General features: G+C 36.6%; 56 protein-coding genes and 1 other RNA gene (2 of these 57 running past the window's edge). 40 read left to right on the plus strand and 17 right to left on the minus strand.

What is annotated here, in order from left to right; translation table 11 throughout:
- The 4 genes from ACJRPK_RS09610 to ACJRPK_RS09625 form a co-directional block, all read left to right on the plus strand.
- Positions 1-3,062, plus strand: partial view of an amino acid adenylation domain-containing protein gene (locus ACJRPK_RS09610; protein ID WP_407139697.1) — the 3' portion only. Its footprint begins 688 nt before the window's first position; 3,062 of the gene's 3,750 nt are visible here — the last part of the coding sequence; the start codon falls outside the window, past its left edge; the stop codon is at positions 3,060-3,062.
- Positions 3,063-3,087: 25 nt separating this feature from the next.
- Positions 3,088-3,306 (plus strand): hypothetical protein, encoded by a 219-nt coding sequence (locus tag ACJRPK_RS09615; RefSeq protein ID WP_407139698.1) that lies wholly within the window; start codon positions 3,088-3,090, stop codon positions 3,304-3,306.
- Positions 3,307-3,483: 177 nt separating this feature from the next.
- Positions 3,484-3,900, plus strand: coding sequence for a hypothetical protein (locus ACJRPK_RS09620; protein WP_407139699.1), 417 nt, complete (start codon positions 3,484-3,486; stop codon positions 3,898-3,900).
- A 26-nt stretch (positions 3,901-3,926) separates the two neighbouring features.
- Positions 3,927-4,334 carry an AAA family ATPase gene (locus tag ACJRPK_RS09625; RefSeq protein WP_407139700.1) on the plus strand — a complete coding sequence of 136 codons (408 nt, stop codon included), beginning with the start codon at positions 3,927-3,929 and terminating at the stop codon, positions 4,332-4,334.
- 263 nt (positions 4,335-4,597) lie between these two features.
- Here the strand turns inward: ACJRPK_RS09625 and rimK are convergent, their stop codons facing one another.
- The gene (rimK, locus tag ACJRPK_RS09630; protein ID WP_407139701.1) at positions 4,598-5,473 is read right to left on the minus strand and encodes a 30S ribosomal protein S6--L-glutamate ligase; all 876 of its coding nucleotides are present in this window, start codon (positions 5,471-5,473) and stop codon (positions 4,598-4,600) included.
- A 439-nt stretch (positions 5,474-5,912) separates the two neighbouring features.
- Here rimK and ACJRPK_RS09635 point away from each other — a divergent pair, with 439 nt between their 5' ends.
- Complete coding sequence (locus ACJRPK_RS09635; RefSeq protein WP_407139702.1) at positions 5,913-6,311, plus strand: VOC family protein; 399 nt, start codon at positions 5,913-5,915, stop codon at positions 6,309-6,311.
- Between the two features lie 110 nt (positions 6,312-6,421).
- Here the strand turns inward: ACJRPK_RS09635 and ACJRPK_RS09640 are convergent, their stop codons facing one another.
- Both ACJRPK_RS09640 and ssrA read right to left on the minus strand, forming a co-directional pair.
- Positions 6,422-8,467 carry a S9 family peptidase gene (locus ACJRPK_RS09640; RefSeq protein ID WP_407139703.1) on the minus strand — a complete coding sequence of 682 codons (2,046 nt, stop codon included), beginning with the start codon at positions 8,465-8,467 and terminating at the stop codon, positions 6,422-6,424.
- Between the two features lie 351 nt (positions 8,468-8,818).
- Positions 8,819-9,216, minus strand: a transfer-messenger RNA (tmRNA) gene (gene ssrA, locus ACJRPK_RS09645).
- Positions 9,217-9,321: 105 nt separating this feature from the next.
- Here ssrA and ACJRPK_RS09650 point away from each other — a divergent pair.
- From ACJRPK_RS09650 to ACJRPK_RS09665, 4 genes are all read left to right on the plus strand, one after another.
- Positions 9,322-10,536 carry an NAD(P)-dependent oxidoreductase gene (locus ACJRPK_RS09650; RefSeq protein ID WP_407139882.1) on the plus strand — a complete coding sequence of 405 codons (1,215 nt, stop codon included), beginning with the start codon at positions 9,322-9,324 and terminating at the stop codon, positions 10,534-10,536.
- A 39-nt stretch (positions 10,537-10,575) separates the two neighbouring features.
- Complete coding sequence (gene pyrF / locus ACJRPK_RS09655) at positions 10,576-11,403, plus strand: orotidine-5'-phosphate decarboxylase (protein WP_407139704.1); 828 nt, start codon at positions 10,576-10,578, stop codon at positions 11,401-11,403.
- A gap of 265 nt (positions 11,404-11,668) precedes the next feature.
- Positions 11,669-12,484, plus strand: coding sequence for an ABC transporter substrate-binding protein (locus tag ACJRPK_RS09660; RefSeq protein ID WP_407139705.1), 816 nt, complete (start codon positions 11,669-11,671; stop codon positions 12,482-12,484).
- A 64-nt stretch (positions 12,485-12,548) separates the two neighbouring features.
- Positions 12,549-13,328, plus strand: coding sequence for an alpha/beta fold hydrolase (locus ACJRPK_RS09665; RefSeq protein WP_407139706.1), 780 nt, complete (start codon positions 12,549-12,551; stop codon positions 13,326-13,328).
- Here ACJRPK_RS09665 and ACJRPK_RS09670 read toward each other — a convergent pair.
- Positions 13,325-13,531 (minus strand): Lacal_2735 family protein, encoded by a 207-nt coding sequence (locus ACJRPK_RS09670; protein WP_407139707.1) that lies wholly within the window; start codon positions 13,529-13,531, stop codon positions 13,325-13,327. The genes ACJRPK_RS09665 and ACJRPK_RS09670 overlap by 4 nt on opposite strands.
- A 142-nt stretch (positions 13,532-13,673) precedes the next feature.
- Positions 13,674-14,378, minus strand: coding sequence for a DUF4197 domain-containing protein (locus ACJRPK_RS09675; RefSeq protein ID WP_407139708.1), 705 nt, complete (start codon positions 14,376-14,378; stop codon positions 13,674-13,676).
- Positions 14,379-14,409: 31 nt separating this feature from the next.
- Here ACJRPK_RS09675 and ACJRPK_RS09680 point away from each other — a divergent pair, with 31 nt between their 5' ends.
- Both ACJRPK_RS09680 and ACJRPK_RS09685 read left to right on the plus strand, forming a co-directional pair.
- Positions 14,410-15,360 carry an MBL fold metallo-hydrolase gene (locus ACJRPK_RS09680; RefSeq protein ID WP_407139709.1) on the plus strand — a complete coding sequence of 317 codons (951 nt, stop codon included), beginning with the start codon at positions 14,410-14,412 and terminating at the stop codon, positions 15,358-15,360.
- Positions 15,361-15,560: 200 nt separating this feature from the next.
- The gene (locus ACJRPK_RS09685) at positions 15,561-19,004 is read left to right on the plus strand and encodes a methylmalonyl-CoA mutase family protein (RefSeq protein ID WP_407139710.1); all 3,444 of its coding nucleotides are present in this window, start codon (positions 15,561-15,563) and stop codon (positions 19,002-19,004) included.
- Between the two features lie 96 nt (positions 19,005-19,100).
- Here the strand turns inward: ACJRPK_RS09685 and ACJRPK_RS09690 are convergent, their stop codons facing one another.
- Positions 19,101-19,484, minus strand: a complete 384-nt coding sequence (locus ACJRPK_RS09690; RefSeq protein ID WP_407139711.1) for a hypothetical protein — start codon at positions 19,482-19,484, stop codon at positions 19,101-19,103.
- Positions 19,485-19,600: 116 nt separating this feature from the next.
- Between ACJRPK_RS09690 and ACJRPK_RS09695 the strand changes: the two genes are divergently transcribed.
- Complete coding sequence (locus ACJRPK_RS09695; RefSeq protein ID WP_407139712.1) at positions 19,601-20,038, plus strand: Lrp/AsnC family transcriptional regulator; 438 nt, start codon at positions 19,601-19,603, stop codon at positions 20,036-20,038.
- A gap of 529 nt (positions 20,039-20,567) precedes the next feature.
- Positions 20,568-20,765, plus strand: a complete 198-nt coding sequence (locus ACJRPK_RS09700; RefSeq protein ID WP_407139713.1) for a DUF1328 domain-containing protein — start codon at positions 20,568-20,570, stop codon at positions 20,763-20,765.
- Here ACJRPK_RS09700 and ACJRPK_RS09705 read toward each other — a convergent pair.
- Entirely contained in the window at positions 20,762-21,997 is a 1,236-nt protein-coding gene (locus tag ACJRPK_RS09705) for an MDR family MFS transporter (protein ID WP_407139714.1), read from the minus strand. The genes ACJRPK_RS09700 and ACJRPK_RS09705 overlap by 4 nt on opposite strands.
- Positions 21,998-22,117: 120 nt before the next feature.
- Between ACJRPK_RS09705 and ACJRPK_RS09710 the strand changes: the two genes are divergently transcribed.
- Positions 22,118-22,735, plus strand: a complete 618-nt coding sequence (locus ACJRPK_RS09710; RefSeq protein ID WP_407139715.1) for a DUF1684 domain-containing protein — start codon at positions 22,118-22,120, stop codon at positions 22,733-22,735.
- Positions 22,736-22,767: 32 nt separating this feature from the next.
- Here the strand turns inward: ACJRPK_RS09710 and ACJRPK_RS09715 are convergent, their stop codons facing one another.
- The 3 genes from ACJRPK_RS09715 to ACJRPK_RS09725 form a co-directional block, all read right to left on the minus strand.
- Positions 22,768-23,928 (minus strand): outer membrane beta-barrel protein, encoded by a 1,161-nt coding sequence (locus ACJRPK_RS09715; protein ID WP_407139716.1) that lies wholly within the window; start codon positions 23,926-23,928, stop codon positions 22,768-22,770.
- Between the two features lie 283 nt (positions 23,929-24,211).
- Positions 24,212-24,577: a fluoride efflux transporter CrcB gene (gene crcB, locus ACJRPK_RS09720; protein ID WP_407139717.1), complete on the minus strand. Its 366-nt coding sequence runs from the start codon at positions 24,575-24,577 to the stop codon at positions 24,212-24,214.
- Between the two features lie 55 nt (positions 24,578-24,632).
- The gene (locus ACJRPK_RS09725) at positions 24,633-25,664 is read right to left on the minus strand and encodes an SRPBCC family protein (RefSeq protein ID WP_407139718.1); all 1,032 of its coding nucleotides are present in this window, start codon (positions 25,662-25,664) and stop codon (positions 24,633-24,635) included.
- 184 nt (positions 25,665-25,848) lie between these two features.
- On the opposite strand from ACJRPK_RS09725, the gene ACJRPK_RS09730 reads away from it, so the two are divergent.
- Positions 25,849-27,894 carry a dipeptidyl-peptidase 3 family protein gene (locus tag ACJRPK_RS09730; protein WP_407139719.1) on the plus strand — a complete coding sequence of 682 codons (2,046 nt, stop codon included), beginning with the start codon at positions 25,849-25,851 and terminating at the stop codon, positions 27,892-27,894.
- A 323-nt stretch (positions 27,895-28,217) separates the two neighbouring features.
- Positions 28,218-28,604, plus strand: coding sequence for a nucleoside triphosphate pyrophosphohydrolase family protein (locus ACJRPK_RS09735; protein WP_148783613.1), 387 nt, complete (start codon positions 28,218-28,220; stop codon positions 28,602-28,604).
- Positions 28,605-28,667: 63 nt separating this feature from the next.
- Here the strand turns inward: ACJRPK_RS09735 and ACJRPK_RS09740 are convergent, their stop codons facing one another.
- On the minus strand, positions 28,668-29,735 hold the full coding sequence (locus tag ACJRPK_RS09740) for a branched-chain amino acid aminotransferase (protein ID WP_407139720.1): 1,068 nt from the start codon (positions 29,733-29,735) through the stop codon (positions 28,668-28,670).
- A gap of 176 nt (positions 29,736-29,911) precedes the next feature.
- Here ACJRPK_RS09740 and ACJRPK_RS09745 point away from each other — a divergent pair, with 176 nt between their 5' ends.
- From ACJRPK_RS09745 to ACJRPK_RS09755, 3 genes are all read left to right on the plus strand, one after another.
- Positions 29,912-30,418, plus strand: a complete 507-nt coding sequence (locus ACJRPK_RS09745) for a DUF4920 domain-containing protein (protein ID WP_407139721.1) — start codon at positions 29,912-29,914, stop codon at positions 30,416-30,418.
- 11 nt (positions 30,419-30,429) lie between these two features.
- Positions 30,430-31,101, plus strand: coding sequence for a tRNA (5-methylaminomethyl-2-thiouridine)(34)-methyltransferase MnmD (mnmD, locus tag ACJRPK_RS09750; protein ID WP_407139722.1), 672 nt, complete (start codon positions 30,430-30,432; stop codon positions 31,099-31,101).
- 113 nt (positions 31,102-31,214) lie between these two features.
- A complete protein-coding gene (locus tag ACJRPK_RS09755; protein WP_407139723.1) occupies positions 31,215-32,132 on the plus strand; it encodes a TIGR01777 family oxidoreductase in 918 nt (305 codons plus the stop codon).
- 89 nt (positions 32,133-32,221) lie between these two features.
- Here ACJRPK_RS09755 and ACJRPK_RS09760 read toward each other — a convergent pair whose 3' ends face one another.
- The gene (locus ACJRPK_RS09760; RefSeq protein WP_407139724.1) at positions 32,222-32,893 is read right to left on the minus strand and encodes a YceI family protein; all 672 of its coding nucleotides are present in this window, start codon (positions 32,891-32,893) and stop codon (positions 32,222-32,224) included.
- A 163-nt stretch (positions 32,894-33,056) separates the two neighbouring features.
- Between ACJRPK_RS09760 and ACJRPK_RS09765 the strand changes: the two genes are divergently transcribed.
- The 10 genes from ACJRPK_RS09765 to ACJRPK_RS09810 all read left to right on the plus strand — a co-directional run bounded on the left by ACJRPK_RS09765 (position 33,057) and on the right by ACJRPK_RS09810 (position 43,267).
- The gene (locus ACJRPK_RS09765) at positions 33,057-33,608 is read left to right on the plus strand and encodes a nucleotide exchange factor GrpE (RefSeq protein WP_407139725.1); all 552 of its coding nucleotides are present in this window, start codon (positions 33,057-33,059) and stop codon (positions 33,606-33,608) included.
- A gap of 7 nt (positions 33,609-33,615) precedes the next feature.
- A complete protein-coding gene (gene dnaJ / locus ACJRPK_RS09770) occupies positions 33,616-34,731 on the plus strand; it encodes a molecular chaperone DnaJ (protein WP_407139726.1) in 1,116 nt (371 codons plus the stop codon).
- A gap of 344 nt (positions 34,732-35,075) precedes the next feature.
- Complete coding sequence (locus tag ACJRPK_RS09775; protein ID WP_407139727.1) at positions 35,076-36,005, plus strand: ABC transporter ATP-binding protein; 930 nt, start codon at positions 35,076-35,078, stop codon at positions 36,003-36,005.
- Positions 35,998-37,296 carry an ABC transporter permease gene (locus ACJRPK_RS09780; protein ID WP_407139728.1) on the plus strand — a complete coding sequence of 433 codons (1,299 nt, stop codon included), beginning with the start codon at positions 35,998-36,000 and terminating at the stop codon, positions 37,294-37,296. Before ACJRPK_RS09775 ends, ACJRPK_RS09780 begins: the two co-directional genes overlap by 8 nt.
- A 4-nt stretch (positions 37,297-37,300) precedes the next feature.
- Positions 37,301-38,212, plus strand: a complete 912-nt coding sequence (locus tag ACJRPK_RS09785; protein ID WP_407139883.1) for a mechanosensitive ion channel family protein — start codon at positions 37,301-37,303, stop codon at positions 38,210-38,212.
- 102 nt (positions 38,213-38,314) lie between these two features.
- Entirely contained in the window at positions 38,315-39,148 is an 834-nt protein-coding gene (locus ACJRPK_RS09790; RefSeq protein WP_407139729.1) for a hypothetical protein, read from the plus strand.
- The gene (locus ACJRPK_RS09795) at positions 39,148-40,311 is read left to right on the plus strand and encodes a sigma-54-dependent transcriptional regulator (RefSeq protein ID WP_407139730.1); all 1,164 of its coding nucleotides are present in this window, start codon (positions 39,148-39,150) and stop codon (positions 40,309-40,311) included. Before ACJRPK_RS09790 ends, ACJRPK_RS09795 begins: the two co-directional genes overlap by 1 nt.
- A 35-nt stretch (positions 40,312-40,346) precedes the next feature.
- Positions 40,347-40,883 (plus strand): hypothetical protein, encoded by a 537-nt coding sequence (locus ACJRPK_RS09800; protein WP_407139731.1) that lies wholly within the window; start codon positions 40,347-40,349, stop codon positions 40,881-40,883.
- A 79-nt stretch (positions 40,884-40,962) separates the two neighbouring features.
- Entirely contained in the window at positions 40,963-41,841 is an 879-nt protein-coding gene (locus ACJRPK_RS09805) for a PPK2 family polyphosphate kinase (RefSeq protein ID WP_407139732.1), read from the plus strand.
- Between the two features lie 31 nt (positions 41,842-41,872).
- Entirely contained in the window at positions 41,873-43,267 is a 1,395-nt protein-coding gene (locus ACJRPK_RS09810) for a M20/M25/M40 family metallo-hydrolase (protein ID WP_407139733.1), read from the plus strand.
- A gap of 22 nt (positions 43,268-43,289) precedes the next feature.
- Here the strand turns inward: ACJRPK_RS09810 and ACJRPK_RS09815 are convergent, their stop codons facing one another.
- On the minus strand, positions 43,290-43,598 hold the full coding sequence (locus ACJRPK_RS09815) for a hypothetical protein (RefSeq protein WP_407139734.1): 309 nt from the start codon (positions 43,596-43,598) through the stop codon (positions 43,290-43,292).
- Between the two features lie 153 nt (positions 43,599-43,751).
- A complete protein-coding gene (locus tag ACJRPK_RS09820; protein WP_407139735.1) occupies positions 43,752-44,102 on the minus strand; it encodes a hypothetical protein in 351 nt (116 codons plus the stop codon).
- Between the two features lie 100 nt (positions 44,103-44,202).
- Between ACJRPK_RS09820 and ACJRPK_RS09825 the strand changes: the two genes are divergently transcribed.
- The 4 genes from ACJRPK_RS09825 to ACJRPK_RS09840 all read left to right on the plus strand — a co-directional run bounded on the left by ACJRPK_RS09825 (position 44,203) and on the right by ACJRPK_RS09840 (position 47,783).
- Positions 44,203-45,588: an MATE family efflux transporter gene (locus ACJRPK_RS09825; RefSeq protein WP_148783598.1), complete on the plus strand. Its 1,386-nt coding sequence runs from the start codon at positions 44,203-44,205 to the stop codon at positions 45,586-45,588.
- A gap of 173 nt (positions 45,589-45,761) precedes the next feature.
- On the plus strand, positions 45,762-46,832 hold the full coding sequence (locus tag ACJRPK_RS09830) for an OmpA family protein (protein WP_407139736.1): 1,071 nt from the start codon (positions 45,762-45,764) through the stop codon (positions 46,830-46,832).
- 97 nt (positions 46,833-46,929) lie between these two features.
- Positions 46,930-47,157 carry a hypothetical protein gene (locus tag ACJRPK_RS09835; protein WP_407139737.1) on the plus strand — a complete coding sequence of 76 codons (228 nt, stop codon included), beginning with the start codon at positions 46,930-46,932 and terminating at the stop codon, positions 47,155-47,157.
- A gap of 47 nt (positions 47,158-47,204) precedes the next feature.
- Complete coding sequence (locus ACJRPK_RS09840; RefSeq protein WP_407139738.1) at positions 47,205-47,783, plus strand: phosphatase PAP2 family protein; 579 nt, start codon at positions 47,205-47,207, stop codon at positions 47,781-47,783.
- A 6-nt stretch (positions 47,784-47,789) separates the two neighbouring features.
- On the opposite strand, the gene ACJRPK_RS09845 is transcribed toward ACJRPK_RS09840, so the two are convergent.
- Positions 47,790-50,048 carry a penicillin-binding protein 1A gene (locus ACJRPK_RS09845; RefSeq protein WP_407139739.1) on the minus strand — a complete coding sequence of 753 codons (2,259 nt, stop codon included), beginning with the start codon at positions 50,046-50,048 and terminating at the stop codon, positions 47,790-47,792.
- 413 nt (positions 50,049-50,461) lie between these two features.
- Between ACJRPK_RS09845 and ACJRPK_RS09850 the strand changes: the two genes are divergently transcribed.
- The 5 genes from ACJRPK_RS09850 to ACJRPK_RS09870 all read left to right on the plus strand — a co-directional run bounded on the left by ACJRPK_RS09850 (position 50,462) and on the right by ACJRPK_RS09870 (position 55,040).
- Positions 50,462-51,082, plus strand: a complete 621-nt coding sequence (locus ACJRPK_RS09850) for a hypothetical protein (RefSeq protein WP_407139740.1) — start codon at positions 50,462-50,464, stop codon at positions 51,080-51,082.
- Positions 51,083-51,104: 22 nt separating this feature from the next.
- On the plus strand, positions 51,105-51,707 hold the full coding sequence (locus ACJRPK_RS09855; RefSeq protein ID WP_407139741.1) for an outer membrane protein: 603 nt from the start codon (positions 51,105-51,107) through the stop codon (positions 51,705-51,707).
- 343 nt (positions 51,708-52,050) lie between these two features.
- A complete protein-coding gene (locus tag ACJRPK_RS09860; protein WP_407139742.1) occupies positions 52,051-53,514 on the plus strand; it encodes a serine hydrolase in 1,464 nt (487 codons plus the stop codon).
- A gap of 45 nt (positions 53,515-53,559) precedes the next feature.
- Positions 53,560-54,096, plus strand: a complete 537-nt coding sequence (locus tag ACJRPK_RS09865) for a sigma-70 family RNA polymerase sigma factor (protein WP_407139743.1) — start codon at positions 53,560-53,562, stop codon at positions 54,094-54,096.
- Between the two features lie 59 nt (positions 54,097-54,155).
- Positions 54,156-55,040, plus strand: coding sequence for a PhzF family phenazine biosynthesis protein (locus ACJRPK_RS09870; RefSeq protein ID WP_407139744.1), 885 nt, complete (start codon positions 54,156-54,158; stop codon positions 55,038-55,040).
- Positions 55,041-55,073: 33 nt separating this feature from the next.
- Here ACJRPK_RS09870 and ACJRPK_RS09875 read toward each other — a convergent pair whose 3' ends face one another.
- Complete coding sequence (locus ACJRPK_RS09875) at positions 55,074-55,220, minus strand: hypothetical protein (protein WP_407139745.1); 147 nt, start codon at positions 55,218-55,220, stop codon at positions 55,074-55,076.
- Positions 55,221-55,570: 350 nt separating this feature from the next.
- Between ACJRPK_RS09875 and ACJRPK_RS09880 the strand changes: the two genes are divergently transcribed.
- On the plus strand, positions 55,571-56,266 hold the full coding sequence (locus tag ACJRPK_RS09880; RefSeq protein WP_407139746.1) for a DUF1028 domain-containing protein: 696 nt from the start codon (positions 55,571-55,573) through the stop codon (positions 56,264-56,266).
- Positions 56,267-56,477: 211 nt separating this feature from the next.
- Entirely contained in the window at positions 56,478-56,990 is a 513-nt protein-coding gene (locus ACJRPK_RS09885; protein ID WP_407139747.1) for a DUF1203 domain-containing protein, read from the plus strand.
- A 200-nt stretch (positions 56,991-57,190) separates the two neighbouring features.
- On the opposite strand, the gene ACJRPK_RS09890 is transcribed toward ACJRPK_RS09885, so the two are convergent.
- Positions 57,191-57,671 carry the final stretch of an HlyD family secretion protein gene (locus tag ACJRPK_RS09890; protein WP_407139748.1) on the minus strand. Its footprint extends 824 nt past the window's final position, so the window shows 481 of its 1,305 coding nt (coding positions 825-1,305); the start codon falls outside the window, past its right edge; its stop codon occupies positions 57,191-57,193.

Genomic DNA, 57,671 nt, shown 5'->3' on the forward strand with positions numbered 1-57,671 from the left:
TAGCTGTAGAACATAAAAACGTTGTTGCTATGCTTCAGTCCATGCGTGAGAAATTTAGTGATGAAGAACTAAAAGGTGTATTTGCCGGAGCTTCGGTTTGTTTTGATACTTCGGTGATGGAAATTATGGGAACCTTATCACTTGGTGGTACAATTATCCTTGCAAAAAATGCGCTTGAGCTGACCACGCTTCCTGCGGCGGATCAGTTGAGAACCGTTGTAATAGTTGCCTCGGCACTGCAAGCACTACTAACTACTGAAACATTACCCAAGGGATTACGATGTTTAGTTTTTGGAGGCGAGGCGCTCAAACGCTCAGTGGTAGAACAGGTATACGCCTTAGCACCCAATCTACGTATCTTAAATGCTTATGGCCCTACTGAAGACACGGTGTATTCAACCTTGGCCGAGATTCCTTCGGGAGTTAAAATAGTTACGATAGGCAAGTCGGTGGCGAACTCCCGTGCATATATTTTGGACGATGTTATGCAACCAGTTCCTGTCGGAGAGGCCGGTGAATTGTACCTTGCAGGAAGCAAGCTTGCACGCGGATATTTATATGATGAGGCGCTAACTAAAGAACGTTTTATAGAAAGGGAACCTTGTGATCTGATACCGGACAATCGATTATATAAAACCGGAGATTTGTGTCGCTGGACAGAAAATAAAGAAATTGAATTTCTGGGTAGAGTTGATCAACAAGTAAAGATCAGAGGCTTTAGAATAGAGCTTGAAGAAATTGAGTCGGCACTTGAGTCAATGGAGGGTGTTGACGCTGCAGCTGCAGCTGCCCTAGATGGTGGTATAGGTCAAAAAATACTGGTAGTCTACGTGGTAAGTCGGGATGCAGCGGTAACTGAAGTAAAAGTCAAATCCTATTTATCAGAACGCTTACCCAAGTACATGGTACCTCAAATTGTGAGACACTTAGAATCTTTACCGTTTTTACCCAATGACAAACTCGATCGTAAGAAACTCGTGAGCATGGAAACAGAGGTACGGATAGAACACGGTGTAGAGAAAGTTACACCAGGAGAGCATACAACAAATGGCACGGGTAAACTGGTACAACAATTTGTAGGCTCCAAAAACAATCAGCAAGCAGCCATCCTGTCAATCATTCAGAATGAACTGGCTTCAATCCTAAATTTTGGTGATCCCAAGGATGTTATGCCAGACGATGCATTTGAAAACATGGGTCTCGACTCACTGAGTACCTTAGAGTTTAGTAGTCGACTTAGCAAAGTGTTGGGGCAAGAGGTGTCAGCTCAAAAGATTTTTGAATACACTACCCCAAACGCGTTAGCTAATTATATTATTACTACGGCAGGAAGTGGTCCTGATAATCATTTAGCAAATAAACGACCTAAGGTGGCTCGGGATACGCTTGCCAGTTTCCAAATTAATATTCAGTCCAGTCATCCAACATTTCAGGCTGCGAATGCCTCCTCATGGAGTGCTAATGATAAGAGCAAGTTGGTTCAGGAGTTTATGCATTTGGTAAATAATAATCGCAGAAATCCTTATGGGAAAGTATTACAAACGGGAAGTGCAGCCAGAGGGACCATAGGGGACTCCTATACTAATGAAAAGCAGGAAGCTATTATCTGGTCGACCAATCTTTATTTTGGTTTGAACCGGGATCCACAAGTTATCGAGGAAGCTTCAAATGCCTTAGCGCGGTACGGTACCGGAATGGGTATTTCGGCGGCAGCGACTGGTATGACTACTCAACATCTGGAGTTTGAGAAAGAGTTTGCCGATTTAGTTGGGAAACCTAGTGCATGTTTGTTTCCTACCGGATATACAGCTAATCTGGGAGCGATTTCTGGTCTTCTTGGACAAAACGATGTCGTTGTGATCGATCAACTCTGTCACGCATCTATTGTTGATGGCGCTCGTCTAAGCGGTGCAACTATGAGAACGTTTAAGCATAATAATGCATCTGATCTCGCGGCTGTCCTTGAATCAGAGGTGTCACCCTATCGTACAGTTCTGGTTGTGTTAGAAAGCGTATATAGTATGGGGGAAGGTACTGCACCGGTTGCAGAAATAGTGCGTACCGCTAAAAAATATGATGCACTTGTGTTAGTGGACGAAGCCCATTCTTTTGGTTTTTATGGTGAGAATGGAGCCGGAGTATGTGCTGCGCAAGGTGTCACTAAGGTGGATTTTATTATGACGACGCTTAGTAAAGCGTTGGGAAGTATTGGAGGCGTTATAGCGGCTAGCCAGCAGCACATTGATCTTTTGAAATCATCCTCCAGAGCGTATATCTTTCAAGCTTCTATTAGTCCTGCAGATATAGCAGCAGGACTCGCTTCTTTGCGACGTCTACGCTCTGATGATACGTTACGTAAGCAATTATGGGACACGACACGCTATATGCGCGAGCAATTTGAAGAAGCAGGCTATGATCTGGGAACCGGAGACGGTCCTATTGTCACACCTCATTTTGGAGACAAAGATAAGTTGTATGCAATAGTGCAAGGCTTATATGAACGTGGTGTTCAAACACTAGCAGTTACTTACCCCATAGTTGAAATCGGACGAGGGCGCTTGAGATTTATTTGCTCGGCATCCCATACGCGTGATGATATAGACAAAACGGTAAAAGCGCTTATCGAAGCAGAACGTGAAGTAGAGGAACAATTTTTAGAAAAAAAGGATAAAAAAAAGGATATTACTATTAAAAGCGCTGATTTAGTAGTCTGGGCTGATGCGTTTACAGACTTTCTCAAAAAATCGATAGCTGAGGTAACTGTTTCTACTCCAAATCTTGCTATAGCTGTTAGTGTTTCAGAGCAATCTGAGCCTATCACTATTTTGGTAAAAGATGGAGAAGTAGTATTAAATGGGCAAAGAAGTTGTGATGTATCTTATTGTTCAATGCTTCTTACAGATAAGCAAACAGTAACTGCTTTGCAGTCCTCAGACGTTCAAGGATTACTCAATGGCATCTGCGAGGGAACTTGTGTGCTAAAAGGGCAAGTAGAACCTTTTATATGGTTTATTGGACGAATGGTGGAACAGCGTGAGAGCGCTCATGTTGTTTTAGAATAAAAAGATTAGAAGCAATCATTCTTATGTGCAAGGTCCGTTCTTTCTCAAAATTTCATTGTGGAAACGCGGGCATGATGCACAACGTATAAATGACGGAAAAGGTGCTCCCTCAAAAATTGTTTTTAATCGTAGATCGTATCAGTTTCGTATCTTATCGTCTAATCATTTACCAGAAATAACCCCGATTCATTACAACGGATTAGGAAAATCAGATGCGTTTGGAGTGATAAATGGATACAGTTGAATTATAGAATAGATAAATAAGCAATGAAGAAAAAACTACTTATCCAGCTATGCCTTTTGATCTATACATACTCATTTGGGTAGGAGGGAAAGGTTATTGATGCGATTCGGGAAAAGTTTCAAAAATGGCAACCAGTAGTCGAAGATGAATTGAAAACTTCATCTAAATTTTACCACTATGTTTGGGGGGGAGCATTATCGAAATGATGAATGGTGTAGTAGTGAAACATATGATGAGGATAAGCTTTTATGTCAAATCGCGAGTGTTATTGAAGACATCAACTTAGGAACCTATGTTCATTATGACAACTATTCAATATCTGGGGATTGGCTCATTAGCTCTGATTACTATTTCAATAAGGACAACAAACTTTATTTTGTGTTTTGGAGAATGAATACTTATCAGGCAGAGGAAACTTTAACTGTTGAAAAGAGGCTTTATTTCAATTTTGATGGAGAGCCGATAAGAACTTTTCAAACTAAATATAAGATGAATACAATTAGCAAATCAAATGCTAGTTTTGCAGACCAAAATGTTGAATATGAATCCCGACTGAATCGAATGGGGTTTTATAATACATGGAAAAACAAATAGCTATATTTTGTTAGCCTCATAGTAGGTTGATACGCAAAAATTATCATCATAAAATCAACAACATGATCCATCTAATAGTTGGCAACACAGGCTCAGGAAAAACCACCTATGCGGCTGAGTTAAAACAAAAAATAAAAGGCATTGTTTTTTCGATTGACACCTGGAACAATACGCTGTTTCTCCCTGATAAAAAACCGGAAGATGGTTTAGACTGGTTTCTGGAGCGGATTGAGAGAGCAGAGCGTATCATGATGAATTTGATCGAACAATTAGAAGCTGCTAATACAGATACAATTCTTGATTTAGGCTTATCAAAATTTGAGCACCGAGAAAAATTCAGAACCTTTGCGAGCGATAAAGGGTATGAGATACAGCTTCATTTTTTAGATATATCAAAAGAAACACGCCTCAAAAGGGTGCTGCAACGCAATTAAGAACAAGGGGCTACCTTTGAATTCGAAGTAAGTATAGAAAATTTTGATTTTATGGAAGATTGGTTTGAACGACCTAATAAATCTGAAATGAAAGATGCAATCCATATTACTGAATAAAAATACCAGGACACTCTATGACTGCAAACGATACTTTCTGAAATAGAGGGATAAGTTTAAAAGGAATCTTTTGAAATTGGATATACTTTAGTTATAACTAATCGCTTGGATTCCTTTATCTTAAAAATAGTATGATCTTTTAAAGTTTATTCTATATTACGCTCTACGTAACGAATAATATGATTAGCAATATCTTTGCCTGTGGCACCTTCGATTCCTTCCAGTCCCGGTGAGGAATTTACTTCCAGGATTAATGGGCCACGTTCAGACTGTAGCATATCGACTCCGGCAATGCCAAGTCCCATAGCACGTGCAGCTTTGAGCGCTGCATTTTCTTCTTCTTCGGTAAGTTCGATAATATTAGCACTGCCACCTCGATGTAAATTGGATCTAAACTCGCCTTCTTTACCCTGTCGTTTCATCGCACCCACTACGACACCGTCGACTATAAATACTCTTAAATCGGCACCTTTAGCTTCTTTGATGAATTCTTGCACAATAACCCGTGCTTGTAATCCATTAAAAGCTTCTAAAATGGATTCGGCAGAATTTTGATTATCAGCGAGTACTACGCCTAAGCCTTGTGTTCCTTCCAAGAGTTTTATCACTAGCGGAGCTCCACCGGCACGTTCGATAATTTGTGTAACGTCTTTAGAGTAATTACTGAAAATTGTTTTAGGTAATCCTAAACCTGCTCGCGATAGAATCTGTAGACTTCTCAGTTTGTCCCGGGATCGCACCAGCGCCTGAGATTCTGTAGCGGTAAAGACTTTCATCATTTCAAATTGACGTACTACAGCTGTGCCGTAAAATGTGATGGAGGCTCCGATTCGTGGAATGACACCATCCACATTCGTGATCTCTTTTCCTTTATATATTATGGAAGGTTTCTTTTTTTCAATGACTAAATTACATTGTGAGTGATCGATAACCACCATCTCGTGGCCTTTTTTCTCTCCGGCTTCGACAAGTCGCTTAGTTGAATACAATTTGGGGTTTTGTGACAGGATAACGATTTTCATTGTTTGAATTTTAAATTGGTTTATAAAAAATAGAATCTATGTTGATAAAGAACTAGTTGCATCATATTCTAGTTCAGTATTCTAGAGTATGGAGTACTATAATTTTGAGCAGGTTGGCCATAATTCAGCTTGCCGTATGATGGGTGTGATACGGTTAGAAAAGTTAGATAAAAAATCTGTGATCTGGGAGCTATTAGATGAAATAATTTTTTGAATTCACACGAGCTTAAAAAAACAGAATACTAGTGAGAGCAAATAAAGTCACGGTGAATAAAAAGCTTCTTAGTTTACCGTGTTAGGAGACATTTTGGTACAATGACGATGTTAATTTTAAGAAAAAATGAGTCTTACGTTAAACATTTTATAAGCTCGCTATAAAAGCATTGAGGAAACTTAGGAAAGTGCCTATTTTAGAGATGACAAAATAAAATATAACATTATGAAAGTACAAGCATACCTATCATTTAGAGGCGAATGTCAAGAGGCATTTAATTTTTACAAAGGCATATTAGGAGGGGATATTGTCAATCGCGAGACCTGGGAGAATAAAGATCAGGATATCCCTGAGCACTATCGTAATAAATTACAACATGCAGAGCTAAAAGGAAAAGGATTTCATTTTATGGGATATGATGTAGCTCCTGATACCCCTTTGAATTCTGGAAATTCGGTGTGTATGAGTATCGATTATGATAATGAGCAAGAAGCCAAAGAGGCATTTGATGCGTTAAGTGCGAAGGGACAGGTAAACACTCCCTTTCAAGAAACATCATGGGATGCACATTACGGGAGATGTACCGATCAGTACGGTATACAATGGATGGTAAATGCTAAATAATTAAACTTTGCTCAAAAATTAAAAAAAAGCCATCGTCAAGATGGCTTTTTTTTAATTCTCAGATGTCTCGTCCTGACATAAGGTTACAAGAGTAAGCGCTATAATAAGATTTATTCTTTTGTTTTCTTCTGGTATTTATCAAACCACGCCAGCGTATGAGCAACTTTTGTAATTAATTGACTAGGTCTTTTGGCAATGCCATGGGATGCCCCGGGAATCTCAACCAACACTGTTTCTATTTTGCGAAGCTTTAAGGCGTGATACAATTGTTTTGCTTCAGACGGGGGTGTACGCAAGTCATTCATACCAACCATAACCATCGTAGGTGTTTCAATATTGCCCACCAAAGATATGGGTGAGAATTTCCAATAGGTTTCCATATTTTCCCAAGGTTGACCTGGGTATCTGTAATTTGCGTAACCATAATAATTATCAGCCACCAAAGTCTTACTAATCCAGTTCATAACTGGTTTTGCTACCACCGCAGCCTTAAACCGATTGTTCTTACCAATGATCCAGGCGGTCATGATACCACCGGCACTCCCACCGGTAACATAGAGTTCTTCTTTATCTGCAATACCGTTTTTAATCAAATAGTCAACACCATCCATCACATCATTATAATCTTCGCCGGGATAATTGTTATAGAGTAAATTCCCGAATTCCTCTCCGTAACTGGTACTTCCTCTCGGATTTGGATAAAAAACAAGATAACCTGCAGCAGCATACAGTTGTAACTCGGCAGAAAAACGATCTCCGTAATTAAGAATAGGTCCTCCATGATTTTCTACCAGCAAAGGATATGTTTTAGTAGCATCATAAGTAGGTGGTTTTACAATCCAACCTTGGATCTTTCTTCCATCTATTGATGAGGAATACCAAACTTCTTCAACCTGTCCCAGGGTACGATATGAGAGCCAATGGTCATTAAGCCGTGTTAGCAATTTCGGTGTTTGTTGTTTTGGTTTTAACAGAGCAATATCAGCAGGATATGCTGGTCGTGTTTGCGTATATGCAATTACACCTTTATTCGATACACTATAAGATCCTCCTGCATAAGGACGTCCAATAGATGTTCCACCCAGGTTATCAGCGAGTTTAGTGACTTTTCCATCTAGATCGGTATATCCTATCTTGGAGTTTCCTTGGTCATCATAAGTAAAGTACAATCCATTTCCTTTTGCATCCCATTGAAGGTTACTCAGATTTCTATCCAATGCAACCTGAATTACTTTTTTATCGGCTCCATCACTATCCATAAGGTACAATTGATTCAGTTGATACGCTTGTACTTTATCATCGTAACCTAGATATGCGATTAATTTTCCATCTGGGGAAAAGGAAGCAGTGTAGTCGGGTCCTTTACGCTTGGTTAAAGGTAGTATAGTACCTTTATTGACAGATACTTTGTATATTTCGCTATTTCTAAAATCATGTTCCCAATCCTCATTTCTATTCGCTGAAAATAAAATATGTTTTCCGTCAGGAGACCATGATAAGCCACTTCTATGATTAAAATTTCCACTAGTAATTTGGCGCGGAGAACCACCTGAGGCAGGGATCACAAAAATATGAGAGAATCCGGGCTCCAAATAGCCACGACCATCAGCTTCATGTTTTAATTGATTGGTAATTCGTGGTTTTTCTGCCCACTTGGCACCTTTTGGTTTTTGGGGTAGTTTGGCAAGTACAACAGGTTTTTGCGGAACCAACATGGCGAAAGCCAGTTGCGTTCCATCAGCAGACCACGTTAACGATGTAGGTGAGCATTCCAGTTGTGATATTCTGGCATATTGCCCTGTTTGTACCCAATACATAAAAATTTCAGCACCTTGATCGGTACTACTCACAAAAGCAATTCGATCGCCATTAGGGGACCATCTAGGCTGAGATTCACTCGCTTCTCTAGCGGTTAATTTGCGATGACTAGTACCATCTGCTTGAAGTATCCAAAGGTTTCCAACGCTTTTATCATGCATAATGTCAAAGCCTGTACGTCGATATACGATCTGATCTCCGTTAGGAGCAATTTGAGGATCAGAAGCATATTGAATTTTGAAAACATCCAGATCTTTAAAGGTGGTAAGCTTTTCTTGGGCTGTAAGAATAGTTAAGAGAGAGAACAGTGCTAAAGAGCAAAGTATTGCTTTTTTCATGACAAACTTCATTTTAAAACTTATAAAGATAAAAATTAATAGGTAATGGCCAGTTTATTTAGGTAGGATCGCGGAGTCGGAGAGGGCCGAGCGTTAAGAATTGATCCAGTGGGTCAATTTAGTGAAGGAGCCAGCAGGCGCATTGGCCGAATTTCCAAACAGATAAAATTCTGCAATGTAGTTGTTTTTGATCGTGGAGTCGAGAGCGGTTAACTCGGTTGATCCCTAATGCTTCCAGTACTGCAAATGCAACTAGCTGTCCTTGCAGTCCAGGCGTCTAAAAACAATAAAACCCGATCAAGCAAGCTTGTCGAGTTTTTATGTTTTAATCCGCAAACTAGTTGCGCTTGATCGTGGAGTCGGAGGGATTCGAACCCTCGTCCAAACAAGTAATCAAATAGCTTTCTACACGCTTAGTTTCTGTTTAGGTTTTCGTCTGCTTGCCGGTCAAAAACCACCAACGCACAGCTTATTCTCAATTAATTTCAAAACCAAATCAAGACCCTTTGGTTTCTAGGTTTACTTTTACGATACTCAAAACCAAACGCCATAAACCAAGGCTTTTGAAGAGTATCCTGCTTGTCTACCTTGTAGACCGAGGCATTATCCTACTGAAATTCAGATTATGCAGCTAGGGCGTAGTTATTCTCGCCGTTTAAAAAAGATGAAATATGATATTTACGAGCTATATCCCAGCGCTCGACGTGCTTACCATCTCATTAGTCTCGCTGTCAAAACCAGTCGACCCCAATAAAATCTCTCTTTCACAGTAAAAAAGAGTTGGCAAAGATAGTCATAATTGTTATATCTTTAACCACACATTAAAATAATCAAAATACATACCAAACTATATGATTACATTCGGAATTATCAAAGAACGTAAAAGCCCGCCAGATCGTCGGGTAGTCTTTTCTCCGCAAGCTTTAGCTATGGCAAAAAAGCAGTTTCCAAACGCGCGATTTAAAGTTGAGAGTTCTGATATTCGTGTGTTCTCTGATCAGGAATATAGAGATGCAGGCTTTGAGGTAACACAAGATATTTCAGATTGTGATGTCTTACTAGGTGTCAAAGAAGTGCCGAAAGAAGCATTATTGGCCAATAAAAAATACTTTTTCTTTTCGCACACCATAAAAAAACAACCCTATAACCGTGAATTGTTACGTAAAATTCTTGAAAAGAACATTGAATTATTCGATCACGAAGTAATAACAGATCGACAAGGTATGCGCTTAATTGGATTTGGTCGCTATGCAGGAATTGTAGGGGCGTACAATGCTATGCGCACCTGGGGTCTTAAGTTTGGGAAGTATGAATTGCCAAAAGCAAACGGATTGGAAGATCAGTCAGCATTGATCGCTAGGCTGTCTACAATTTCCTTACCGGCTATTAAAATAGTGCTGACCGGAAAAGGCAAGGTGGGTAATGGAGCAAAGGAAATGTTGGATGCCATGCAATTACGAGAAGTTACGGTACATGAGTTTCTTAAGGATACATTTGAGGAGCCTGTATATGTGCAGCTGGATGTAGAGGATTACGTAAAAACCAACGATGGTAAGCTCATGAGTGATAAATCTGATTTTTATAACCATCCTGAAAAGTACACAAATGATTTTTTAAAATTCACGGAGATAAGTGATCTGTTTATTGCGGGTCATTTTTACGGAGAAGGAGCTCCTGTTTTTTATACAAAAGAGGATATTGCTTCAGAAAAATTTAAAATCAAAGTTGTAGCAGATATATCCTGTGATATTGATGGCCCTGTGGCCTCGACGATTCGATCTTCTACGATTGCAGATCCAATCTTTGGATTAGATCCTCAAAAAGGTACAGAGACAGATTATAAAGATCCTAAAGCTATCGCTGTTATGGCTGTCGATAATTTACCATGTGAATTGCCAAAAGATGCAAGTGAAGGGTTTGGTCAAATGTTTTTAGATCATGTATTGCCTGCATTTTTTAATCAGGATGCCGATGGTATATTAGAGCGTGCCAGAATGACTCAAAACGGTACATTGACTGAGCGATACAGGTATCTGAAGGAATATGTAGATGAAACAAAAGCATCATAGCTTTCAATAAACTTTTAGTCACTTTAGAAAAAAACTACAATGACCACACAACACCTAGTCGATCAAATACATAAAAAAAAATCTTTTCTTTGTATTGGTCTTGATGTAGATTTAGGTAAAATTCCGGAGCATCTCTTGGATAGAGAGGATCCTATTTTTGAGTTCAATAAAGCCATTATCGATGCTACTCACCATTTGGCGGTGGCGTATAAGCCTAATACAGCATTTTATGAAGCGTATGGGTTAAAAGGATGGCAATCACTTCGTAAAACAATTACCTATCTAAACGAACAACATCCTGAAATATTTACCATTGCAGATGCAAAACGCGGAGATATTGGAAATACCAGTACCATGTATGCCAAAGCATTTTTTGAAGATTTGGCGTTTGATTCGGTTACGGTAGCACCTTATATGGGTAAAGATTCGGTAGAGCCTTTCTTAAATTTTAAAGATAAGCACACCATCATGTTGGCGCTGACCTCTAATCAGGGAGCATTTGATTTTCAAACCAAAACTGTTGAGGGTGTTGAATTGTATAAAAAGGTGCTTGAAACCTCAAAAACATGGAAGAATGCTGAAAATCTGATGTATGTAGTTGGTGCAACAAAAGCGGAGTTTTTGAGTGATATCAGAAAAATAATTCCGGATAGTTTTTTATTGGTTCCGGGGGTAGGCGCTCAAGGCGGAAGTTTACAAGAAGTTTGTGAGTATGGAATGAATGATCAGATAGGACTTTTGATCAACTCTTCTCGCGGAATTTTATATGCCTCAAAAGGAGAGGATTTTGCTGAAGCTGCAAAAGTACAAGCCGAATTGCTTCAATCTGAAATGATGTCTATACTCTTAAAAAAAACAGGAGCTTAGTTTTTTAAGCTCCTGTTTTGGTTGTTTAATTAACGTCGATTCGCTCGAAAAACGTATTTTATATACCCTATTAATCCATAGATAATAAAAAATACGAAGAACGCGAGTAAACCGTACGGTAACCAATTAAGTAACATTGCATTCATAGCCCCAAGATTTAAATTAATAAGTAAGAATATACAAATATTTGTAGGAATTTTAAAATTTAAGTTGTTAAAAATTAGATATTTAACATTTGTTAAAGGGTATTTGCAAATTAAAAATTATGAAAACTTTTGTTGATCAAATGGAGCGGGAGGTCAGTATAAAGAGTGAAACTCCGACAATTGTTTCCTTAGTACCTTCTCAAACTGAATTACTTGTTGATTTAGGTCTAGAAGATCAGTTGGTTGGGGTCACTAAATTTTGTGTGCATCCTGAAGGACTAAAACAAGAAAAAGAGATTGTTGGCGGAACCAAAAAAGTACATTTTGATAGGATTCGCGCGTTAAATCCCGGAATAATTCTTTGTAACAAAGAAGAGAATACTAAAATAATGGTTGAAGCTCTGGAAAAGGATTATCCTGTACATGTTTCAGATATAACAACGTTGGCATCTTCCTTAGCGCTGATTAAGCAATACGGAGCTATCTTTCAAAAGGAAAAGGAAGCTTTAGTAATTATGAATAAAATAGTGCAAGAACAGACGGATTTTAAAGCTTTTGTTCAGCATGTACCTTATAAGAATGTTCTTTACTTTATTTGGAAAAATCCGTGGATGATTGCGGGACCTTCTACTTTTATCACAACCTTATTAGAAGAAAATAAGTTTAAGAACTGCTACAACGGAACCGAGCGCTATCCGGTCGTTGACTTAGCTACAAGTAATAGTTATCAGAATGTTGATTTAATTTTACTTTCGTCAGAACCGTTTCCTTTTAATGATGCGCATAAAGAGGAGTTACAACAAATATTTCCTACGGCTACCATTCTACTGGTAGACGGAGAATATTTTTCATGGTATGGTTCCCGACTCCAATATGCTTTTAATTACTTCAGATCTTTACAAGATTTAATCAGACATAACCTTAAACAAGTCTAAGGGATGTGTTAATACCTTTGTCAAAAATAAAATTACCTAGTACCTTGCTTTAGAATAGAATTTTATGATCCACTATAATACCTATTGCCATCCTGTTAGTAAAAAATGGGTGACCTTTGTCCACGGTGCTGGAGGGAGTTCTTCGATATGGTTTAAGCAACTACGAGCTTTTAGAAAACATTTTAATATCTTATTATTAGATTTGAGAGGTCATGGTAATTCTGCCCCGGTATTCAAGGATTCTTTTAATGATAAATATACCTTTGATGTAATTACTAATGATATTATTGAAGTCATTGATAAAGAAGGGATTAAATCATCACATTTTGTCGGAATATCACTGGGGACTATACTAATTCGCAACTTGGCTGAAAGACATCCTGAGCGTGTAGATAGTATGATTATGGGTGGAGCAATTCTAAAATTAAATTTCAGGTCTCAGATTCTTATGAAATTGGGAGTGGTGTTCAAGTCGGTTATACCATATCTTATCCTGTATAAGTTTTTTGCGTTTATTATTATGCCTCGTAAAAATCACAAGCAATCCCGAATTCTTTTTGTAAATGAAGCTAAGAAACTCTACCAAAAAGAATTTATACGCTGGTTCAAACTAACTTCAGAGATCAATCCTTTGTTGCGTTTTTTTAGAGCTAAAGATATTGCGATACCGACTATGTATGTAATGGGAGAACAGGATTATCTTTTCTTACCGGCGGTTAGAAAGGTAGTTAATGCTCATAAAAAATCATTTTTGACTGTTGTTGCACAGTCAGGTCATGTAGTAAATGTTGAGCAGTCTGACGTTTTTAATCAAACATCGGTTAATTTTATACAATCATTTTAAGCAGATCTTTTACGAGGAGATATATTTAGATTTTCGACAGTTTCTAAATGTTTAATTTCTATTAAAAGTGCGCATGCCTCCATATTAATTTGATCGCTTTTATCTTTATCTTTCAGCGCAATCAGATAAGAACTTTTCATTAGCCTACAGTACTTATTTCTAAGCCTTTGTAGTCTATTTTTATTTTTTAGCCAAGTAAACATTTTCCCTATTTTTCTTTATTACAAAGCTATTCTATCTAATGTAAGAATTTTCACAAAGAACAGTTAACAATATATAAAAGAAACACAAAAAATGTATTTGAAGGACAATTTAGATCGTTTCATCTAATATTTCCCCTCTTTTTTAATCCTGTAATGCAAAAACTCTTTTCAACAAATCTGTTGTACGTGCTTGTATAGAGGTTCTAATTTGTTTTTCCTCGACCGCAATCATTTTATAAACTCCGTCTAATGCTTGATTAGTGACATAATCGGTAAGGTCAGGGTTTACATTTGTAGTAAAGGGAACCGCATTATATCTTGAGATGATAGAAGCCCAAACCTTATCTGCGCCCACCTTTGATAAAGAGGAGTTAATAACCGGACTAAATTTTTGATAAAGAGAAGATGTAGTTCTTCTTTCCAGGTAATTAGTAGCAGCATTATCAGACCCTGTTAAAATTTGTCGTGCATCTGCAAAGGTTATTTGTTTTACAGCGTTAACAAATATAGGGGTGGCTTCTTTTACGGCATCTTCAGCAGCGCGGTTTAAAACCTTAAGACCTTCATCTGCAAGTTTGCTCAGTCCAATATCTCGTAGTGTTTTATCAACTTTTTGTAACTCAGCAGGAAGCACAATCTTAACTAACTGATTTTTGTAAAACCCGTCAGGTTTTGTCAGTTTACTAACCTGCTTATCTATCCCTTTATCCAGTGCCTGTCGTAATCCATTAGCGATATCAAAATCACTCACTCCAATAGTTCCCGCTTGGGGTAAATTGTTTACAACCTGTTGCAGTTCAGCACAGCTAGTAGATAGTAATAGTAAAGCAAAAAAGTAGGGTTTCATAGTATAGATTTAATATGGTTATCTTAGCATTATGAGATCAAATTTACTGCTTTTCTTGATAGGGTCATTACTTTGTTGCTGCAAAAGAGATGCGTCCAGCGATCCTGACCTTGGTAAAGAATTACCATTGCAGTATATGATTGTACTGGGCATAGCCCAAGATGGAGGCTATCCTCATATAAATAATATAAAAGAATATAAAGCACTCAAAAATAATTTAATTAATAAAAAGCTCGTTGTTTCTTTAGGTATCGTAGATCAGGAGGCAGAAAAGAAATTTTTGATCGAGGCGACACCTGATATGCCCGAACAGTTAGCTAACCTATCAGCATATTATCCGGACAATCCACGTATCATTGATGGTGTTTTTTTGACGCATGCGCATATAGGTCATTATACAGGATTAATGTATTTTGGAAGAGAAGCGATGGGAGCAAAAAACATTCCTGTGCATGTAATGCCTAAGATGCAAGGGTTTTTGGAGAACAACGGACCTTGGTCGCAGCTTGTTGATGTAAAGAACATTCAGTTATTTCCGCTAGCGCATGAGAGGACTCAGGAGCTCACACCAGCATTGAAAATTACTCCTTTTAGGGTGCCGCATCGAGATGAGTTTTCAGAGACAGTAGGCTACAAAATTGAAGGGGCGTATAAATCTGCCTTATTTATACCTGATATCAACAAATGGTCGCAATGGAGTGTATCAATTAAGGAACAAGTCGAAGCGGTTGATTATGCTTTAATAGATGCCACATTTTATGAGGAGGGAGAAATACCAAGACCCATGTCAGAAGTCCCTCATCCTTTTATAGAAGAAACTTTAGACATTTTTAAAGATGCTACCAGCGCGGTGAAGTCAAAAATTTATTTTATCCATTTTAATCATAGTAATCCTATGCTCAACGCAGATCATACTGCACGAAAAAAGCTGGAAGCTGAAGGATATAATTTTACCTATACTAATCAGATTTTACCATTATAATGAGGAAAATAGTATCAGGTTTTATGTAAAAGGTTAAACTCCTTTATTAATCGGATCGTTGTGTAGTATCAGTTTTATTCTTCCAAATACGATTTGCTTTTAAAAGACTGATAAAATAACTGTTATATTATTCTGTAAAAAAGGGCGATATAGGTGCGAATTTCTTAAATTTGAAGCTTCAAATCAAGTATTTATTATCGATGGAACAAATAGCACCTTATAAGCCTAAAAATAAAGTAAGAATCGTTACCGCAGCATCTCTGTTTGACGGTCACGACGCCGCGATCAATATTATGCGTCGTATCATCCAGTCAACAGGAGTTGAGGTGATTCACCTTGGACATGATCGTAGCGTAGAAGAAGTTGTAAATTGTGCAATTCAAGAGGATGCAAATGCTATAGCGATGACATCCTATCAAGGAGGACATAATGAATATTTCAAATATATGTATGATCTGCTCAAAGAAAAAGGGGCGACACATATTAAAATCTTTGGTGGAGGAGGAGGTGTGATATTACCAGAAGAAATCAAAGAATTGATGGATTACGGTATAACACGCATATATTCTCCGGATGATGGAAGATCATTAGGTCTTCAGGGTATGATAAATGATTTGGTGCAACAGTCAGATTTTCCTATCGGAAACGGGCTTAATGGAGAGGCTAATCATTTAGCAGAAAAGAAAGCCGGTGCCATTGCTCGCGTAATTTCTGCTGCAGAGAATTTTCCCGAAATCGCTAAAGATACACTTGAGCAAATACATGCTAAAAATAAAACATCTAAAACTCCTGTCCTTGGAATTACAGGTACTGGTGGTGCCGGTAAATCATCACTGGTTGATGAATTAGTAAGACGTTTTCTTATCGATTTTAAGGATAAAACCATCGGAATCATTTCTGTAGATCCCTCTAAACGTAAGACTGGAGGAGCTTTATTAGGTGATAGGATCAGAATGAATGCTATTAATTCTCCCAGAGTATATATGCGTTCGCTGGCGACTAGACAATCAAACTTAGCCTTATCAAAATATGTGGCTGAAGCTATCGAAGTACTTAAAGCAGCAGAATACGATATCATTATTTTGGAAACATCCGGAATCGGACAGTCAGATACCGAAATTTTAGAACATAGCGATACTTCATTATATGTGATGACGCCGGAGTTTGGAGCAGCTACGCAGTTAGAAAAAATTGATATGCTGGATTTTGCAGATTTGGTAGCGATTAATAAGTTTGATAAAAGAGGTTCACTGGATGCGTTACGAGATGTGAAAAAACAATACATGCGTAACCATAATCTATGGGATACGCCTCAAGATGATCTGCCAGTTTATGGTACTATTGCTTCTCAGTTTAATGATCCGGGAATGAATACCCTATATAAAGCAATCATGGATAAGGTTGTTGAGAAAACAAACGCGGATCTTAAGTCTGATTTTCTTATTTCTGAAGAAATGTCAGAGAAGATATTTGTTATTCCACCAAGTCGAACCCGCTATTTATCAGAAATTTCTGAAAGCAATCGTTCTTATGATAGTACTGTTGATACTCAGGTGAGTGTAGCACAACGATTGTACGGAATCTATCAAACAATTTTATCGGTAGTTGATGTAGAACTTTCAAAAGATGCATTGCTAACCAAAGCAGGGATTGATCAGGAAATTGTACTCAAGCACAGTACCGACGATACACGTCCTTTTTTAAACTTATTATTTGATCAGTTTGAAAAGGTTAAATTGAACCTTGATCCTTATAACTGGGAAATCCTTATCAATTGGGATAAAAAGGTTCAAAAATATAAGGATCCAATCTATTCATTTAAGGTTCGGGACAAAGAAATAAAAATTGAAACGCATACAGAATCATTATCGCATACACAAATACCTAAGGTGGCGCTTCCCAAATATGAGGCATGGGGTGATGTTTTGAGATGGTGTTTGCAAGAAAATGTACCTGGTGAGTTTCCTTATGCTTCAGGATTGTATCCCTTTAAACGTACAGGGGAGGATCCAACACGTATGTTTGCGGGCGAAGGTGGACCGGAGCGTACCAATCGCAGATTTCATTATGTGAGCTTGGGGATGCCGGCAAAAAGATTATCTACAGCTTTTGATTCGGTGACACTTTATGGCAACGACCCGGATAAACGTCCTGATATTTATGGTAAAATAGGTAATGCGGGGGTTTCTATTTGTTGTTTGGATGATGCAAAAAAGTTATACTCAGGATTTGACTTATCCCACGCGATGACATCGGTAAGTATGACCATTAACGGTCCTGCACCAATGCTTCTTGGCTTCTTTATGAACGCTGCGGTTGATCAAAATTGTGAGAAGTATATTAAAGAAAATGGACTAGAGGCTGAAGTTGAAGCTAAGATTTCAAAAATTTATAAGGATAAAGGTGTTGATCGACCTCAATATCAAGGGCCATTGCCGGAAGGTAATGACGGACTTGGATTGATGTTGCTAGGTGTCACGGGAGATCAAGTATTGCCCGCAGAGGTTTACAATGAGATCAAAGAAAAAACGCTCAATGTTGTAAGAGGAACTGTTCAGGCAGATATCCTAAAAGAAGATCAGGCACAAAATACGTGTATTTTCTCTACCGAATTTGCATTACGTCTAATGGGAGATGTACAAGAATATTTTATTGAAAAACAAGTACGTAACTTCTATTCTGTATCTATTTCAGGGTATCATATTGCCGAAGCGGGCGCAAATCCAATTACTCAATTGGCTCTAACACTGGCCAATGGTTTTACCTATGTAGAGTATTACCTGAGTCGCGGAATGGATATTAATAAATTCGGACCTAACTTATCATTCTTTTTCTCTAATGGTATTGATCCCGAATATGCAGTAATCGGTCGTGTGGCACGTAAAATCTGGGCGAAAGCATTAAAGAATAAATACGGAGCCAACTCCAGAGCGCAGATGTTGAAGTACCATATTCAGACTTCTGGTCGTTCGCTGCATGCACAAGAGATTGACTTCAACGACATCCGTACAACCTTACAAGCCTTGTATGCTATTTATGATAATTGTAACTCATTGCATACCAACGCATATGATGAAGCGATTACTACACCAACTGAAGAATCGGTGCGTCGTGCTATGGCAATTCAGCTGATCATTAATAAGGAGCTAGGCTTAGCTAAAAATGAAAATCCAATTCAAGGTTCATTCATCATAGAAGAACTTACAGATTTGGTTGAAGAAGCTGTGTTGACTGAGTTTGATCGTATAACGGAGCGAGGTGGCGTATTAGGAGCTATGGAGACGATGTACCAGCGTAGCAAGATACAGGAAGAAAGTCTGTACTATGAAACATTAAAACATAATGGTGAATTTCCTATTATTGGAGTCAACACCTTTTTAAGTTCAAAAGGTTCACCAACTGTTACACCGGGAGAAGTTATTCGTGCTACAGAGGATGAAAAGCAATATCAAATAACAATTCTCAAGAATTTACACACGGCTAAGGAATCTTATGCAAAAGAAGCTTTGGATAAGGTGCAACATGCAGCTATACATAATCAGAATATTTTTGAGGTATTGATGGAGGCTACCAAAGTTTGTTCCCTAGGTCAAATTACAGCAGCTTTATTCGAAGTAGGAGGACAGTACCGTAGAAATATGTAGTACAAAACACCATTACATAAATTATTTAAAGCCTTGTATACTTTTTGTAAACAAGGCTTTATCTTTTTGTCTTTTGTGAATATGCTATTTAAAAAATTATAAAGTGGTCATCCAACTACGCTGTAGTCGACGAAATTTCTTAATCTCTTTGCGTAGTAGGATTATAAAATCCCGACCATTGCTACTGCTTTTTTCTAAGCGTTCACATGCAAAGGTCAAGCGTTGAATGAGTTTTGAAAGAGCATTGGCTGACTTTACACGATCTTCTTGAAAAGGTTGATTCTCTGCTTTTAAAATTTCAGGATACAGTCCGTTAGAGTGTCTAATAATATCACCTGTATAATAAACGTGTGGATTTTCACTGCCGTCACTCTCAAGAGCAACGAAGTCCGGAGTCAAATAGAGAGCTATCTGACGCGACAAGTGCAAAATATCTTGCGCTTGTTTGTAAAGCTTAGTATGTGATGATAAATTTCTCATAGATTACTATCTATAAAAATACAAGATCTAAAAGAGCGATAGCTTTCGAAATTAAAGTAAATTGCTTATTTTGCCTTATTAACTAAAATTTTTATAGTAAATACTTAAGAAACATAATGGATAGCGTAAACTGGAAGATATTAAAACTTTTACAAGCTAATGCACGCATTAGTAATGCCGAAATAGGAAGAGCGATAGGACTGAGCTCTCCAGCAGTGGCAGAGCGAATTAAGAGGATGGAAGATGAGGATATAATCAAAGGTTATGGAGCCAAAATTTCCTATTTTAAAGTAGGGTATCAACTAAAAGCTATTATTACTTTAAAAGCGTTTATGGGGAGGTTGCAACCTTTTTTAATTAAGGTAAAGGAGTTTGATGAAGTATTAAGCTGTTATCGTATCACCGGTAATGAAAATATTATTATGGAAGTGGTTCTCAAAGATCAAATGCATTTACAAGAGTTTATTGATAGTTTGATTACCTATGGAGAAGCAAAGACTCATATCATATTAAGTAGCTTAATTGAAAATAATCCAATCAATAAGCGTCTTTAGATAATATAACGATATCAAACAAACACTAAAACTACTAGTATTTTATGTTTTTACGCTTCTATCAATAACTCTTAATATAATACAAATGTTAATAAAAACGGTATTTCATCGATTAATAATGTTCTTTAACGTATTTTTTTTAAAATTTTTAAAATTTTATTTCAAAATGTAAGATTTATTTTCTTATCTTTAGGTAATACAAAATTAAAGAGGTATTCAGTATAGATTACAATATTTTAATATGTGACGACATGACTAAGGTATTTTAATTTAGCTAAATATCAGGATCAAATTATATGTGAGGACATTGGTAAGAAGACCCCGAATCTAACGACTGAAGAGAGTATATGATTTGCCCTAAACTAGAAACAAAGCGCTCAAATGAGCGCTTTTTCTATGATTAATTTATTGTGAAATTTTAACGTGCATACTGTTAACGTTAAGATTTTCAGGTTAATATTGTATTAATTTGCACTTTGTTGTAACAAGTGAATCTATTTTTTTTTGATTTTTGAAGAAAACATAACTCATGAAAAAGTATTCGATTCATTTTCTAATTGCGTCTATAATTACAGGTGTTCTAGGTTTTGGCGGATTTAGTTTTACAGGTATAGAAATCTTCAGAATTCTCTTTATAGTTGCAATTGATTTTCTGATAATCTCTTTGTTAGCTAAAGTATTATTTTATAAAAGTAATAACCGAGTCAACGGTGCTACTATAGACTAATTGTTCGATTTAGCCGTATACATCGTAGCTGCATGTTTTTTTAAGGAAATTTGAATACTAAATAATAAAAGCAGAGCGACGAGTGTTAAGAATGCCATAGTTATCCAGGTGATTGTGTAGCCGAAATTTTCTATCAGTCGCATTCCTGAATTGTGTCCCAAAATGTGTGCAATAGAAAAAGACATAGAATACAGTCCCATGTATGCTCCTTGTTTTCCTAATTTTGAACGCTCCAAAGCAAAAGCATTGCCAAAAGGAAATGAAATCATTTCACCTAAGGTAGCTACTATCATTCCTATAACTAATACACCTGCCCACGGACTTATAAGCATTAGCAAAAAGCTGATTCCAGTGAGTGCAGATCCAATAATTACATGATTCAATTTTGAAATAGATGTTTTTTCCAGGTAAGCAATTAAAGGCATTTCCAAAACAAAAATCATCGCTCCATTCAGCGCTAACAGCAACCCTATTTTTTCTTCACTTAGCTTATGGATCTCCTTGTAATATAAAGGTACTGTAGAGAAATACTGAACAAAGATAAAACCAAAAATTGCCAGAGCGATTAAAAAAACTACATATACCCAGTCCAGATGTGCCGGGAGCGGATTTTGAACTACAATTTCTTTATCCATTTCTTTAGTTTTTTTTGGGTTCAACGTATAAATCATTAGAAATCCTGCCAGAATGCAAGTGATACCGTCAATCCAAAATAGTCCAAAATAGCCAATACTGGCAATTATGATTCCCCCAACCGCAGGTCCCATAGAAAAACCAAGGTTAATTGCTAATCTAATCAAAGTTAGCGATCGTGTTTTGTTTTCTGGTTTACTATAAGCGCTTAATGCGACAAAAAACGCCGGACGTGCGGTATCAGCGATAAGTATAAGAATGAAAAATCCAACACAGATACTCCAGAAGCTATGCAAATATTGAATAATAATAAAACTAATTCCGGTTAAAAAGAGGGAGCCTAAAATCACCTTAAAATATCCGATGATTTCGCTGAGTTTACCACCTAACCAAGCTCCTGCAAATGATCCCAGTCCATAACTTGTCATTATCCAGCCTACTTGTGATAAACTAAAATTCAAATCATCGGTAAGGTACAACGACAAAAATGGGATGACCATAGCGCCCGAACGATTAATTAATGTAATGAGCGCGAGCCACCAAATTTCGCGGGAAAGTCCGGAGAAAGATTGAGTATAATTTTTAAATAGTTGCTGCAAGATAATATACTTTAGAATCGAATAAAAAAAGGAATAAAATTAGTATAAAAAATATAATTTTTGATAATATTAACTCGTTATCTTTGAATGGTTTGTACTTTTGCAAAAAATTGAAAGGAAGTGAGAAGAATTATTTTGATTAGTATGGTATTTGTTTCAGTAATAGCGTCAGCGCAAGACTCTGTTAATATAAAACGAATCATATATTTTCAGAATGATTTGAACAAGAAATTTATTTCAGAAGAGACCAGTCCTTTGCTTGAAAAGGATTTATCAACTTTTGAGTCTTTAGATTTTTTTGAGATAAACACTGCGATGTGCATTAAGGCAAAATTTGTACGCACTCCTTATGAAACACCGTTTATAATGAAGACAAGTACAGAAAGTGAATCTGTATATGTCAAATTCGGGGAAGCGCATTTTCAAATAAATAAGACTCCTTATGTACTCAATATTTATCAAAATCAAGAATTAAAAACGCAACCAGAATTTGAAGACTATCTATTCTTACCGTTTACAGATTTGTCCAATGGATTAACAACATACTTTGGGGGCAGATATATTGACCTCAAAATTCCGGAAGGAAATACAATACTGATAGATTTTAATACCGCCTACAATCCTAATTGTGCCTACAACGAGCGGTATTCATGTCCTTTACCGCCAAAAGAAAATCATCTTGACTTAGAGATACTGGCAGGAGTAAAAATGAACGAGAAGCACCCGGTAGATAATTAAAAATAGGAACCTACAGGGTACTACTCGTAGAATTAAAATTTATAGATTGCCGCGATCAAAAATGAGCTGAGTGTGCTAGATGTCGTATAATTGCTATCAATGAATGTGTCTTCAGAATAATCCATGCGTAGTTCGGGTTTTAGTGCCAGATTTCCTATGGTATAGTTTCCGGTCAAAGTAATTGCGATAACCTCTCCATCACCATCATCGTCAAAAGCAATAGGGGAACTTATAGGAGTCCCTGTCACTTCTTCAAAAGTTACGAGATCATAGTTATACTGAGAAAAGTACTCTCCCCTGATTCCTATAGCAAAGCGATCGCTGGTGCTGTATTGAGAGTACAATGCTATACCATAAAAGCCACTGGATTCATCACTGGCATCAGTTCCTCTGGTTAGATATGTGGCGTTAAGTCCTGCGTATAATCGGTTGGTAAAGTCAAAACCTGTGGTCCAGTCTACTTGAAAAGTAGGGTCTACCGTTTGGGGTGCACCTTCATTTCCATATCTAAAATTTAAGTATGAAGAATATTTATCCAGACTATATCCAAGCTGTCCTCCCAAAATATAAGTGTCAAATGGGTTACTTTCTGTAAAATCTGTAGGATTTAACACTGCTAACATCAGAGACCATGAGGCGTTAAGTTTAAAATCTGCTTTTATTCCTGTGTGAGAGAAGGGTCCGTAAGAAAACATATATGAGGTTGAGTAATTGAAATTATCTTTGGGAGAGATCACCTCATACCCTAAAAATGTATTAAAGTTTCCTAAAGTGAATTTGATAGAATTGTTTAGGTTCCAATACACATACAGCTGATTAATTACTTGGGAACCATCTTCTGATAAGAAAACAGCTTCTTCGCCTCTGGGACCAATAACCAAGTCGGCCACGACTCCTGTATTTTTGTAGGTGTATTCTAAGTTTAAATTAAGCATGCCGAGAGCAAATCCATTCCTGTTTGCAAATGCTGTTCCCGGGACAACATATGAATCTTCAATTTGACGATTGGGGGAGTCAATACCATATCTGTAATAGGTGTCAATACTACCAGAATACGAAAAATTGGAGGCGTTGGTTTGATCGGGGGTGGTGACAACCTCTTGCGCAGTTATTTTTACTGCAAGAAGAAAAAGAATAGCGTAAAGGAATATTCCTGTTTTAATTGAAAAAGACGATGCTAAGTTTTTGGTCATAATAAGTTAATTTTAAGGTTAATTAACTTTAAAATTAAGTTTTTACAACAAGAACCCTATTTAATAAGGGGTGTGTAATGTTATTTTTATTAATATATAGATAAACACCCTATTTTTATAAAGGTTTAATATTTAAAACATCGAAATTTGATAAAATGAAATCGATTGTGTGCTTGCTCATACCAAAAAAGTATAGTAATTGTCTGATCTGAATAGTTGATATTGAAACAAATACCGAAGTATCTATGGTAAATCTTTAGAAGTAAGAACTTTGAAGGGTGGATTATCTTGTTAGATATATGCCAATAAAAACGGCAGCTATTGCTAATGTGATAGAGGTTGTGGTGTATAGTGCAAATGATAAAAAATCACCATTCTTAAGGAAATGTTGATTTTCGTAAGCGAACGTAGAAAATGTAGTAAATCCTCCGCAAAATCCTGTTGCTAACAATAAGGTAAGAGATGTATTTAATTCGCTGGTTTTTATTAGGACTCCTAGAATTATCCCAATACATAAACTTCCTCCTACATTTACTGCGAGCGTTCCTAGTGGAAAATCTAAGGAAGTGTTGTTAAGGAGTTTACTGATCCAGTAGCGTAAGATACTACCAACACCACCTCCAACAAAAATTAATAAAATATTTTTCATCAATGATATAAAAAAAAGCAGCAATATTTAGTTTGAAATATTGCTGCTTTAGAATTTATTTTACAGGAATATATATTTCTGTTATCCACTCTGCGGGATTTGGCTGTAGCTCTGGGTCAATTTTATATACTTCAAACGCCGGGCTTGGAGCGGTCTCCAAACTATTCTCGACAATATACGCACGTCCTGCGTCCCAAGCCTCTTTCAGGTTGGTATAATCTCCGGTTAAGGTTACTTTTACTGCTTTTTGACGCGGTAAGAAATCACATAGAATAGCGCTTTCTTTTGGAGTCACTACTTTGTCTCTGGTAGGTATTGCTGTAGAGAAAATTGCAGTTCCTTGTTCTTCGTTATATTCGTTATATAAGGTAAAGGGCATACCGGTTTGTGGGAGATTGTTTTGTCTCATATATGCTTTTACAGCAGGTAGCATCTGTGACATTTTTTGCGGAATTGCCGCTATGGATGATGCAGTAGCATTGTACATATAGAAACCACCCCCATGCTCAGTGATGCCATCAACGTTTACAGCGTACACCTTCATCTGTTTTTTCAAGTATTCATCAAGATTTTCCAATCCTTCGCGATACATAGGACGAAGCGTCGAAGAAACGGTGCTGTCCTGGGTGGCCCAAAAGGCTTTTTCCATAAAGGATTGTTCACCTTTCATTCCCCAGGTAACCTTGGTTTTATTTCCGGTAATTTTTTCAAACTTCCAATATACATCACTGGTACTTTCGCCCATGGGTGTTACAAACGTTATCGATTGATCAATACTTGTAAAAGGAGCTGTTTTAATTGTTTTCATGCTTCCATCTCCCTGAGACTCACTTTTCCAACTATAGGATGCGCCTTCGCCACTAGTCTGATCCGGATAACTCATAATAAAATCGTCAGAATTGTCCATCCATGGACCCCAATTCTCCCAGGTTTTATATTCGTTTATAGTGCTAAAAATAAGCTCATCCGGAGCTTCGATGACTTTGCTTTCTTCCACCTGAAAGTCTCCATCAATTGTTGCGATATAAATCACTCCACCAATGATAACAAGTAAAAGAAGGAAAAATAAATATTTAATAATCTTCATGATAGTTAGTTTACGTTGTTCAATCAGCTAATATAAGCAATTTTGTATTTGTAAGTTTTAACCTATTCCAAGAGTTTTTATAGTAGATTCCTTTCGTGAACTTGGGGAAGCTATACTTATATATTTAGCTATTTTAGGCAATGTTTTATTTCCTTACATTTGCTGGAAACAATTTAAAATTTATATGAAACTTAGTAAATTTATAATTTTATTAGCATTTATTGGATTAGCGATATCCTGTAAAAATGATTCAAAAGAGGTTAATAATTCGGGAAAAACAAGTGAAACTGTATCAGAGGACAAATTTGATTATGTCGTAGAGCAGTTTGCAGATCTTAAAATTCTAAGATACCAGATTCCGGGATGGGAAAATCTTAGTTTGAAAGAGCAGAAATTAGTGTATTACTTAACTCAAGCAGGATTGAGTGGTAGAGATATCATGTGGGATCAGAACTACCGTCATAATCTTACGATCAGAAAAGCGCTTGAAAATGTGTACACTACCTATGAGGGGGACAAAAGCACTGCGTCGTGGAATGCCTTTGAAACATACTTAAAACGTGTTTGGTTTTCTAATGGTATTCATCACCATTATAGTAATGATAAGATTAAGCCAGAATTCGACAGAGATTATTTGAGTACGCTCTTGGCAGCGACAAAAACCGAATTGCCAAAAGCTGCTTATGAAGTTATCTTCAATGATGAAGACAAGAAAAAAGTTAACCAAGCCAAAGGTGTTGATAATGTAGCAGCCTCTGCAGTTAATTTTTATGGGTCAGAGGTAACTAACGATGACGTGATTAATTTTTATGCTAAAAAGAAATCACCTAATCCAAGTAAGCCTTTATCCTTTGGTTTAAATTCGCAATTAGTCAAAGAAAATGGTGTTTTAAAAGAGCGTGTATATAAATCTGGAGGATTATACGGCGAAGCAATTGATGAAATTATCAAATGGTTGGAAAAAGCACAGACAGTAGCAGAAAATAAAGCGCAGGGAGATGCTATTGGCCTTCTAGTACAATATTACAAAACCGGAGATTTACAAACCTGGGATGATTATAATGTTTCATGGACAGCAGCTACCGAAGGAAATATTGACTATATCAATAGTTTTATTGAAGTGTATAATGATCCTTTAGGGTATCGTGGATCTTATGAAACCATTGTTCAAATCAAAGATTTTGATATGAGTGAAAAAATGGCAGTTTTGTCAGAAAATGCACAATGGTTCGAAGATAACGCTCCTTTGATGGAAGCACATAAAAAAGATAGTGTTGTTGGTGTAACATACAAGGTAGTGACGGTTGCTGGTGAGGCTGGAGATGCGTCTCCAAGTACGCCTATCGGAGTGAATTTACCAAATGCTAACTGGATTCGCGCAGCAGTGGGTTCTAAATCGGTTTCTTTAGGAAATATTATCAATGCATATAATAATGCAGGGAGCACAGGAAGACTTAAAGAATTTGTACATGATGAGGAAGAGTATGCGTTAGAAGAGCAATACGGTCAGGTAGCAGATAAGTTACACACAGCCTTACATGAAGTGATTGGTCATGCCTCGGGACAATTAAATCCGGGTATTGGGGAGACTAAAGAGACCTTAAAGAATTATGCTTCTACGATGGAAGAAGGAAGAGCAGATTTAGTTGGCTTATACTATTTAATGGATCCTAAATTACAAGAACTAGGTCTGGTTGATGATTGGGAAAAAGTTGGTAAAGCAGCTTATGACGGTTATATCAGAAATGGATTAATGACGCAATTGATACGCCTCAATGTAGGAGATGATGTTGAAGAAGCACATATGCGTAACCGACAGTGGGTGAGTGCCTGGGCTTTTGAAAAAGGAGAAAAAGAAGGAGTGATTGAAAAAGTTACACGTGATGGAAAAACGTATTTTGATATTAAAGATTATGCGAAACTTCGATCTATTTTTGGTGAATTACTTAAAGAAACTCAACGCATAAAATCTGAAGGAGATTACATTGCTGCTGAAGCGTTGGTTGAAGGTTACGGGGTAAAAGTTGATCAGGAAATTCATAAGGAAGTGCTGCAAAGAAATGAGCAATTTCAATCTGCACCGTACAGTGGATTCGTCAATCCGGTATTAGTTCCGGAGACCAATGATGCGGGAGAAATCACAGCGATTAAAGTAACCCAGCCCGATAATTTTGTCTCTCAAATGATAGACTACAGTAAACAATATAATTTTTTACCAGAAGTTAATTAACTACTTCTCATACAGTATGATTAAAAGGATGTTGTTTTGCAGCATCCTTTTTTAATTTTTAAGATAGACCTTTAGTGCAAACAGAATGGCAATAAAGCAGATAAAGCCGATCAGGATATAAAAACTGCCTTTATAGTATTTGCGATGCAGTCTAATATCTTTTCGATACGCAAAAATCATGATAACGATAAAAGCAATTACAAAACATACTGCAAATAGCAATTGACCCGAACTAAACATATTTTTCTATTTTTACACAAAGATAAAACTTACGATTTAGTTTCAGTTTAAAATAGGGAACACTTCGTTAAAAGATAATATATATGAAAAATAAAATAGCTGCTGTTCAGACCTTTCATACTGCATTTAAAATTGGATATCGGGAACAACCCAAAGCAAATTTAGGTCATGCAAAAAATCGATTGCGTTTTGAATTGATGAAAGAAGAAAACGAAGAATATCTGGAAGCCGCGCAAAATGATGATCTCGTAGAAGTTGCTGATGCCTTGGGTGATATGCTTTATATTTTATGCGGTACCATTATTGAGCATGGTATGCAACATAAAATTGAAGAAGTTTTTGATGAGATCCAGCGAAGTAATATGAGTAAGTTAGGGGAGGACGGACATCCGATCTATAGAGAAGATGGTAAGGTGCTCAAAGGACCCAATTATTTTAAACCTAATCTACAGCAGATTATGGATAAGTAGTATAAACAATAAAAAAATCCGTCGTAAACTTTGCTACGACGGATTTTTTATTAAAAAGTATTATTACAATTTAACTCTCCATCCGTAAGGATCTTCAGTCAAGTTATATTGAATGTCCATTAATGCTTTTTTGAGATGTGAAGCAAATGTTTTTTCTGGTCGTTTGATTTCGTAATGATTGCCTTTATAACCAAAAGCTTTAATCGGACTAATTACCGCCGCTGTTCCTGCACCAAACATTTCTTTTAAACTACCATCTTCTGCGGCTTTGACAATTTCGCTAACCTTGATGGGTCGTACTTCGGTTGCTATTCCTTCTTTTTCCGCAATTTTCAGTAAACTTTTACGTGTGATTCCGTCCAAGATGCGATCACTAATCGGTGCTGTTAAAAGCGTATCGTTAATTCTAAAGAAAATATTCATAGTACCTGCTTCCTCCATATACTCGTGCGTATCGGCATCGGTCCAGATCACTTGCTGATAGCCTTCTTTTTTAGCCAAATTTGTTGGATAGAATTGTGCCGCATAATTTCCTGCAGCTTTTGCATATCCAACGCCACCGTTAGCAGAACGACTATATTTTTCAGCAATAAGTACACTTACATCTCCTGCGTAATACGCTTGAGCGGGTGAGCAAATGATCATGAATTTATATTCATTAGCCTCTGCAGCAGATACACTAGCTTGCGTAGCTATTACAAACGGCCGAATATAAAGTGAATTTCCGGCTCCTGACTTAATCCACTTCTCATCAATCTTTAGTAACTGCTTAAGCCCTTCCATAAAATATTGTTCAGGAAAAGAAGGTATTGCTAAACGATTAGCTGATATATTGATCCTGTTGAAATTATCTTTCGGTCTAAATAAAAACACATCTCCCTTGTCATCTTTAAATGCTTTCATGCCTTCAAAAACAGCTTGTCCATAATGAAAAACACGTGCAGATGGATCTATAGTCAACGGACCGTAAGGTTTGATTTGAGGAGTTTGCCAGACACCATCCTTAAAATCGCACTCAAACATGTGATCTGTAAATGTTTTACCAAAACTAAGATTGTCAAAATCAACTTTATCTAACTTAGATGTTGCTATTGGTGTAATCTTAATTGAGTCTGTAATTGTATTTTCCATCAATTTAATTTTAAGGGTATAGAAAATAGAATATATGTTACCTACTTTTGTAGAGATCAGTAAACTGAAAATGTTCTTTAGCTATACATGTGATTGAGAACAAAAATACCGATTTTAAATAAATTGAGAATTTTTAAAATGCTTATTTTTAACAATTCACAAAATTATAATGAATTATGAAAAAAATGTATGTTTTTATTTCGTTTCTATCACTCGTATTAGGGTGTACATCTTTCCAAAAGGATAGCCAATCCGGGAAGGTTCAAGAATTAGATAAAGAAATGTATACCTCTTTTGGAGCTTCTTTGACCGACGCAACTATTTTGACAGCGTCAGACTTACATGATGTGTATAGCGATATGGTAGTAGGAGATACTATACAGCTCACACTTTCAAGTACAGTAAATTCAGTTTGTAAATCAAAAGGATGTTGGATGAAAGTGAACGTGAATGATTCAACCGAAGCAAGAGTGACCTTTAAAGATTACGGATTTTTTATGCCAAAGGATATAGAAAACGACACGATTATAGCACAAGGTAAAGCTTTTATAGCAGTTTCCTCTGTTGAGGATCAGAAGCACTTTGCAGAAGATGCCGGGAAATCAGAAGAAGAAATTTCGCAAATTACGCAACCTGAAATGACCTATTCTTTCATTGCAGACGGTGTATTGCTGAAGAATTAAGGGAACATACTTTGAAAAGAGAGATAATTAAAACCGCCGATGGATCGACAACCATTCAACTTATTGATTGGGATGAGCAGTATCACTCGCTACACGGAGCGGTTAACGAGGCATATCACGTATTTATTCAAACAGGTTTACACTATTACTTAGATAAAAACAAGGTTGGGACACTTAGTATTCTGGAAATCGGTTTTGGAACAGGACTCAACGCCTTTATAACAGCTTTAGAAGCAAAAAAATGCAGCATTGAGATACAGTATACAGGTGTCGAGGCATATCCGGTGCAAATAAATGAGGCTCTTGCAATGAACTATGTTGCACAAATTGATGGGGCTGCCGAGAGCTTATTTTCAGATTTGCATACAACTTCATGGGAAGAAGGGCATAAAATCTCAGATCATTTGACACTTTTAAAAAGAAAAATGTTTTTCTCTGAAATTGCTAGTAACAATGAATTTGATATTATCTATTTTGATGCTTTTGGGGCGCGGGTACAACCTGAGTTATGGACTGTGGAGATTTTTAAAAAAATGTTTAATGCCTTGAAGAGGAATGGTGTATTGGTGACATATTCAGCAAAGGGTAGTGTACGCAGGGCGATGCAGGAGGTTGGCTTTATAGTAGAGCGCCTACCCGGACCTCCCGGTAAAAGAGAGATGTTGCGCGCTACTAAACGATGATATATTAACATCATATATTTTTGGTAAGAGTTTCCCTTAAACCATTGTTAAACCTATAATAAAGACATTGTTTTTGCCAAAAAGGGATAGTAATTTCACACAAATAACAGTTTATGAAAGTTTTAATCACCGGAGCTACCGGTATGATAGGTCAAGAAGTTGTTAAATTATGTCATGAATCAAATTTTGTGGTACATTATTTAACGACCAGCAAAGATAAACTGGTAAATAAATCAAATTATAAAGGATTTTACTGGGATCCGCAAAAAAGTATTATTGATGAGGATTGTATCGATGGCGTTGAGGTCATAATTAATTTGGTTGGTGCTACCGTTGCAAAGCGATGGACAGAAAGTTATAAAGAAGAAATAATTGAAAGTAGAACACTATCGGCAAAATTACTTTTATATACTTTAAAACAAAAAACACATATTGTAAGACAAATTATATCTGCAAGTGCTATCGGAATTTATCCGGATTCACTGCAAAATTATTATGACGAAGAAACAGAAAAACGCGCCAAAGGTTTTTTAGGATCTGTTGTGCAACAGTGGGAGCAAGAAGTAAACCGATTTAAAACAATCGGGGTATCGGTGAGTATTTTACGTATTGGATTAGTTTTATCAGAAAAAGGAGGAGCCTATCCCAAAATGGCTCAGCCTATACAATATAACTTGGGAGCAGCTTTTGGCAGTGGCAAACAGTGGCAGAGCTGGATTCATTTAGATGATCTTTCACGTATGTTTATGCACGTACTGGAGCAAGAACTGAGCGGTGTTTATAATGCAGTAGCCCCCAATCCTGTATCAAATCAAAAATTGATACAAATTATTGCTAAAAAGCTGGATAAAAAGATAATACTTCCTAATATTCCAAAATTTATGATGCAATTGATATTAGGCCAAATGCATACTATTCTGTTCGAGAGTCAACGCGTGAGCTGTGAAAAAATATTGGAAACAGGTTTTAGTTACAATTTTGATAATATAGCGGTTGCAATTCAAGATATTGTAGCCAACGAGGCAGCGTAGTATCGTTGCAATCAGGAATTAAATGAAATAAAAATCCCAATGAAGTATCGCTTCATTGGGATTTTAAATTTTACGGTTGAAGGGAATGATTAAGCTTTCTTAGCTTTGATCATAACCTTTAATTTGATATCATCATTAACAAATTTATCGCCTAAATTTTCGAACACAGATTTCGAAGCGTAGTTTACGTTCCATTCTGTGCGATCAATTGTAAATTCTTCAGAAGTTAAACTCATCATATCTCCTTCCATCGAAGTAGTAGCAGGAAAAGAAATGTTTTTCTTAACGCCTTTAATGGTTAAATTGCCATCGATCATAGTCTTACCTTCTTTTTCAGAAATTCCGGTGATTTCAAAATTAGCAGTAGGGTACTGTGCTACATTGAAGAAATGGTCTTCTTTTCCTTCACCTTCACCTTTTAAGTGTCCCTCAAGACTTGCTTTATCGTCACCTTCAAGATCAGTAACTGTAATGGTCTTCATGTCAACAGTAAAAGAGCCACCTTCAATTTTGTCAGCGTTTACTTTTATCATACCATCACTAACAGCGATAGTTCCCGTATGCTCTCCAGTTGGTTTTGAACCTACCCATTCGATAGTGCTGGAAGCTGTATCAACAGTATATGTTGCGGCCTCCATAGGCGCTTCTTTTACAGCTTCAGCTGCCGCAGCATCGGTTTCATTTTTATTTTCACCTTTACAGGAAATAGCAGTAATTACAAGTGTTGCCGCAGCAAACATACTCATGACGTTAGTTTTCATAATGTAGTTAATTATAAGATTTAATTAACATCAAAATTATTTTATTCTAAACGGAATACTCATAAAGATATGCTAAAATATTACAATGACATTATGACATTAATTAAAAAATGGCAGTACTTTTGCACCTTGAAAAAGAAAACTTATTAAAAGTACGAGTTACATGAGTAAGAAAAACAAACAGTCGGAAGATGTTAAGGATCAAGATGAGCTTCTTGAAACGACAGTAGAAGAAACAGTAGAAGATACCCAAGCGGTTGATGAAGATAAAGAGACGCAGTACAAAGAGGAGTTAGAGAAAGAAAAGGATAAATTCTTACGTCTTTTTGCTGAGTTTGAAAATTATAAGAGAAGAACGTCCAAAGAACGTTTAGAGCTTTTCAAGACTGCAAGTCAGGATGTTTTGTCATCGATGTTGCCGGTTATGGATGATTTTGACCGTGCCATGAAGGAAATTGAAAAGTCCGAAGATGAGAACTTGAGTAAAGGAGTTGCATTAATTCATAATAAACTCAGAGAAACATTGGTTTCAAAAGGGTTGACAGAAATGAATGTTGCCGCGGGAGATACCTTTGATGCAGATGAGCACGAAGCCATTACTCAGATTCCGGCGCCAACAGCAGATCTCAAAGGTAAGATTGTGGATGTCGTGGAGAAAGGATATAAATTAGGAGACAGGATTATAAGATTTCCTAAAGTAGTCACCGGACAATAATAAGTATATGAAAGACGATTTTTATGATATCTTAGGCATCAGTAAAAATGCTACTGAAGCCGAAATCAAAAAAGCATATCGAAAAAAAGCAATAGAATTTCACCCGGATAAAAATCCAGGAGATAAAACTGCTGAAGAAAAATTTAAGAAAGCAGCTGAGGCTTATGAGGTTTTAAGTGATCCAAATAAGCGTCAACGTTACGATCAATACGGACACCAAGCTTTTGAAGGTGGTGGATTCGGCGGCGGCGGTGGCATGAACATGGATGATATTTTCAGCCAGTTTGGCGATATCTTCGGTGGCGGCGGTTTTGGCGGTTTCGGTGGTTTTGGCGGCGGTGGCGGTGGTCAACGTAGAGCCAAAGGTAGCAATCTGCGCATACGTGTAAAGTTGACGCTTGAAGAAGTAGCCAACGGTGTTGATAAGAAGATAAAGGTAAAACGTAAGGTTCAAGCCTCGGGGACCACTTACAAAACATGTGCTACCTGTAATGGTTCTGGTCAGATAACCAGAATTACCAATACGATTCTGGGAAGAATGCAAACAGCTTCTGTATGTACTACTTGTGGCGGATCAGGGCAAATGATCGACCAAAAGCCGGCTGATGCTGATGCTCAGGGATTAAAAGTAGCTGAAGAGACGGTAAGTATTAAAATACCTGCCGGAGTAGAAGAAGGTATGCAGCTCAAAGTATCTGGTAAAGGGAATGATGCACCGGGCAATGGAGTACCTGGAGATTTACTGGTCGCTATTGAAGTTGTAGAACACCCTTATTTGCAACGTGAAGGAGATAATTTACACTACGATTTATATGTAAGTTTTTCTGAAGCTGTTTTAGGGGCATCACGTGAGATAGACACGGTTACTGGTAAAGTACGAATCAAAATAGAAGAAGGTGTACAAAGTGGAAAGATCTTAAGATTGAGAGGCAAAGGTATCCCTAGTATTAATGGATATGGTAAGGGAGATCTTTTGGTTCACGTCAATGTATGGACGCCTAAGACAATTAATAAAGAACAGCGTGAGTTTTTTGAACGTATGTCACAAGACGATCATTTCAAGCCTAGTCCTGATAGCGGAGATAAATCTTTTTTTGAGAAAGTAAAAGACATGTTTTCTTAAACTGTAAATTGAACAGTTTGTAGGAATTACATACTTAATATTAACTTATGATTAAGAAAATTTCGTATATTTGAAACATCGCCATTTTTAATGGTGATAATTTTTCTTTTTCATAGCAATTTTTTTCCCATCCTAAATACCTAGTATTCAGGGTGGGTTTTGTTTTTAAGAGCATAAAGGTCTGGTAAGATTCATCAGGTGTCTATTTTTTAGATTTTGATAAAAAAGCTTCGGTTTGTAAGTAATAATAGTATTTTTATAACCTAATTCTCAATAAAGCATGTAGCCCAATTAAATAAGGATATATGTAGAGTCCGATATTCATCACTTATAATTAAAATTTTATGACTCAAGCTTTAGAGGCAAAACAGGTAAGTAAGCGTTTTGGGGAATTTACCGCGTTAGAAGAAATGTCCATACAAGTGCCTGCCGGTAGCATTTTTGGTCTTTTAGGTCCAAATGGTGCAGGTAAGACTACCTTAATTAGAATTATCAATCAAATAACATTGCCCGATAGTGGAGCTGTTTTTCTTAATGGGGAGCCTCTGCAACCTAAGCATGTTAAGGACATAGGATATTTGCCGGAAGAACGAGGGTTGTATAAATCTATGCGGGTGGGCGAGCAAGCCATGTATCTGGCTCAGCTCAAAGGACTCTCAAAAAAGGAAGCGAACCAACGCTTAAAATATTGGTTCGATAAATTCGAAATTACACATTGGTGGGATAAAAAAATTCAGGAGCTGTCAAAAGGAATGGCCCAAAAGGTTCAATTTATTGTTACCGTTCTCCATCAGCCTAAGTTATTAATATTTGATGAACCCTTTAGTGGTTTTGATCCAATTAATGCTAATGTAATTAAAGATGAAATTTTGCAATTACGAGATGAAGGAGCTACGGTCATTTTTTCAACACATCGTATGGAAAGTGTGGAAGAATTATGTGATCACATGGCACTATTGAACCGGTCAAAGAAAATTTTGGATGGTAAAGTTTCAGATATCAAAAAAGCATATAAATCCAATACCTTTGAAGTCGGTCTTCATAGTGATAATCAAGAAGCATTGGCTGGGGAGCTAGCTCAAAAATTTAAAGTAACGCCTGCATATTTCAAAACTATTGACGAGCAATTAAAACTTAACATAACACTGGACGCATCTGCTAATTCGAATGATTTACTGGGGTATTTGGCCTCAAAGTCAAGAATTGTACGGTTTAACGAAGTGATTCCAACGGTGAATGAAATATTTATAAAAACGATTTCCGAAAATGAATAATTTACCTTTAATAATAAAGAGAGAGTTTATCTCAAGAGTCCGTAATAAAACCTTTATTATTATGACTTTTCTAAGTCCACTCATATTAATAGGTATGATCGGAGTCATTTCTTGGTTAACCACGCTTAATAATGACGAAATTAGAGAGATCGCCTTGGTCGATGAAACCGGGAAGTTTATTCAGGATTTTAAAAATACCGAAAATGTTCGCTATTTAGATTACAGTAAGTTATCTCTTAATGATGCAAAAGATTCTGTAGTAATTAAAAAACTCTATGGATTACTTTATATACCATTAAAATCTACTAACGCAGAATTGTCAAAGGCAATTCAGTTTTACGCCGAAGATTCTCCTAATCTTTCTGTAATTAATCCAATAGAGGATTTAATCGCAACAAAACTTACGAATCAAAACTTTGAAGAGGAAGGGTTTGATTTGTCTACCATTGAAAATTCTAGAGCTAAAGTGAATATTCAAATAGAAAACTTTACGGGAGAGAAGACGTCTAAAATGTCGAACTACGTAAAAATGTTTTTTGGAGGTGCAGCCGGATATTTATTGTTTATGTTTATTATAATTTATGGTAATATGGTAATGCGATCGGTTATAGAGGAGAAATCGAATCGTATTATTGAGATCATCATATCATCAGTTAAACCCATGCAACTTATGATGGGTAAAATTCTGGGAACTTCTTTTGCCGGAATGCTACAGTTTTTAATATGGGTAATTCTAGGAGGTGTTTTATTACTTATCACTAGTTCTCTCTTTGAGGTAAGTCCGTCGCCGGTTGCCTCAGGAGCTGCGATAGATGCAGTGCAGTCGAACAGTAATGAAATCGGACTCTTACTGCAGGATATTCTTCGGTTACCACTTGTTTTCTTAGTCTGTTTATTCTTCGTTTATTTTATAGGCGGATATTTTTTGTATAGTTCTATTTATGCTGCCATAGGAGCTGCGGTGGATAGTGAGACAGATTCACAACAATTTATGTTACCCGTTTTAATACCTTTGATGTTAGGTATCTATGTTGGTTTTTTCTCTGTAATCGAGAACCCTCATGGTACGGTCTCTACCGTATTCTCGATGATACCACTAACATCACCAGTGGTAATGTTAATGAGAATCCCTTTTGGAGTACCATGGTATGAAATTGTGATTTCAGTACTAATTCTATTTGGAAGTGTTATTTTTATGACTTGGTTTGCCGGTCGCATATACCGCGTAGGTATTTTGATGTATGGTAAGAAAGCAAGCTACAAGGAGATATGGAAATGGTTAAAATATTAAAATGATTCAAGATAAAATAGCAGATCAGGTTGAAGAAGTAATTAAAGAAGATGTTTGGGGAACCATCAGGGAATTTTTGCTGTATGAGATTTTTCATTTTGGTGATGATAAGGATCCGATAGTTCTTACAGTTTGGTTATTACTTTTTGTAGTTTTTATATTTCTTACTACTTCGATTGTTTTAAAATTTATCAGTCGTGTTGCTACGCGCAAATTGCCTCACGAGAGCCGGGTAAAGTTTGTGTCGGTATTTTCATTTCTCAAATATTTTGTCAATGTCATTGTTCTGCTGGTAGCATTGGATAGTATTGGATTCAATATTACGGCTGTTTTTGCTGCTTCGGCGGCTTTGTTGGTCGGTGTAGGATTGGCGTTGCAAACACTTATTCAAGATATAATTTCAGGTATTTTTATTTTTGTAGATCAAACCGTGCATGTAGGAGATATTATTGAATTAGAAGGTAAAGTTGGGCGTGTTGAAGAAATAAAACTGCGTACTACACGAGCAGTCACCATAGATAATAAAGTATTAGTAATTCCTAATCATAAGTATCTCACCTCCACCTTATATAATTGGACCCAAAATGGTACGCTTACCAGAGAAGCTGTAGAGGTTGGAGTTGCTTACGGGAGCGATGTGAACCTGGTTAAGGATCTGTTAATAAAAGCAGCACTAAATAATAAAAATGTCTTAAAAAGCCCAGAACCTTTAGTGCTTTTTACGGAATTTGCAGATAGTTCGTTAAATTTCAAAATTATTTTCACGCTCAATGATAGCTTTACAAGTGCTATCCCGAAGAGTGAAATGCGATTTGAAATTGATCGTTTGTTCAGAGAACATAATGTTACGATACCGTTCCCTCAACGAGACGTTCATATGTTCAACCAAACGGTAACCAAAAACGAAATGAACTAATTTATGAAGAACACCCATTTGTACCCGAAATTTTTAACCTACATTTTTTTATTAGCCTTTTTTATATTTTTACCTAATTCAACATTGGCTCAAAGCACGGATTTGGCAAGGTTAGAATATGCCAACATTCCGCAAGCAAATAGTAAAAATTTGTATAGCCGCTTTAGGTTTTTAGCTAATATTCCCTTTAAATTAAACGATAAAGGGTCCTATCTTGTCGTTGGTACGCAGTATCGACTCAATACCCTTGATATTCAAGATGGAACTGAAGGTTTAGGAGGTTTTAATAAAAGTGGTCTGGATGATTTTCATACCATTGGTTTAGAGTTAGGATATACATTCAAAATGAGTAAAGCTTGGCGTTTTGGAGCAAAATTTGGTACGCGTCTTTCTTCAAATATAGAAAATAATCAGATAGAAGCTGATGATTTTAGATATACCATATCCTCTTATTTTATCAGGAGTAGAAAAGGTGAGGGAGTGAGTCAACCCTCTCGTCTTATTCTAGGATTTCAATTTACCTATCCGTCAAGTATAAACTTTCCGTTGCCTATAATCAACTATTATAAAAAGTTTCATCCAAACTGGTCCTATTCTTTAGGAACTCCCAAAACCAATATCAAACATATTATAAACGAAAAGAACACGGTGCAATTATTTGCCAGTTTAGATCGTTTTTATGGGAATATTCAACGCAATAGAAGTTTTATTGATAAGGATGGTGTAGCTCAAGTAGCAGAGAATGTATCGATGTTAGCTATTCTCGGAGCCGTTGGGTACGAACACTTTTTCACAAAACACATTCTTTTTTATGCGTATGGCGGATACACCTTAAGCAATGAGATCCGTTTCCGTAATGGAGATCAGGAGAATGTACTTACTATAAATGATGAAAATACGTTTTATCTTCGTAGTGGAATCAAATTAAAAATATAATGGCAAGAATTTTAGTAATAGAGGATGAGTCCGCAATTAGACGTGTCCTGCTCAAAATATTATCCGAAGAGAACGAAAATTATCAGGTTTTTGAAGCAGCCGATGGTTTAGCTGGAGTAGAAATGATCAAGAATGAAGATTTTGATCTTGTTCTGTGTGATATTAAAATGCCCAAAATGGATGGGGTTGAGGTTTTAGAAGCAGTTAAGAAAATAAAACCTGAGATTCCCATGGTAATGATTTCGGGACATGGAGATTTGGATACTGCTGTAAACACCATGCGTTTAGGAGCTTTTGATTACATCTCTAAACCCCCCGACCTCAATAGATTGCTTAACACCGTACGTAACGCACTGGATCGTAAAGAACTCGTAGTCGAAAATAAAATGCTGAAGAAAAAAGTGTCCAAAAATTATGAAATGATTGGAGACTCTAAGGCAATTTCTGATATTAAAAATATTATTGAGAAAGTAGCTGCGACAGATGCGCGTGTGCTAATCACCGGACCTAATGGAACAGGTAAAGAATTAGTTGCCCATTGGATTCATCAAAAAAGTGAACGTGTCAAGGGTCCGATGATCGAGGTGAATTGTGCGGCCATACCGGGAGAGTTGATAGAAAGCGAATTGTTTGGACATGTAAAGGGCGCCTTTACCTCGGCAAATAAGGATCGCGCCGGAAAATTTGAAGCCGCCAACGGAGGTACTATTTTCCTTGATGAAATCGGGGATATGAGTTTATCGGCTCAAGCCAAAGTATTACGTGCGTTACAAGAGAATAAAATTCAGCGAGTTGGGAGCGATAAGGATATTAAAGTAGATGTTAGAATTATAGCAGCGACAAACAAGGATCTCAAAAAAGAGATAGAAAACAATAAATTCAGAGAAGATTTATACCATCGTCTGGCAGTAATTTTAATTAAAGTTCCCGCGCTTAATGATCGCAGAGAAGATATCCCGTTATTGGTAGCATATTTTGCAAAAAAGATTGCTGAGCAGCAAGGCATGTCATTAAAAACCTTTTCTCCTAAAGCAATCAAGCAATTACAGCAATATGATTGGACAGGTAATATTCGGGAATTGCGTAATGTGGTGGAACGATTGATCATACTGGGCGGCAATGAGATCAGCGAAGATGATGTAAAATTATTTGCAGCTAAATAATAAAATAGTACAATCTTTAAAAGCGAACAATGAATATGAGCAGCCCCAAACAGCTCTGTTTACTCTTGTTATTTATCGTTAGCATCAGTGCTATACAGGGTCAATATGAGCCCAACAGTCTCAACTTTGGAGTCGCCATTAATAAGAACTTTGGTCTTGCTAGCGAACTAGGAATCGGTGTCCGTGTTGAGTATGCTCCCAATTGTTTTACAACATACATGGGAGAATTTAACAGACAGATTTTAATCAACCCTGATGAAGAGGAACGACGTACCGGATACAATGAAGTAGCAGTTGGTGTCAACCTAATTCTTTTCAATTGGTATCCTACGACGATTACCGCCGGGATCGGTTATGTAGGTAACGATGAACCCGGGTTGGATGAACGTTTGGATAAGGCTTTTTTAGTGATACAAAGCGGTAATTTTAATCACGGTGCACAGATAAAATTAAGAGCACTGTATCAACTTACCATTCCCATACATATCTATGCAGAATTAAATATTAAAAGCTTAGGAAGACGCTATGACACCTTTGTGATTGGTTTTAACTATGACTTCGCTGCCCGTTAGTAAACTTTCTATTGTGCCAAGTCTTAATTTTTTGTTGGGTTAAAACTTTAGTATCTTCGAGAACTTATTCTGCACCGATATGAAAAAAATCACACCATCAGACTTTCAGGTAACACAACCTATTAAAATTACAAAAGTAGCTACTACGTATGATCTTGATGCGGGCGAAAAGAAAATAGAAAAAGAACTCGAAGAGGTTCGTGAAAAACTAGGTGAACTACAGGATACATTATATGCCCATGATAAATATGCGGTATTGGTATGTTTGCAGGGAATGGATACATCTGGAAAAGATAGTTTGATTCGTGAGGTCTTCAAAGATTTTAACAGTCGGGGAGTCGTTGTACACAGCTTTAAAGTCCCTACTGAGCTTGAACGCAGTCATGATTATTTATGGAGACATTATATTGCTTTGCCACAACGCGGTAAATTTGGCGTCTTTAATCGCACACACTATGAAAATGTTTTGGTAACCAGAGTACATCCCGAATATATTTTAGGAGAAAATTTGCCGAATGTTACGAGTGTAGCAGCGATTGATGAAGATTTTTGGGAGGCTCGTTTCGAACAAATTCGCAATTTTGAAAAACATTTGGCTGATAATGGAACTATTATATTTAAATTCTTTTTGCATTTGTCAAAAGAAGAGCAAAAGAATCGATTGTTACGCCGATTAGAGAAAAAAGAGAAAAATTGGAAGTTCTCTCCCGGGGACCTTAAAGAAAGAGCACTTTGGGATGCATATCAGGATTGTTATGAGGATGCAATCAACAGAACATCAAAATCCCATGCACCTTGGTTTGTCATTCCGGCAGATGATAAACCGACGGCCCGGTATATTGTCGCAAAGACTATGTTAGATACTTTACAAACGTATACAGATATTGAAGAGCCCGAATTAGATAAAGAAACGCAAGAAAATATTGAATTGTATAAAGAACAGCTTCGTAAGGAGTAGTTTGAACAACTAATCACATATACCCAAATTTATGTTTATAAGAAGAATTATTATCTGCTTTTGTTTGGTAGCTACTGCACAAATTAACGCACAGTCAACAGTAAGCAAAGAAGATAAAGCTCAATTAAAAAAGATATACGATACTGCTCTTTTAGAAGGTAATAGTTACCAGTGGCTAGACCATCTGTCTAACCAAATCGGAGCGCGATTATCGGGCTCTCTCAATGCACAAAAAGCTGTAGAGTGGGGGAAAGCAGAATTAGAAAAACTCGGACTGGATAAAGTTTGGTTACAGCCGGTCATGGTGCCAAAATGGACAAGAGGGGTAACAGAGTTTGCTTATATCGAGACCGAACCGGGTAAATCCACGAATGTACCCATTTGTGCTTTAGGCGGTTCTGTGCCAACACCAATAGGCGGTCTTAAAGCTCCTTTAATCGAAATAAAAAGTCTCGAGGTTCTTGAAAAATTAGGAAGAAAAGCGATCGAAGGAAAAATTGTTTTTTATAACCGTCCCATGCAAGCTGATTTGATCAATACATTCGAAGCGTACGGTGGTTGTGTGGATCAACGGTATGCCGGTGCAGCCGCAGCTGCAAAGTATGGAGCAGTGGGTGTGTTGGTTCGTTCGTTAACTTTACGATCCGATGACTTACCACATACAGGTGCTATGAGCTACGGAGATTTAAAAGATTCCGAAAAAATCCCGGCAGCAGCAATAAGTACTAACGGTGCCGATTTGCTTAGCTCTATGTTGAAACTTAATCCGAACATTAAATTTCATATAAACATGAATTGCCGTACTTGGGAAGATGTAGAATCCTTTAATGTGATCGGCGAAATTAAAGGAAGCGAATTTCCCGATAAACACATGGTAGTTGGAGGCCATTTAGATTCCTGGGACCTGGGTGATGGGTCACATGATGATGGTGCGGGAATCGTGCAATCTATGGAGGTGCTGCGTTTGTTTAAAAAAATTGGGTATCAACCAAAACATTCTATTCGGATTGTTATGTTTATGAATGAGGAGAATGGTTTACGTGGAGGTAAAAAATATGCAAAAATAGCTGCTCAAAAGAATGAAGATCATGTGTTCGCTTTAGAAAGCGATTCAGGGGGATTTACGCCCAGAGGATTTTCTTTTGATTGTACAGATGCTGCTTTTAATAAAGTGCTATCCTGGAAACCGTTGTTTGAACCCTATTTAATTCATTATTTTGTAAAAGGCGGTAGTGGAGCGGATATAGGACCGCTGAAAAAAGACTCCAATGTATTGGCCGGTTTAAGACCCGATTCTCAGCGTTATTTTGATTATCATCATGCAAAAAATGATACGTTTGATGCAGTTAACAAGCGAGAACTGGAACTGGGGGCTGCTACCATGACAAGTTTAGTGTACCTGTTTGATAAATATGGTATCGAATAAAATTGGCGGGAGACGGTAACGTCTATGTTAGCTTTTTCTTTACGATAGTTTCAGCCCACGCAATAGCTTCGTCAACCGAGGAGAAGTATCCATAAGAATTATCGAACCAGCCCTGTTCTTTTTTTGCTTCTTCCAGAGTTTGTTTGTTGTTGGAAACAAAAGCAAATCCTAACATTCGTTTTGGGTCTACTAATCTATAGGCACCTTCTTCAACATCTATCTCATAATTACGCTGAGAAATAAATACATATTTTTTTCTGCCATAATGCTTTGCGATATCCGCAAGCAGCTGTTTGCTGTTCTCGACGGTGAATCGTTTTACGTCGTTCATATGATACACTAAATAGTTTTCAAAAAACTCTAGCGACCCAAAGGAATATTCAATCTTAGCACCCATTAGTTACATTGTAATTCGATTGTAAAAGTACTGGTTTTTACAGATTTTCGGTAAGTAGTTTAACTTGATTTTATTTTAAATAAAACGTCAATGACAATTTAATGCGCCATCGCAGAAAACAATTAAAATAATACAAGACAGGATACCAATGATAATATTGAGTATCGGTAGACTAATAGCAATTTTAGAAAGTACATACCTTTTGTAATGGTGTAGCATCCAACCACCTGGAATTGCAAATAATACGATCAAAGGAAAACTTATAACAGCTACAAATAGTGTTACCGTGCTCATATTTTCATCAGATCCCGGACTGTCAAATAGCATTGGTGACATCATTGCCATTGGCAAAGAGGCAAAAGCGAGTAATGTTAAAAGAATAGTGCATACCACCAAGTAAATATTTGAAACTTCTTTGTTTTTTATCGCTGTCGCCACAAAATGTATTTTAAGATTACGCTTTAAAAATAAGTAAAAAAAGTCATTTTAAAATTTTAGTTTAGCGGGAAGTAATACCTTTACGCCTTCAATAGTTTATATGCTTACACAATACACCAAAGAATTTCGTTACAATCTCAAATTGGCTGCTCCCGTAATGCTGGGGATGTTAGGACATACTTTTGTAGGTCTTATTGATAACATTATGGTGGGGCAATTAGGGACCGCCCAATTAGCTGCAGTTTCCTTGGGTAATAGTTTTATGTTTATCGCGATGTCACTGGGGATAGGTTTCTCCACAGCTATCACCCCTTTGGTGGCAGAAGCAGATGGTGAAGGCAACTTTAATTCAGGTAAGTCTGCACTCAAACATGGATTGTTTTTGTGTACTGTATTGAGCATCATTTTATTTTTAATAATTCTTGCAGCAAAGCCAATAATGTATTTGATGAAGCAGCCTGTAGAAGTGGTGGAGCTTGCGATACCTTATCTGGATTTAGTTGCATTTTCTTTAATTCCGTTGATTGTTTTTCAGGCGTTTAAGCAATTTTCTGATGGACTTTCTATGACCAAATACCCGATGTACGCAACCTTGATTGCCAACGTGGTCAATATTGTATTAAATTATGTGTTGATTTTCGGTAAGTTTGGATTTCCTCAAATGGGAATTGTCGGTGCTGCCATTGGTACGTTGATCTCACGTTTTGTAATGGTTGCTTTCTTATGGATTTTACTACGCGCGAAAGCTAAATCAAAAGCATATGTTACAGCAATCAAACTATTTGTGCTTGACAGCAAAATGTTGCGTAAAATTATTTATTTAGGCTTCCCTTCGGCTTTGCAAATGTTTTTTGAAGTAGGGATTTTTACTGCTGCTATCTGGTTGTCAGGGATATTAGGTAAAAACCCGCAAGCGGCAAATCAAATCGCATTAAACCTGGCGTCCATGACTTTTATGGTGGCTACCGGACTTAGCGTAGCTGCAATGGTACGGGTAGGTAATCAAAAAGGATTGCATCAATATCGTGAACTCAAACGCATTGCCTTATCCATTTTACTGCTCACTTTTATCATAGAAGTGATTTTTGCTATTTTCTTTGTAGCATTTAATACACTCCTACCGCAAATGTATCTCGACGTTAATGACGTGGCAAATTTGGTAGATAATAATGAAGTAATATTGATAGCTTCAGAGCTGTTGTTGATTGCTGCTTTGTTTCAAATTTCAGACGGTATACAAGTGGTTGTACTTGGTGCATTGCGAGGTCTGCAAGATGTTGTAATACCTACAATAATCACATTTATAGCTTATTGGATTGTAGGTTTTCCTGTGAGTTATTACCTTGGATTATATACGGAGTATGCAAATTCAGGTATATGGTTAGGGCTCTTAGCGGGACTAACCGTTTCTGCAATTTTATTATATATCCGTTTTAAAATATTAAGTGATCGTATGATAGCTACAGGCAGTGTTTTGGATAAATAACATTTTCATACTTACAATTTAAATTACTGTAAATTAATATTTTACTATAATATCAGATGATTTTTATTTCAATTTATCAGGTGTGTTATACGTTTTTGACAGTAGACACGTTATTTGCATTTAACAAATAATTAAGTATCTTTCAACAACCAAATTGAATTAAACCTAGAAAAATGACTGTCCCAAAACCTAGCTTTTATACGGTATTTTGTACTGTGTTGTTATGTATATTCACGATTGCCTTCACCCATGCACAAAATCTCATTCCAAATCCCGGATTTGAATCTACCAAACCTTCGGTAACCAAATTGACGCATGAGATGCAGAATTTTGGTAAAATTAAAGATTGGTCTGCTTTGGTCAATTCACCCGATATGTTTCATCCGGAAACGGCTCGTGTAAATTTTAAACATAAAGCAAATAATTTTTTACCGCAATTTGGTCGTCAGGAGCCACGTACCGGAGAAGGTAAGGTGGGAATGTATATTTCTGGCGGAATTTACAAAGAAGGAATTGTTGCTAAACTGGATCAGCCCTTAAAAGCAGGTAAATTTTACTATTTTCATATGTACGTAAGTTTGGCTGAAGGTGTTTCAAAAGGATGTACCTCTTCTATCGGATCATATTTCAGTTCAAGAAAACCACGAATAACTCCTACGTCAAAATTGAAACTGCATGTGGAATCTACAGAGATGCTATGTGATTATCAGGGATGGACAAAAGTGTGCGGAGTCTATAAAGCTAAAGGTACTGAGAATTACATTTCTTTAGGATATTTTGGAAACAATCCTAAAGGGCGTTCTTTAAAATCGGCTTCTGGTGATATGGGTAATGCGTACTATTTTGTTGATGATGTTATGTTATTAGAGATGCAGGTTACTCAAAACCTTATTCCGCAAGATGTTTGTAGTATGGTATTAGATTTTAAGGATATTGAATTCTTGAATGGAGAAAGTGAAACGGATAGTGTGGTAGAGAAAGAATTAGATACCTATATTCAATATGTAAAGTTATTCAAAGTAGATGCTATCAAAGTTAGTGGCTTTGCTAACGATGCCGGTTCTGAATTTGAAAACGAAATTATGGCATCTACCAGAGCTTTAAATGTGAAAAAGTATTTTATAGATAAAGGTATTGATGAATCTTTGATCGAAATTGTAACTGCCGAGGAGGAGGATGCTATGCAAACGGCCGATCCCGAAACGTATAATCGTGTGGAGGTAGAGATAGTAGCACCAAAGTAATCAGGTGTAACTATCAATTTTTTTCGGAAGCGTAATGTTGCTTTACTACGTCAAAAACTTAGTATCTTTGGCACTTTGATAATTTTAAGTACGATATATGGCTTTTCCGAAGTTTATTTTAGGAGACAACACCGATTTACCCGAGGCAATATTTGTAATTCATACAGAATTCCCGAGATTTATTATTAATCTGGCGGATGATGAGGTTGAGTGGTTAGAGGAATTTGATGCTTCAGATGAAAAAGAGCTGCAAGAGGAGGCCGAGAATTTATTTAAAGCAGCAAACGATTTTTACGATCGTGAGATTGAGCGTTATGAGGAGTAAGCTTCCTTAGCTTTGTAATCAAAATATCACTTTTATAACACTGTACTATGTTAGAAGAATTAGTTCAATTAGATAAAGACTTATTTTTATATCTCAATAATTTAGGAACTCCTACATGGGATGGATTTTGGTTATTTATGACTGAAAAGTTTTATCAAATTCCGCTTTATTTATTGTTATTGTATTTTTTCTTTAAAAATTTTGGTCTTAAGGGGACTTTGATATGTCTGGTATTAGTCGCAGCCTTGATTACCGCTACCGATCAGCTAGCTAATTTATTTAAAAATATATTCTTTTTACGTCCGCGTCCCTGTCGTGCAGAGGGAGTGGCAGAGTTTACACGCTTTATCGCAGAACGTTGTGGAAGACACGGATTTTTCTCAGGTCATGCCACCAGCTCTATGGCGTTGGCCTTCTTTACAGGTTTAACGTTACAATCACGCCTCAAATATATATTTGTCTTTATGGTACTTTGGGCAGTGATCGTTAGTTATAGTCGTATTTATGTTGGTGTTCATTATCCCGCTGACGTAGCTGCCGGTATGACTGCCGGTATCGGGATGGGGTATCTTGCATATCGTGTATATCAGTATCTGCTTAAGCGTTTTAATGTACCTACGATTTAGAATTAACTATTCGTCTTTTTCTTTTTTAAAACGTTTTTTCTTTTTCTTACCGGAAAAGAGCCGCTTTAAAAAATTATCTCGTTTTTCGGGTTCGCAATCAAGATCATCTCGTACTTCGGGACTGGTAGCATCAAATTTACTTTTAGTATACCGATCAAACGTTGTATCGGTATTCATCTTGGTATATAATTTTGCAAAAATGGGTAAAGCAGCATTGGCGCCCTGTCCGATACGTGTACTTTTAAAACCAACAGCATAATCATCATTACCTACCCAAGTGACGGATACTAATCTAGGAGTAATACCGATAAACCAACCATCCTTATTATCTTGTGTTGTCCCTGTCTTACCGGCGATATCATTGCTGAGACCGTAGGTGGTGCGTAATCTGGCTGCCGTTCCTTCATCTACCGTTGCTTTCATCATTTCTAGTACTACCTCTCGTGTGTACTCAGTATACGCAGCTTCTTCAGCTATTTTTGGATTATATTCGGCAAGCACCGTTCCATTTTTGTCAGCTATTTTAGTAATGAGATAGGGTGTCACTGATTTTCCTTGGTTAACATAACTCGCAAAAGCTCCGGCCATTTCCTTTAGCGTTATACCCGCAGTACCCAAGGCAATAGAAGGTTGTTCGGGAATCTCACTTGTGATTCCCAGCTTTTTGACCAGCTCAATAACCTTCGGAATGCCAACTTTATTCAGCACTTTTACAGCTATGGTGTTGATTGAGTTGCTAAGCGCAGTCTCTAGCGTATAATTAAGATGCGGATCCTCGGTTTCTGATGCATTTGTGGGCGTCCAGTCATCCACATTGGTATAAGTCACTGCGCGTACAGGAAAATAAGTACAGGGTTTCATACCATTATCTATTGCTGCGGTGTATACAAAAGGTTTGAAGGTAGAGCCCACCTGACGTTTACTTTGGGATACATGATCATATTTAAAATAGCGGTAATCAATTCCGCCAATATAACTAAGTACCGCACCCGTAGCAGGATCAATCGATAGCATGCCGGTATTGAGAAATTTTCGATAATGTTGCAGACTATCCAGTGTAGATGCTTTTTCAGTAACATTGCCTTCCCACTCAAACAATTCCATCTCTCTTTTAGTGCTTAGAGAATCTTTAAGTTGCGCTTCAGAAAGCCCATTAGCTTTTAATTTTTTATAAGCCTTAGTTCTGCTTACCGTGCTACTCTTGAGATTCAGTTCTTTTTTCCACGGGGCACGGTTACCATGATCCTTTTCATAGGCTGCCTGTAGTTCTCGCATATGCTCCTGCATCGCTGTCTCGGCTAAGGTTTGCATTTTGTAATCCAGCGTCGTATGGATAATGAGTCCGTCGCTATAAATATTATAGGGTTCCCCGTTTTCATTTTTATAATCTTTAAGCAACGAATCCAATTGTTTTTTTACGGCTTCTCTAAAGTAAGGAGCCATGCCCATATCGTGATTAAAGTATTGATAGTCTAGCGCAATAGTATCTTGCATGGTATTGTTTGCATGGTCTTCTTTTAAATACTCATATTTAACCATTTGTTGTAAGACTATATCACGACGTGACTGACTACGCTCGGGGTAGAGACGTGGATTGTAGCCGTTATTGGCTTTAAGCGAACCTACTAAAACGGCAGCTTCAGACAAATTAAGTTCGTTGGTACTTTTATTAAAGAACTTTTGCGCAGCACTTTCGATACCGTAGGTGTTATCCGGAAAGGGAACGGTGTTAAAATACAGGGTCAGAATTTCGTTTTTTGAATAGATGGCTTCGATACGGCTGGCGATAATAGACTCCTTCAGTTTATTGACAATGATACTAATCTTCCCGTAATCCTTTCTTCCGAAAAGGTTTTTGGCTAGCTGCAAGGTTATGGTGCTTCCACCCCCCGAGGACCTATCCTGTAACAAAATAGATTTAAAGAATACGCGAAGTAAACTCTTGTTATCAATCCCTTCGTGCTCGTAGAACCGAACATCCTCAGTCGCAATTAGGGCATCGATCAGGTGTTGCGGTAAATCGTCGAAAGTAATGGGTTGACGGTCATAGATGTAATACTTACCAATTAGTTCGCCGTTTTTATCAAGTACTTGGGTAGCTTCTGCCTGTCTAAGGGTACTCAGCGTTTTTGTGGTGGGGACGGTACCCCAGGCACCGGCGTAGATGCTGATATAAAAACCGATGAGTAGTATTAGTAATCCGGTAATCCCTACCAATGACCATTTGATCCACGGGTTTTGCAACCAACGTTTTATCGTATGCATATGTTTTCCTTACAATTACAGGACGCAAGGTGTAAAAAATCTGTGAGGTAGCATGTTAAAGCAACTGTAAAGATTGTTTTTTAGCCACTAGCCACTAGCCACTAGCCACTAGCCACTAGCCAAGCCATTAGCCACTAGTTTCTGGTTTTAAGTTATTAGACTAAGAAGAGACATCCATCCCCAACCCTTCCTTCAAAGAAAGTCTCCCTTTGAAGGGAGATTTAGAGGAATACACTAATTATAGCCACTGTTTTTTGTGGGAGTAGTGTTTTGATTTACAACCTCAATAAGTGATAATTTAACATTTTATTATGCTTTTCTGAAAATAATAATTAGTTTAGTTACCGAGTATTTTAGATCGCCCCCAAATCTATACGAGACTCCATATTCTGTTTAACCAATAACAACCTACCATGCAAAACAAAGTATATCAAGTAGATGCCAAAAAAATTAAAACTGTTTTTTTTGGTGAAGAGTACCTTTCCTTTAGTAGACAACGAATAGAAGATAGTAATACATTCATCAATTCGTTCAAAGATCCCAAACTGTACGACAAATTGACTCGCATAAAACCTCGCGAAATTAAAAAAGTCAAGTTTAAAGAAGGAACCATGGATTTTGAGGCTTATATCCAAAACAATGATATGGTGTACAAAGAAACTATGCGTTTTAAAGATCAAGAAGCAATACTAGATTTTGCAAAGCAATTAGAAAGTATAAAGGACTTAAAACGCGTAGATAAGAAAGAAAATAAATTTTTGGGAGTTCTAAATCATTCGGGATTTTATATAGTAATTTCGGGTAGTATAGTTGCTTATTTCTTGGCGTTAGGAGAGACTAATTTTAGTGAAAATGCCGGAAGAGCCAAAAATAAACTAGCCGGTAAAATTTTGGATGGTATCATTTCTTTCTTAGGAGTAGAACTGAGTTTGGTAGCAATCATTCTTATAATCATACTGGGGGGATATTCAATGTATAAGAAATTTAATAGACCCTCTAATCTAATTCAATTCAAAACACTTAATCCTTTTTAAACTAATAATACTTTATAATTGAATGATAAAAAAATTAATATCCTTTGCATGCTGTATTGTATGTTTTACCACTTTAGCACAAGAAAAACCTCTACGAATAGCGGTACACCATCCTATATCCCTATCCGATAATGTAAACAATATTGATGGAATTGTCGGTGCTAACATCAAATACAATATCTATGAATCTCCAATTATTACGTTAGGAGCTTCCTATACTATTGACTATTTTCGTAATGCTGAAATTCGGAATGTTTTTAAAGTAAAGAATAATGCTTTTTTTAATCATTTAGATTTTTATTCTGAGTTTAAGTTACCCGGTATGCTAAAACTACATCCTTATGTAAGTTTAGGTTATACTTTGTTGTACGATAGTTTTGAATCTACCGCGAACGATTTTACTTATGGCGAAAATGACATGCCATTTCAATCGAATGAAAAGACGACTGATAGTTCGCATGGTGCTAACTTGAAACTAGGATTAAGCTATGATATTACCTCAGTAATTTTTATACAAAGCTATTATCAATATCTTAAGCTATTTGGTAAAGAAGTTTATTATGAAGGTATTGATGAAGATGTGACTTATAACCAACTAATGCTTGGCGTAGGTTTTAGGTTTTAAAACTACAAAGCGAAATAATCAAATAATAAACAGTAAAATAAAAAGGAATAAAAACTTAATAGGTAATTTGATAGCCTATGGGCCAATAGTATTTTACTTAATTTATACAATAAGTATCAAGAATAATGAAGAGGGGATAAATAAAGGCGATCGATCATAATTAAAAATTCGAAAACAACAAAAAAATGATATGCCTTCATTATAATTGGGAGATTAATGTAACTATAGGTAAGCTCTTTCGTACTGTAACGCATTCAGAACGTGCAGTTAAGTGAGAACTATTACTTAAATAAGACGCTTATGTAAAATCATTACCTTTATCTGTTATTCAAAAAACCTAAAAATGAAGAATGTTTTTTTTAATACCCTTTTATACCTAATGATTTTTGTTTCAGCTTGCTCTGATAAAAAGGAGGAACAAAAGAAACAAAGTATACAGATTACTAAGAATACGATAAATACTTATATAAAAAAAGTAATTGCTAATCATGAAATTCCGGGCTTAGCTTTAGCAGTTATTCAAGATAATGAGGTTATATATGAAGAGTATTTCGGAAAATCTTCTATAGAAGAAGATATTCCTGTAACAGCAACTTCTATATTTCCATTATACTCAACGAGTAAACTGATTACAAATGTTGCAGTTTTTCAACTTATCGAGCAAGGCAAGCTCAAGTTGGATGATTCAATTTCAACATACTTGGAGGATTTACCAGAACAGTGGCGTAAGATTCAAGTTAAGCATTTAGTAACCCATTCGTCTGGCTTACCAAATTATATAAAATATGAAAGTACTTTGTCTGATAGTGAACTAATGGAGAAGTTAGTACAGGATCCCATAGAATTCACTCAGGGTAATCAATTCAGCTATAATCAAACTAATTATTGGTTAGTATCTCAAATCATAGAAAAAATTACCGGTATGTCCTATGAACAATTCGTAATTGAGAATCAATTTGAGGATAACAAAGAGGGGCTAGTATTCTCTTCTAATACTAACGATGAATATATTGATAAAGTGACCGGATATGTTTACGACCGAAAAAAAGCGGCATTTATAATACCGAAATATGTTAATAACGAAAGGGCACATTCTGCTAATGGAATCAATCTTACGCTTAGCAACTTGATGGAATGGAATGCCCGAATAGATAGAAATCAATTGCTAAAGCCAGCAACCAAATTTGATATGTGGACTCCTTTTAATTTTAAGAATGGCAAAGATACCTTTCTTCATGGTTGGAGTACAAGTAATGTGAATCAAATAGTATCCTATGGTTTTTCTGGGGGAAATATTGCTGCATTTAGAAAATTTCCGAATCAAAACACAACGATTTTATTAGTAACCAATGGGTACAAAATTCCGGCTTATGATCTCATTGTAAACGATATTTCCAGAATTGTAATTCCACAACTTAAGAAACAAAACTTTGAACTTGAAGAAGACATTATTGAACTTGTTTTAACTAATAAGTATGAAGAAGCTCTTAAATCTTCCGAAAAATTAAAAATAGAAAATCCTAATTCAGATCTCTATAGCTTAAAATCGAGTATTAATACGATTGGTAATTTAGTTAGTGAAAAGAAGGAATTTGAAAAAGCGGTAAAAATCTTTAAAATAATTCCTAAAATTGATCCAACTTGGTGGATTTCTTATGCAGGAATAGCTGAAAGTTATGATGCATTAAATGATAGTCCCAATGCCTTGAAACATTATCAAAAAGCAATTGAATTGAATCCAAATAATGAATATGGTTATAATGATGTTATGGCAAAGAGAATAAAAATACTTAGTAACTATGAGTAATCTTATGTAATGTAAGACATTTATATTGAATAGAATCTGATTGATATGAACACCGACATCAAAACCATCTGGATAGACTTAAACGAGGAGCTCTACGCTTTTATTTTGGGTAAGATAAAAGATATCCCAACGGCTCAGGATCTTCATCAGGAGGTCTTTATAAAAGTGCAAACCAACATGCATCAATTACAACATACAGCAAAACTTACCTCCTGGGTGTATCAAATTACGCGAAACACCATCATGGATCATTTCAGAAAACAAAAAAAGGAAAAGATAGGATTTGATACGTTAGACCTACCAGAGGATGACCGTGACAATTTTGAGTATTCAAAGTTAACGAACTGTATTCATCAAAAAATAGATAAGCTCTCAGCCCAGCATAAAGAGGTGATTGTAATGACCGCGTTTAAAGATTACTCACAAAAAGAATTGGCCACGCATTTAAAAATGTCTTACTCAGGAACCAAATCAAGAGTGCAAAAAGCCAGAGAAATCTTAAAAGAAAACATGTTGGAATGTCCCAATGTAGCTTCGGACAGTTCTGGAAAACTTTTGGATTTTGAAAAAGATGAAGAGTAACTGCGTCTTTTTATAAACTTTTACGTCCATAAGATAGAATCATTAAAAAAATTATAATTATGGACATTACCCAAAAAGTTACAGTACACATTCTTAATGCTTTTGTCGAAAACGGAGCAGGAGGTAATCCCGCCGGAGTCGTATTAGATGCCGACAACCTATCCAACCAGCAGAAGCTACAGATAGCTAACAAAGTTGGCTTGTCAGAAACTGCATTTGTTTCAAAATCAAAAACAGCAGGGGTTAAGTTAGATTTCTTTACACCTAACAAACAAATAGCACATTGTGGTCATGCGACTGTGGCAACCTTTTCATATTTAAAACAAATAGGTGCAGTATCCGGAGCACGTTCGTCCAAAGAAACGATTGATGGAAAACGCGATATAGCGTTATCAGGAGAACTTGCTTTTATGGAGCAACTGGCACCGACCTATATTGATGTTGGCGATAAAGAATCTGAAATACTTTCCTCCTTAGGATTTCAAAAAACTGATATGATTGCTAAGGCCCCTATTAAGGTTGTAAACACAGGTAATTCGTTTATGTTAATTCCAGTAAAGGATGCAGAAATTTTGAAAAATCTAACTCCGGATTTTGATCTCATCAATGAAATTAGTGAAGCCTTTGATCTGATAGGATATTATGTGTTTACCACCAATACCGAAGATGCACAATTAGATGCAACATCAAGAATGTTTGGCCCCAGGTATGGTATACAAGAAGAAGCAGGTACAGGTATGGCGGCAGGACCACTTGCTTGTTATCTGTATGATGTGTTGGAGATTAAGAAGCAACGCTATTACTTGCAGCAAGGAAAATATATGAACGAACCTTCTTCGAGTTTAATTCTGGTTGATCTGTTGATTGAACAGGAAGAAATCAAGGGTTTAATGGCCGGTGGTAAAGGATTGCTCAAAAGTGAAATGATTTTTGAGATTGATTAACATTAAGTGAATAGGAGCTTATATTTTTCTGTTCTAGCCAAGAGGAAACAGGTATTGGCCGCTAGTTTTGAGATTAGTCTGAAAACAACATCCATCCCATATTCTGCGCTTCAACTCGCCCATAGCTTCCGCTCTGTTGTCTACAAAAGGAAGGAAGAAAAGAAAGTCAGTACTCGTCATATAATAAGTTATGTTTTATGCGTCAGTACTTGTGACTGCTTCATACTCAAAACCTCCCCCGCATAATGGGGGAGGTTTTTTTATTAGCAGTGAAGAGACATTAAGCACTAGGATTTAATCTATTCGAAGTAGTCTAAGATATTTTTTTATTCCGCTTTGCAGGATCCTTAATAAATTACTCAAAGTAAGAAGTTGAATAGTGGGAGGGAATCAATCTGCTTAAAATGCTAAATTTTGAGTAGCTGAATACATAGATAGGACTAATTCACAGATATTTAGAAGTGAATAGTGTAACAATGAGACGTTGAATTTATCTTTAATATAAAGAACCTTACTAAATCAATAGGATTATGAATAAAGCAACTCTCACACTTTTACTTATTTTAACCACATCATTTTTTACAAATTGCCACGCTACTTGGTCTATAATTGCTGTAGATCGTCAAACAGGCCAAATAGGAGTGGTTGGTGCATCTTGTACCTTTGATGTTTCAGGCATAGCTTCAATCGTACCTGGAAAAGGAGCTGTTGTGGTACAAGCAGCAAGTGACTATTTTGCCCGAATGAAGGGTGTTGAACTGATGTATAATGGTACATCTCTTAATGAAATTTTATTAGCAATGAAAGATGCTAAGTTTCGACCTGAAAAACAGCAAATAGGACTAATTTTATTGGATGCTACGAGTAAGCCAGTGGTATACTCCGGATTCGATATTGCAGCTTGGAGCGGAGAAGCGATAGGTAGCGATTTTGCAGTTATGGGGAATATCCTTACTGATCAAACCGTAATCTCAAATGCCTACAAAGCATTTAATGAAAATAGAGACAAACCTTTTGCAGAAAGACTAATGCTTGCCTTAAAAGCAGGGGAGGAATCTGGAGGAGATAAAAGATGCGAAAAACAGTATGCGAGATCAGCGTTTATCATGATTTACCAACCCAAACATGACGCTATCTTGAAGCTAGCAGTTCAAGGCATCAAAAAAGGTGGTAAAAGAGCGGTTACTTTATTGAACAAACAGTTTAAAGCTTGTACATTGAAATAATTTTACTATTGGTTAGCGTACACTAATCTGTTGTACATTTACTTATCCAGCGCTAAAGACTTAGGTATCTGAGATAACTTTTGTGATGTTCCAGTACGAATCTGATTGTTGATGAATCCATCTAAATTTTTATGAATAAAGAATAATTAAGGATAGCAAGAATCAGATTGTAAGCTTTCTGTAAGTAGTCCATATTTGTATAAAAAATAAAATGGAGGAACTAAAAAATTACATGCAAACGGAGGCCAGTGTTCGGATGAAATTTATAATATCTGCAATTGAAAACAATTATGAGCATTTTTTTAAACTAACTGAGGATGAACTCAGTGCTAGCGGTATGGTCAAAATAACCGTAGATAATAAACCAGGGTATCCTTGCAGAGTAAGTCTGAAAGATGCCGAAATTGGAGAGGAGGTACTTTTACTAACTTACCAGCATCATAAAACGAAGACTCCTTATCAATCCAGTGGACCGATATTCGTGCGTAAAAATGTAAAAACTGCACAGTTGAAGACCAATGAAATTCCGATGATGTTATTCCATAGATTGCTATCTCTAAGAGTGTATGATGTCAAAGGCATGATGATAGCAGCCAAAACGGTTGACGGGAAGCATCTCAAAAAAGAGATAGACCTCATTTTTGAAAATGAGACTGCAAACTATATCCATATTCATAATTCAAGTCCCGGCTGTTATAATTGCCAAGTAAACCGAGTTCAGTAGCAATTTTTTATGAATCTTAGTTTTATACCTAATTCAAATTTTAAATACTATATAGATTCCTTCCTTTAACATGGGAGGAGCCATTAAGAAGAGTTTTTTTATTATTTAGCCAAAAGTAAAGAGGCTTTAAGCACAAATATATAATCCATTTGAACTAGTTTAAGGTGCTGTTTTATTTTTTACGCTTTATAATTCCTTCTCTAATTATATTTAAATATGTTTCTAAACTGATAAAAAACTCTTTCAATAATCTTCAAATCTTCGGTGACGATACCTGCAGTACCTCTCATTTCTCTGTTAAAAGCAAGATTTTTACCATATGTCGTTTCCAGATTTTGTGGGATATCTACCTCTATGTAATAATTCCCATCACTGTCGGGTGATAAAGACATGCTAATCACTTTGCCTTCTACCATTCCAAATTCTTGATAAGGATAGTTTTCTAATTTAATTAAGACATTTTGATCGGGTTCTATTTTACCTGTATTTATTGCAGTAGTTATAATTTTACCAACTAATGAGGATTGAGACGGTAGGATGGTAAGTACATCATCACCGGCACTTACAAATTGATTTTCTCCCCAAAACTTTTGAAAACTCACTTTACCATCTATTGAGGCTACCAACAGATAGTTTTGTTCCCATTGTTTAATAGACCGCTTTAGTTGCTTATAAGAGGAA

Source organism: Aquimarina sp. 2-A2, assembly GCF_045505135.1.
Lineage (GTDB): Bacteria > Bacteroidota > Bacteroidia > Flavobacteriales > Flavobacteriaceae > Aquimarina > Aquimarina intermedia.

Excerpts from the sequence above, each read along its gene's own strand:
- ACJRPK_RS09620 (WP_407139699.1), top strand. The coding sequence starts at position 3,484 with ATGTTTGGGGGGGAGCATTATCGAAATGATGAATGGTGTAGTAGTGAA.
- rimK (WP_407139701.1), bottom strand. The coding sequence starts at position 5,473 with ATGAAAATCGTTATCCTGTCACAAAACCCCAAATTGTATTCAACTAAG.
- ACJRPK_RS09635 (WP_407139702.1), top strand. The coding sequence starts at position 5,913 with ATGAAAGTACAAGCATACCTATCATTTAGAGGCGAATGTCAAGAGGCA.
- ACJRPK_RS09640 (WP_407139703.1), bottom strand. The coding sequence starts at position 8,467 with ATGAAAAAAGCAATACTTTGCTCTTTAGCACTGTTCTCTCTCTTAACT.
- pyrF (WP_407139704.1), top strand. The coding sequence starts at position 10,576 with ATGACCACACAACACCTAGTCGATCAAATACATAAAAAAAAATCTTTT.
- ACJRPK_RS09660 (WP_407139705.1), top strand. The coding sequence starts at position 11,669 with ATGAAAACTTTTGTTGATCAAATGGAGCGGGAGGTCAGTATAAAGAGT.
- ACJRPK_RS09665 (WP_407139706.1), top strand. The coding sequence starts at position 12,549 with ATGATCCACTATAATACCTATTGCCATCCTGTTAGTAAAAAATGGGTG.
- ACJRPK_RS09670 (WP_407139707.1), bottom strand. The coding sequence starts at position 13,531 with ATGTTTACTTGGCTAAAAAATAAAAATAGACTACAAAGGCTTAGAAAT.
- ACJRPK_RS09675 (WP_407139708.1), bottom strand. The coding sequence starts at position 14,378 with ATGAAACCCTACTTTTTTGCTTTACTATTACTATCTACTAGCTGTGCT.
- ACJRPK_RS09680 (WP_407139709.1), top strand. The coding sequence starts at position 14,410 with ATGAGATCAAATTTACTGCTTTTCTTGATAGGGTCATTACTTTGTTGC.
- ACJRPK_RS09685 (WP_407139710.1), top strand. The coding sequence starts at position 15,561 with ATGGAACAAATAGCACCTTATAAGCCTAAAAATAAAGTAAGAATCGTT.
- ACJRPK_RS09690 (WP_407139711.1), bottom strand. The coding sequence starts at position 19,484 with ATGAGAAATTTATCATCACATACTAAGCTTTACAAACAAGCGCAAGAT.
- ACJRPK_RS09695 (WP_407139712.1), top strand. The coding sequence starts at position 19,601 with ATGGATAGCGTAAACTGGAAGATATTAAAACTTTTACAAGCTAATGCA.
- ACJRPK_RS09700 (WP_407139713.1), top strand. The coding sequence starts at position 20,568 with ATGAAAAAGTATTCGATTCATTTTCTAATTGCGTCTATAATTACAGGT.
- ACJRPK_RS09715 (WP_407139716.1), bottom strand. The coding sequence starts at position 23,928 with ATGACCAAAAACTTAGCATCGTCTTTTTCAATTAAAACAGGAATATTC.
- crcB (WP_407139717.1), bottom strand. The coding sequence starts at position 24,577 with ATGAAAAATATTTTATTAATTTTTGTTGGAGGTGGTGTTGGTAGTATC.
- ACJRPK_RS09725 (WP_407139718.1), bottom strand. The coding sequence starts at position 25,664 with ATGAAGATTATTAAATATTTATTTTTCCTTCTTTTACTTGTTATCATT.
- ACJRPK_RS09730 (WP_407139719.1), top strand. The coding sequence starts at position 25,849 with ATGAAACTTAGTAAATTTATAATTTTATTAGCATTTATTGGATTAGCG.
- ACJRPK_RS09735 (WP_148783613.1), top strand. The coding sequence starts at position 28,218 with ATGAAAAATAAAATAGCTGCTGTTCAGACCTTTCATACTGCATTTAAA.
- ACJRPK_RS09740 (WP_407139720.1), bottom strand. The coding sequence starts at position 29,735 with ATGGAAAATACAATTACAGACTCAATTAAGATTACACCAATAGCAACA.
- ACJRPK_RS09745 (WP_407139721.1), top strand. The coding sequence starts at position 29,912 with ATGAAAAAAATGTATGTTTTTATTTCGTTTCTATCACTCGTATTAGGG.
- ACJRPK_RS09755 (WP_407139723.1), top strand. The coding sequence starts at position 31,215 with ATGAAAGTTTTAATCACCGGAGCTACCGGTATGATAGGTCAAGAAGTT.
- ACJRPK_RS09760 (WP_407139724.1), bottom strand. The coding sequence starts at position 32,893 with ATGAAAACTAACGTCATGAGTATGTTTGCTGCGGCAACACTTGTAATT.
- ACJRPK_RS09765 (WP_407139725.1), top strand. The coding sequence starts at position 33,057 with ATGAGTAAGAAAAACAAACAGTCGGAAGATGTTAAGGATCAAGATGAG.
- dnaJ (WP_407139726.1), top strand. The coding sequence starts at position 33,616 with ATGAAAGACGATTTTTATGATATCTTAGGCATCAGTAAAAATGCTACT.
- ACJRPK_RS09775 (WP_407139727.1), top strand. The coding sequence starts at position 35,076 with ATGACTCAAGCTTTAGAGGCAAAACAGGTAAGTAAGCGTTTTGGGGAA.
- ACJRPK_RS09780 (WP_407139728.1), top strand. The coding sequence starts at position 35,998 with ATGAATAATTTACCTTTAATAATAAAGAGAGAGTTTATCTCAAGAGTC.
- ACJRPK_RS09795 (WP_407139730.1), top strand. The coding sequence starts at position 39,148 with ATGGCAAGAATTTTAGTAATAGAGGATGAGTCCGCAATTAGACGTGTC.
- ACJRPK_RS09800 (WP_407139731.1), top strand. The coding sequence starts at position 40,347 with ATGAGCAGCCCCAAACAGCTCTGTTTACTCTTGTTATTTATCGTTAGC.
- ACJRPK_RS09805 (WP_407139732.1), top strand. The coding sequence starts at position 40,963 with ATGAAAAAAATCACACCATCAGACTTTCAGGTAACACAACCTATTAAA.
- ACJRPK_RS09810 (WP_407139733.1), top strand. The coding sequence starts at position 41,873 with ATGTTTATAAGAAGAATTATTATCTGCTTTTGTTTGGTAGCTACTGCA.
- ACJRPK_RS09815 (WP_407139734.1), bottom strand. The coding sequence starts at position 43,598 with ATGAACGACGTAAAACGATTCACCGTCGAGAACAGCAAACAGCTGCTT.
- ACJRPK_RS09825 (WP_148783598.1), top strand. The coding sequence starts at position 44,203 with ATGCTTACACAATACACCAAAGAATTTCGTTACAATCTCAAATTGGCT.
- ACJRPK_RS09830 (WP_407139736.1), top strand. The coding sequence starts at position 45,762 with ATGACTGTCCCAAAACCTAGCTTTTATACGGTATTTTGTACTGTGTTG.
- ACJRPK_RS09835 (WP_407139737.1), top strand. The coding sequence starts at position 46,930 with ATGGCTTTTCCGAAGTTTATTTTAGGAGACAACACCGATTTACCCGAG.
- ACJRPK_RS09840 (WP_407139738.1), top strand. The coding sequence starts at position 47,205 with ATGTTAGAAGAATTAGTTCAATTAGATAAAGACTTATTTTTATATCTC.
- ACJRPK_RS09845 (WP_407139739.1), bottom strand. The coding sequence starts at position 50,048 with ATGCATACGATAAAACGTTGGTTGCAAAACCCGTGGATCAAATGGTCA.
- ACJRPK_RS09850 (WP_407139740.1), top strand. The coding sequence starts at position 50,462 with ATGCAAAACAAAGTATATCAAGTAGATGCCAAAAAAATTAAAACTGTT.
- ACJRPK_RS09855 (WP_407139741.1), top strand. The coding sequence starts at position 51,105 with ATGATAAAAAAATTAATATCCTTTGCATGCTGTATTGTATGTTTTACC.
- ACJRPK_RS09860 (WP_407139742.1), top strand. The coding sequence starts at position 52,051 with ATGAAGAATGTTTTTTTTAATACCCTTTTATACCTAATGATTTTTGTT.
- ACJRPK_RS09865 (WP_407139743.1), top strand. The coding sequence starts at position 53,560 with ATGAACACCGACATCAAAACCATCTGGATAGACTTAAACGAGGAGCTC.
- ACJRPK_RS09870 (WP_407139744.1), top strand. The coding sequence starts at position 54,156 with ATGGACATTACCCAAAAAGTTACAGTACACATTCTTAATGCTTTTGTC.
- ACJRPK_RS09875 (WP_407139745.1), bottom strand. The coding sequence starts at position 55,220 with ATGACGAGTACTGACTTTCTTTTCTTCCTTCCTTTTGTAGACAACAGA.
- ACJRPK_RS09880 (WP_407139746.1), top strand. The coding sequence starts at position 55,571 with ATGAATAAAGCAACTCTCACACTTTTACTTATTTTAACCACATCATTT.
- ACJRPK_RS09885 (WP_407139747.1), top strand. The coding sequence starts at position 56,478 with ATGGAGGAACTAAAAAATTACATGCAAACGGAGGCCAGTGTTCGGATG.